This is a genomic window from Vibrio sp. TRT 17S01 (assembly GCF_050113695.1).
GTDB lineage: Bacteria > Pseudomonadota > Gammaproteobacteria > Enterobacterales > Vibrionaceae > Vibrio.
The window spans coordinates 461,371-519,041 of record NZ_JBNJOG010000001.1; the positions used below are offsets into that span (position 1 = coordinate 461,371).

Annotated in this window: 41 protein-coding genes, 1 pseudogene and 1 riboswitch (1 of these 43 running past the window's edge); of the genes and pseudogenes, 24 read left to right on the forward strand and 18 right to left on the reverse strand. The window is 43.8% G+C overall.

Features of this window, described 5'->3' with window-relative positions; translation table 11 throughout:
• On the reverse strand, window positions 1-3,028 hold the 5' portion of the coding sequence (locus tag ACQEXS_RS02045) for a hypothetical protein (RefSeq protein ID WP_427012623.1). Its footprint begins 1,865 nt before the window's first position; the window shows 3,028 of its 4,893 coding nt (coding positions 1-3,028); the start codon lies at window positions 3,026-3,028; its stop codon lies off the left edge, out of view.
• 318 nt (window positions 3,029-3,346) lie between these two features.
• Here ACQEXS_RS02045 and ACQEXS_RS02050 point away from each other — a divergent pair.
• Window positions 3,347-3,778 (forward strand): annotated as a pseudogene (locus tag ACQEXS_RS02050) (alpha/beta fold hydrolase); the annotation flags it as partial.
• A 20-nt stretch (window positions 3,779-3,798) separates the two neighbouring features.
• On the opposite strand, the gene ACQEXS_RS02055 reads toward ACQEXS_RS02050, so the two are convergent.
• Both ACQEXS_RS02055 and arfB read right to left on the reverse strand, forming a co-directional pair.
• The gene (locus tag ACQEXS_RS02055) at window positions 3,799-4,680 is read right to left on the reverse strand and encodes an AEC family transporter (RefSeq protein ID WP_367988851.1); all 882 of its coding nucleotides are present in this window, start codon (window positions 4,678-4,680) and stop codon (window positions 3,799-3,801) included.
• 88 nt (window positions 4,681-4,768) lie between these two features.
• The gene (gene arfB / locus ACQEXS_RS02060) at window positions 4,769-5,182 is read right to left on the reverse strand and encodes an alternative ribosome rescue aminoacyl-tRNA hydrolase ArfB (RefSeq protein WP_427012624.1); all 414 of its coding nucleotides are present in this window, start codon (window positions 5,180-5,182) and stop codon (window positions 4,769-4,771) included.
• A 286-nt stretch (window positions 5,183-5,468) separates the two neighbouring features.
• On the opposite strand from arfB, the gene ACQEXS_RS02065 reads away from it, so the two are divergent.
• Window positions 5,469-6,002, forward strand: coding sequence for a DUF2628 domain-containing protein (locus ACQEXS_RS02065; RefSeq protein ID WP_427012625.1), 534 nt, complete (start codon window positions 5,469-5,471; stop codon window positions 6,000-6,002).
• 30 nt (window positions 6,003-6,032) lie between these two features.
• Here ACQEXS_RS02065 and ACQEXS_RS02070 read toward each other — a convergent pair whose 3' ends face one another.
• Together ACQEXS_RS02070 and kduI are read right to left on the reverse strand one after the other, a co-directional pair.
• Entirely contained in the window at window positions 6,033-7,160 is a 1,128-nt protein-coding gene (locus ACQEXS_RS02070) for an amidohydrolase family protein (protein WP_427012626.1), read from the reverse strand.
• Between the two features lie 341 nt (window positions 7,161-7,501).
• A complete protein-coding gene (kduI, locus tag ACQEXS_RS02075) occupies window positions 7,502-8,338 on the reverse strand; it encodes a 5-dehydro-4-deoxy-D-glucuronate isomerase (protein ID WP_427010211.1) in 837 nt (278 codons plus the stop codon).
• Between the two features lie 232 nt (window positions 8,339-8,570).
• On the opposite strand from kduI, the gene ACQEXS_RS02080 reads away from it, so the two are divergent.
• The 11 genes from ACQEXS_RS02080 to ACQEXS_RS02130 all read left to right on the forward strand — a co-directional run bounded on the left by ACQEXS_RS02080 (window position 8,571) and on the right by ACQEXS_RS02130 (window position 23,652).
• Window positions 8,571-9,509: a sugar kinase gene (locus tag ACQEXS_RS02080; RefSeq protein ID WP_367988856.1), complete on the forward strand. Its 939-nt coding sequence runs from the start codon at window positions 8,571-8,573 to the stop codon at window positions 9,507-9,509.
• A 17-nt stretch (window positions 9,510-9,526) separates the two neighbouring features.
• A complete protein-coding gene (locus ACQEXS_RS02085) occupies window positions 9,527-10,162 on the forward strand; it encodes a bifunctional 4-hydroxy-2-oxoglutarate aldolase/2-dehydro-3-deoxy-phosphogluconate aldolase (protein WP_427012627.1) in 636 nt (211 codons plus the stop codon).
• Between the two features lie 17 nt (window positions 10,163-10,179).
• Window positions 10,180-11,805: a SulP family inorganic anion transporter gene (locus ACQEXS_RS02090; protein WP_427012824.1), complete on the forward strand. Its 1,626-nt coding sequence runs from the start codon at window positions 10,180-10,182 to the stop codon at window positions 11,803-11,805.
• A gap of 4 nt (window positions 11,806-11,809) precedes the next feature.
• Entirely contained in the window at window positions 11,810-12,826 is a 1,017-nt protein-coding gene (galE, locus tag ACQEXS_RS02095) for a UDP-glucose 4-epimerase GalE (RefSeq protein WP_427012628.1), read from the forward strand.
• A gap of 15 nt (window positions 12,827-12,841) precedes the next feature.
• Window positions 12,842-13,894, forward strand: coding sequence for a UDP-glucose--hexose-1-phosphate uridylyltransferase (locus ACQEXS_RS02100; protein WP_427012629.1), 1,053 nt, complete (start codon window positions 12,842-12,844; stop codon window positions 13,892-13,894).
• Window positions 13,895-14,021: 127 nt separating this feature from the next.
• Window positions 14,022-14,783: a 2-dehydro-3-deoxy-D-gluconate 5-dehydrogenase KduD gene (gene kduD / locus ACQEXS_RS02105; protein WP_427010206.1), complete on the forward strand. Its 762-nt coding sequence runs from the start codon at window positions 14,022-14,024 to the stop codon at window positions 14,781-14,783.
• Between the two features lie 168 nt (window positions 14,784-14,951).
• Complete coding sequence (locus ACQEXS_RS02110; RefSeq protein ID WP_427012630.1) at window positions 14,952-16,121, forward strand: glycoside hydrolase family 88 protein; 1,170 nt, start codon at window positions 14,952-14,954, stop codon at window positions 16,119-16,121.
• Between the two features lie 62 nt (window positions 16,122-16,183).
• Window positions 16,184-18,370 carry a 1,3-beta-galactosyl-N-acetylhexosamine phosphorylase gene (gnpA, locus tag ACQEXS_RS02115; protein ID WP_427012631.1) on the forward strand — a complete coding sequence of 729 codons (2,187 nt, stop codon included), beginning with the start codon at window positions 16,184-16,186 and terminating at the stop codon, window positions 18,368-18,370.
• A gap of 48 nt (window positions 18,371-18,418) precedes the next feature.
• Window positions 18,419-20,467 carry a polysaccharide lyase family 8 super-sandwich domain-containing protein gene (locus ACQEXS_RS02120; RefSeq protein ID WP_427012632.1) on the forward strand — a complete coding sequence of 683 codons (2,049 nt, stop codon included), beginning with the start codon at window positions 18,419-18,421 and terminating at the stop codon, window positions 20,465-20,467.
• A complete protein-coding gene (locus ACQEXS_RS02125; RefSeq protein ID WP_427012633.1) occupies window positions 20,448-20,792 on the forward strand; it encodes a cupin domain-containing protein in 345 nt (114 codons plus the stop codon). The genes ACQEXS_RS02120 and ACQEXS_RS02125 overlap by 20 nt, the downstream gene beginning before the upstream one ends.
• Before the next feature lie 289 nt (window positions 20,793-21,081).
• A complete protein-coding gene (locus ACQEXS_RS02130) occupies window positions 21,082-23,652 on the forward strand; it encodes a polysaccharide lyase family 8 super-sandwich domain-containing protein (RefSeq protein ID WP_427012634.1) in 2,571 nt (856 codons plus the stop codon).
• Window positions 23,653-23,698: 46 nt separating this feature from the next.
• Here the strand turns inward: ACQEXS_RS02130 and ACQEXS_RS02135 are convergent, their stop codons facing one another.
• Window positions 23,699-25,165: a sulfatase family protein gene (locus ACQEXS_RS02135; RefSeq protein WP_427012635.1), complete on the reverse strand. Its 1,467-nt coding sequence runs from the start codon at window positions 25,163-25,165 to the stop codon at window positions 23,699-23,701.
• A gap of 3 nt (window positions 25,166-25,168) precedes the next feature.
• Complete coding sequence (locus ACQEXS_RS02140; RefSeq protein WP_427012636.1) at window positions 25,169-26,653, reverse strand: sulfatase family protein; 1,485 nt, start codon at window positions 26,651-26,653, stop codon at window positions 25,169-25,171.
• Between the two features lie 155 nt (window positions 26,654-26,808).
• Between ACQEXS_RS02140 and ACQEXS_RS02145 the strand changes: the two genes are divergently transcribed.
• On the forward strand, window positions 26,809-28,020 hold the full coding sequence (locus tag ACQEXS_RS02145) for an anaerobic sulfatase maturase (protein WP_427012637.1): 1,212 nt from the start codon (window positions 26,809-26,811) through the stop codon (window positions 28,018-28,020).
• An 18-nt stretch (window positions 28,021-28,038) separates the two neighbouring features.
• On the opposite strand, the gene ACQEXS_RS02150 is transcribed toward ACQEXS_RS02145, so the two are convergent.
• The gene (locus tag ACQEXS_RS02150) at window positions 28,039-29,490 is read right to left on the reverse strand and encodes a sulfatase-like hydrolase/transferase (protein ID WP_427012638.1); all 1,452 of its coding nucleotides are present in this window, start codon (window positions 29,488-29,490) and stop codon (window positions 28,039-28,041) included.
• A gap of 201 nt (window positions 29,491-29,691) precedes the next feature.
• Here ACQEXS_RS02150 and ACQEXS_RS02155 point away from each other — a divergent pair, with 201 nt between their 5' ends.
• From ACQEXS_RS02155 to kdgR, 6 genes are all read left to right on the forward strand, one after another.
• Complete coding sequence (locus ACQEXS_RS02155; RefSeq protein WP_427012639.1) at window positions 29,692-31,410, forward strand: DUF2264 domain-containing protein; 1,719 nt, start codon at window positions 29,692-29,694, stop codon at window positions 31,408-31,410.
• A 45-nt stretch (window positions 31,411-31,455) separates the two neighbouring features.
• On the forward strand, window positions 31,456-33,375 hold the full coding sequence (locus ACQEXS_RS02160; protein WP_427010197.1) for an ABC transporter substrate-binding protein: 1,920 nt from the start codon (window positions 31,456-31,458) through the stop codon (window positions 33,373-33,375).
• 373 nt (window positions 33,376-33,748) lie between these two features.
• Complete coding sequence (locus ACQEXS_RS02165) at window positions 33,749-34,756, forward strand: ABC transporter permease (protein WP_367988873.1); 1,008 nt, start codon at window positions 33,749-33,751, stop codon at window positions 34,754-34,756.
• A 3-nt stretch (window positions 34,757-34,759) separates the two neighbouring features.
• The gene (locus tag ACQEXS_RS02170; RefSeq protein ID WP_427012640.1) at window positions 34,760-35,920 is read left to right on the forward strand and encodes an ABC transporter permease; all 1,161 of its coding nucleotides are present in this window, start codon (window positions 34,760-34,762) and stop codon (window positions 35,918-35,920) included.
• Window positions 35,920-37,620, forward strand: coding sequence for a dipeptide ABC transporter ATP-binding protein (locus ACQEXS_RS02175; protein ID WP_367988875.1), 1,701 nt, complete (start codon window positions 35,920-35,922; stop codon window positions 37,618-37,620). Before ACQEXS_RS02170 ends, ACQEXS_RS02175 begins: the two co-directional genes overlap by 1 nt.
• 523 nt (window positions 37,621-38,143) lie before the next feature.
• Window positions 38,144-38,929 carry a DNA-binding transcriptional regulator KdgR gene (gene kdgR, locus ACQEXS_RS02180; protein WP_427012641.1) on the forward strand — a complete coding sequence of 262 codons (786 nt, stop codon included), beginning with the start codon at window positions 38,144-38,146 and terminating at the stop codon, window positions 38,927-38,929.
• Window positions 38,930-39,096: 167 nt separating this feature from the next.
• Here kdgR and ACQEXS_RS02185 read toward each other — a convergent pair whose 3' ends face one another.
• Both ACQEXS_RS02185 and ACQEXS_RS02190 read right to left on the reverse strand, forming a co-directional pair.
• Window positions 39,097-40,524, reverse strand: a complete 1,428-nt coding sequence (locus ACQEXS_RS02185; RefSeq protein ID WP_367988877.1) for an OprD family outer membrane porin — start codon at window positions 40,522-40,524, stop codon at window positions 39,097-39,099.
• A 230-nt stretch (window positions 40,525-40,754) separates the two neighbouring features.
• Complete coding sequence (locus tag ACQEXS_RS02190) at window positions 40,755-42,092, reverse strand: MATE family efflux transporter (protein WP_427012642.1); 1,338 nt, start codon at window positions 42,090-42,092, stop codon at window positions 40,755-40,757.
• A gap of 104 nt (window positions 42,093-42,196) precedes the next feature.
• Here ACQEXS_RS02190 and ACQEXS_RS02195 point away from each other — a divergent pair, with 104 nt between their 5' ends.
• Window positions 42,197-43,147: a LysR family transcriptional regulator gene (locus tag ACQEXS_RS02195; protein ID WP_427012825.1), complete on the forward strand. Its 951-nt coding sequence runs from the start codon at window positions 42,197-42,199 to the stop codon at window positions 43,145-43,147.
• A gap of 31 nt (window positions 43,148-43,178) precedes the next feature.
• Here the strand turns inward: ACQEXS_RS02195 and ACQEXS_RS02200 are convergent, their stop codons facing one another.
• The 4 genes from ACQEXS_RS02200 to ACQEXS_RS02215 all read right to left on the reverse strand — a co-directional run bounded on the left by ACQEXS_RS02200 (window position 43,179) and on the right by ACQEXS_RS02215 (window position 46,829).
• A complete protein-coding gene (locus tag ACQEXS_RS02200) occupies window positions 43,179-44,552 on the reverse strand; it encodes a sensor histidine kinase (protein ID WP_427012643.1) in 1,374 nt (457 codons plus the stop codon).
• A gap of 4 nt (window positions 44,553-44,556) precedes the next feature.
• Window positions 44,557-45,282 carry a response regulator transcription factor gene (locus tag ACQEXS_RS02205; RefSeq protein WP_427012644.1) on the reverse strand — a complete coding sequence of 242 codons (726 nt, stop codon included), beginning with the start codon at window positions 45,280-45,282 and terminating at the stop codon, window positions 44,557-44,559.
• Window positions 45,283-45,458: 176 nt separating this feature from the next.
• Entirely contained in the window at window positions 45,459-46,142 is a 684-nt protein-coding gene (locus ACQEXS_RS02210; protein ID WP_427012645.1) for a spondin domain-containing protein, read from the reverse strand.
• Between the two features lie 9 nt (window positions 46,143-46,151).
• The gene (locus tag ACQEXS_RS02215) at window positions 46,152-46,829 is read right to left on the reverse strand and encodes a spondin domain-containing protein (RefSeq protein ID WP_427012826.1); all 678 of its coding nucleotides are present in this window, start codon (window positions 46,827-46,829) and stop codon (window positions 46,152-46,154) included.
• A gap of 321 nt (window positions 46,830-47,150) precedes the next feature.
• Here ACQEXS_RS02215 and ACQEXS_RS02220 point away from each other — a divergent pair, with 321 nt between their 5' ends.
• The gene (locus ACQEXS_RS02220; RefSeq protein WP_427012646.1) at window positions 47,151-48,623 is read left to right on the forward strand and encodes a C69 family dipeptidase; all 1,473 of its coding nucleotides are present in this window, start codon (window positions 47,151-47,153) and stop codon (window positions 48,621-48,623) included.
• 100 nt (window positions 48,624-48,723) lie between these two features.
• On the opposite strand, the gene ACQEXS_RS02225 is transcribed toward ACQEXS_RS02220, so the two are convergent.
• From ACQEXS_RS02225 to ACQEXS_RS02235, 3 genes are all read right to left on the reverse strand, one after another.
• The gene (locus tag ACQEXS_RS02225; protein ID WP_427012647.1) at window positions 48,724-50,469 is read right to left on the reverse strand and encodes a diguanylate cyclase domain-containing protein; all 1,746 of its coding nucleotides are present in this window, start codon (window positions 50,467-50,469) and stop codon (window positions 48,724-48,726) included.
• Complete coding sequence (locus ACQEXS_RS02230; protein WP_427012648.1) at window positions 50,466-51,899, reverse strand: ABC transporter substrate-binding protein; 1,434 nt, start codon at window positions 51,897-51,899, stop codon at window positions 50,466-50,468. The genes ACQEXS_RS02225 and ACQEXS_RS02230 overlap by 4 nt, the downstream gene beginning before the upstream one ends.
• 336 nt (window positions 51,900-52,235) lie before the next feature.
• A complete protein-coding gene (locus ACQEXS_RS02235) occupies window positions 52,236-53,717 on the reverse strand; it encodes a carboxypeptidase M32 (RefSeq protein ID WP_427012649.1) in 1,482 nt (493 codons plus the stop codon).
• Between the two features lie 148 nt (window positions 53,718-53,865).
• Here ACQEXS_RS02235 and ACQEXS_RS02240 point away from each other — a divergent pair, with 148 nt between their 5' ends.
• Complete coding sequence (locus tag ACQEXS_RS02240; protein ID WP_427012650.1) at window positions 53,866-54,495, forward strand: LysE family translocator; 630 nt, start codon at window positions 53,866-53,868, stop codon at window positions 54,493-54,495.
• 252 nt (window positions 54,496-54,747) lie between these two features.
• Window positions 54,748-55,641 carry a halovibrin HvnA gene (locus ACQEXS_RS02245; RefSeq protein ID WP_427012651.1) on the forward strand — a complete coding sequence of 298 codons (894 nt, stop codon included), beginning with the start codon at window positions 54,748-54,750 and terminating at the stop codon, window positions 55,639-55,641.
• 260 nt (window positions 55,642-55,901) lie between these two features.
• Here the strand turns inward: ACQEXS_RS02245 and ACQEXS_RS02250 are convergent, their stop codons facing one another.
• Window positions 55,902-57,275 carry an alanine/glycine:cation symporter family protein gene (locus tag ACQEXS_RS02250; RefSeq protein WP_427012652.1) on the reverse strand — a complete coding sequence of 458 codons (1,374 nt, stop codon included), beginning with the start codon at window positions 57,273-57,275 and terminating at the stop codon, window positions 55,902-55,904.
• Window positions 57,276-57,380: 105 nt separating this feature from the next.
• Window positions 57,381-57,478: riboswitch (glycine riboswitch) on the reverse strand.
• Between the last annotated feature and the right edge of the window lie 193 nt (window positions 57,479-57,671).

The following is a 57,671-nucleotide window of genomic DNA, read 5'->3' on the forward strand; positions in this document are numbered from 1 at the left end:
AAGAGTTTTTTTGATATACAGAAGCCAGTCTTGATAGTTGAGATACTTTATATAACCTACTTGGTATGAACGATATAAAGTTAAGTGCAAGGTTTAATTTATCATCTGGAACAAGTTGATGTTTAGACAATACATAAATTGATCGAATTATTAAATCACTAGTATGAGCCATATAGTTATTAACACTGTCATTAACTAGATCGCTACTTTTTCTCATAGAGATCGCTTTTTCTTTGAAATGTTTAGAGGCGATTATATCTACATCATATAATTTATTACATACATAGAAGTATAGCGATACTTTGTTCCAATCACCATCCACTATATTTAAAATGTAACGGTCTATATTTTCTTTTACTTTATTCTCAACTTCGTTAATTATACCTTTCTTTATCGCACTGGAACTAAGTGCTGTTAAACTCTTAATTTTAATAGGTGTGTTTTCAATCCTGTTTATATATTTTAAAGCGTCAAAATAATCGCGTTTTGAACATTTTGACTTTTCGAAAATTCCCATTAAATGTTTACATACAGAACTTCTAAAATAGTCGTCTTTAATAGTTTTACATTTCGTTAACCAATAGTTGAAAATTCGATCTTTATGCTCAATATCTTCATAATTTTCAATATAACTTTCAATAGCTGCTTTAATCGATGCATCTTTTCTTTCCGAGGTATTTAACTTGTTTATCCATGTGAATGTTCGATCTATATCAGTTTTAACTTCATGTTTAATTGAATCTTTGAATACGTCAATATGTAACGCTTCACTTTTCAATAAACTCTCAAATATATCTTTCTTATGCTCACATACAAGGTGTTTGCAATCTTCATCATTGATTCTTTTGAATGCACTCGAAACTAAAGATAAACAAGCCAATGCAACTGATTTATCTTCTAGGTTAACTAAGTAATTTACTAGATTACTTAACCTTTCTTTATTATATTTCCCATTATTGTGCTCGTAGATTGCCAAATAAACTTCAACTTTACTATACTCGATAGTCGGCCCTTTTTCTGAGATATTCTTTAACTGTGCTACTATAGTTTGATATGCACTTTCTGCATCAGGGTTTTTAATAGCATTTTTTGAGGTCAAACATTGAGATATATCAGCAAAAAGTGTTGCGTCCGAAGAAAAGTCAATAGTTTCTAGAATAATCTCCAATAATTTCTTTAGAAGTAATAGTGCAGATTCTTTTTTGTGATATTTGCTTAACCACCCCCTCAGCAAAAATATTTTATCTCCTGCTTGTTTTTGGCTGTCTATATACTCTAAAATTTTTTGAACTGGTGAATCAGGATTAAATATCTTAATGCCTTCTAGCATTGAGCTTTTTTTATCGAGTACACGGTCAAACTCTTCTAGATCTTCAGATAGAGAATTACCGTGTCTTTTTAAAGTTTCTAATGATAGTTTTAAGAACGCAAAATCTGATTGGTTTTGACCTGAAGAATGAGTTTTATCAATTTGACTCAATAAGTCCATAGAAAGTTCTGGGTAGATAGGGAAAAGGTCGACCGCTATATCGATGATTTTTTCATCTGCTAAGCTTTGAACGCTTAGGTTGGTATAAATTTTTTGTATTTTTGTTTGTATGTCTTCAGGTATTTCAATGTTCTGATCTTTGTAATGAATTGCTATTAGGCAATAAAGTTTAATTTTATCCTCTATTGCTTGCGAGTTTTCTGCTAGATCTTTTGCGGATTTATAGTCCCCGTCAATTAAATAGCATTTCATTTCTTCTAATGATATCTCATCACTTTCTATGTTTAATATAAAGCTTTTAAGGTGCGCGAACTTCGCTGTTTTACCATTGTTAGATTCGAATACTGAAGATTCAAGAGCTAGCCTAATATTTTTAAGTAAATCATTATAACTTAACTTTTTTGAATAAAGATCTGAAAGGTAGTTTTCATCTATATGTTGAATTATAGATTGATGCTTTCCTGCCTCATTATAGTATATTGATAGTGATTCTGATGTTTCTTCCAATTTATGGCTTTCGACCAAAGATATAATTACTTCTAAATAACTGAGCTTTTGATTTTCTAACTTTATTCTAGCATATTTTTTGAATCCATCACTTACGAAGTGTATAGTTCCATCAGTTATCTCAATAAATGAAATATTATTTACTTCTTGTTCTATCTCTATTGGCGGTACACCAACGCACTGTGACATGTCATTTATTGAAAGTTTACTATTAGAGAATGCAATGTAACCTATAATCTCTTCCTGTATTTTGTCTTTTATAGCATGTTTCCATTCAGCATCATAAAGCGTATCCGTATCGGTGTCTGTATTTTGTAAAATATCATCAATTGCTTTATTCTCATCTAAAAGTCTTGCTACGATAGACAGTTTATCAGGCATTGACCCGAAACTATTTATAACAGCTTCTAATTCATCTTTGGTTAAAGTTGGAAGTAACTCTCTTGCCTCTTGTTCTGACATTACCGTTAAGGTGAATGAACGTGGTTCCCTAAGATATATGTAGTCTTTGATGTCACTATTATTTGTAGATATTAGATATTTGGCAGATTTATTTGCAGCTAAAGAACCTAAAACCTCTTTCGCTACAGTCGGATTCTTTTCATTCAGTTTATCGAACCCATCCAAAACAAATAGAATACTCTTGTCTTTTTCTCTCAAGTAGTAATTAAAAGAAGACATGGAAGATGTATAGACTTCTCGGTTTACCATATTATCTTTATCTGAACTGCAATACTGGCCTGTTAAAACTCTAGATTGTAGGTAAATGTCTTTATATATGTCGTTTTCAGTCACATATTCACAGTCATATTCATCAATAAAAATGCTAATGCATTCATAATTTCTTTCGGACACGATTTGCTTTAATAAAGTTGTTTTTCCTATACTTTCAGGCCCTTCAATGTAAACCAATTGATCTTGCTCTAAGTAAAGGTGTATTGTTCTAATTTGCTCTTTTCTTAGTACATTCTTTTCATGTAGATTAACTTGAAAGAGCGAAATACTCTCAGGAAATAATAGTTCTTGTTTCATATTTATACTTGCAATTGTACATGTGCTTATTTTTTAACATATTATTATTTTTGTTTATGTGAAATGACGCTAAATTGTTGAAAATTATGGATTTATTGATGTTTGTGTAAATAGCGAAAGCCGGGATTTTGATTCCCATAAGGAAAGGGCATCTGTGAGTTCATAAAGCGAAGATAAGGGGGCAGGTCTTGTCTTTTGCCAATTATTGTTTTTTGTCTAAATATTCATTGACCTGTCTACAACTTCACACTTTATAGTGACTACATTGATTGAGGGGAGCGGTTTCTGTGTGCCCTCCAAAGTAAGTAGAGAGACACTATGAAACGTTTAATTCTAAACAACACACTCTTAGTATTTATGGCGCTTGGTAGTATGAATACCATAGCTAACGATTCAACAGAAAAGTACGGCATTGCGATTTCTCACGATGGCGAGCAAATTGCGTATGGCAAAAGTGGGAGTGGGGAGACGGCGCTGATCTTCATTCATGGTTGAAGCTTAGACATCAAAGCCGTCATCGAGAAAGAACAACTCGAATCCGTTGTCTTAGTCGGCCATTCGATGGCGGGTGGTGTTATTGCCGAAGCCGCTAAACTGATGCCAAAAAGAGTGAAGGGCATTATTGGTGTCGATACATCACAAAACGTTGCACTCGCGGTTTCACAAAGCGACCTAGACGCAATGACTAAACCGTTTGAAGCTGACTCCCAAGCGGGTATCACTGCGTTCGTGAAAGATTCGTTACCAAAACCACCTATTAAGGTGGTTTTTTATTGCCCTAAAGACAAAGCGAAACTGAGCAATAAAGGCAGCGTTAGAATTGAGAAAAAATTGCCAAACAGAACCATAGAAGCGACGAGGGTGGGTTGAGTATTAAAACGTTCTGCAAATAGGTAGTTCATGACAGCGGGTGGCAACATGGAAAAGAGGACCATCATCTGTAAATGCAGGGTTGGAAGGGGTATCAATAGGTAGATAACCGCAAATGCAATACCTCCAGAAACCAGAGATAAGATGGTACTGATAACGCCAACTTTTAAACCGCTTAAGCGTAAATTACACATCTGAGCGCCAAGCGAAAGGAGCATGACCGGGATGGCGGCCTGACCCAGCAGTTTTGTGGCTTCATAAATGGGAGCCCAAACCGTGACCTCAAATATATTCAGCCCTAAGGCCAAGCTTGCTGCGATAAAAACAGGCATGCGGACAATTTGCTTAATGGGGTTGCCAGAGCTCAACACCATTAAGCCTATACTGATGTGAAGACAGGCAGAAACGACAAATAACAGCACCGCAGCTGAGGATGCGCTTTGACCAAAGGTATAAGTAAACAGTGGAATCGCAAGATTGCCACTATTTCTAAACATGTTTGGTGGCGTCCATGCTTTGAAGTCTATTTTGAATGCTCTACATAGTGGCCACATGATCACTGCGGGTATGAGTACCGCGATGGTAGCCGCAGCAAGCAAAGGTAATTCTGATTTTCCCAGTGGCATGCTGACCAGTGAGGAAAAGACTAATGCTGGGGTAAAGGTGTCCATGTTAATGCGATTAATAGGACGAAAATCTGGTTTAAGAAAATGCCCAACCAGAAAACCAACAAACACAAGTGCAAATAACGGCAGGAGAATGCTAATGATTTGTTCAGTCATGGCTATATGCGTGCGTTGTTGAAAGATTGAACAATATCAGCCTTTTAAATCAAAGTCACAGTAACTGGCTTTGAAACCAAGCAACGTACTAACACGAGATCCGTCCCCTTAGATTTTTCGTTTGAGATTTCATGTTCTTGGCTTTGAGGCGTCTTTCTTTAGAGGCTTTGGTTGGCCGAGTCGCCTTTCTCTTTTTCTGCACAACCAACGCTGCTCTGATCAGCTCGGCAAGCCGATTCAAAGCATCTTCTTTGTTTTGCTCTTGAGTCCGAAATTGTTGCGCTTTTATAGTGATCACACCTTCTTTTGATATACGGCTGTCGTTCAGTGCAAGTACACGTTCTTTATATACCGCTGGTAGAGTGGAATGTTTGACATCGAACTGCAAATGGATTGCTGAAGACACTTTATTGACATTTTGACCGCCAGCGCCTTGAGCACGTATCGCAGTAAGCTGGATTTCCCAATGTTGTATTGTCACCGTATTGGATATTTTAAGCATTCGTCGGTCATGTTCTGTGAGTGTAGGGAGATAGTAATCGAAACGGACAATAAAGACGAATGGAGCTTAAACTAGGCTTGAGTCTGAAAGGTGTCAGCCTTGGTTAAATCGTGCTCGTATTCGCATATTTATCATTTAGTTTGCTCATTATTATGCTGGTTAATTTTTTAGCGATCTATGCTGTGCTATTGTCTGTCTAATATTTGAAACACAGCGCGAGTGCGCATGCCTCAGATGAATATAGAGGTGGTTAGCGCTCATAGGTGCTCGAAATGAAGGAGGAGTCATGATTCCAACAGGTGTCGTGGGTTCGTCTAGAGAAAAGGTAGTGATCCCAAAACAGGTATCACTGAAGGCTTATGAAGTATTCACACATAGCGAATACTATCCAGAAAAATGGTCACAACAAATTAAAGGTGAAGGTGGTTTTACTGGATTTAACTTTTGGGCTTTTCTACTCGGTTATCGTTGGTGTTTGTTTAGAAAGCTTACTCGTTTAGGTATTTATTTATTTGTGCTCGAAAACCTTGCGTTTGTTGCTGCACTGCTTGCAAGTACGGAACTTGGTTTAGACAGAGAACTAGTGACGATGTCATTAGGCGCTACCGTATTGGGCTTGATGACCTTTACCGGTTTTTATGCAAATTATGCTTATTTTAATTTGGCCAAACGTAAGATCACCATTCTTGCGCATTCTATTGTGGCAGAAAATGAATACGGTGAAGTGCTGCGTGAGCAAGGTGGGGTAAGCCTGCTCACTATGTTTGTGTTTATAGGCATTGGTGGTTTGTTGTCGGCACTGCTTAGTGTCATGTGGTAAAGAAGCCTGCATTTGCAGGCTTCAGTTTTCTTAAGCTTCTTCTACTGTTTTAGCCCTTCCTTTAAGTAGCGAGTCAACGTCGAACTTGTTTCCTTCTAAATAAGCTTTGGGGTTTGTATTTGCGATTTGCCAGAATGCCTTTTCTCCCAGCGTTGCTCTTAAGTCGATGGAAAGACGCTTTTCAGAATATTTGTGGTTTTCGACCATAAAGAAGTCGGATCCAAACAGTATCTTCCGTTTTGCTTCATCGTCTTCCAGTAACACTTTAAGTAAAGGTACGTTTTCTTGCATATCAAAGATGGTGTAGGAGATATCCGCATAAAGGTTCGGATAGCTTTTATCTCGCATCATATCGATGATCACTTGGACCCAAGGTTGGTTTTTCTCATCGTGCTCAGCGGCAAAGTAGCGTCGCCATTCAGATATTCCACCAAAATGACCAAGACAAATCCGCAGTTGAGGAAATGCTTTCATCACTGCTTGGTAGTTCTTAGGGTGCGCATATTGGTGGGCAACTTTTTTACGGACTTCATGGGTATACACCGTACCGGGTGAGCAGTGGGCGAGTAGTGGGATGTTTTTTTCCACCATATACGGGTAAATCTCGTTCATTAACCGTGGATCTGTGGGTTTGTATCCCAAAGGCGGATAAATCTTCACCCCTTTAAAGTTGTGATTTTCAACTAGGTCTTTTAGCCTTTTTAATGCATCTGGTCGTCTAGGATCGATATGTGCAAAAGGAATAATAATCTCTTTGTATTCCTCTTTTGCCGCGAGCTCAGCGAGTTCCTGATGCTGTGTATCAATGTCTTCTCTGACTTTACCCCTTTTATCTGCCCCAATCCAATATGAGCGGCGAGTCATTAGACCGAGATCCATCGGTAGGATGATAAACTTGCTTTTTGGTGGATAGTAACGCATCAAATCTTTCAGGTTCGCTTCTTGTGAGTCTTCATAAGTGGCTTCTAAGAAAGTGGACGTACGGTGAAGTAAATCCGTTTTGCTAAGTGGTTGGGCTTTTCTCATCAACCATCGTGCACTTTTACTGATCCATTCATTGCGAAATAGGGGTACCAATCCCATAGGAAGATAGTTATCAGGTAAGTTTTTGTCAGTGAAAATATGACAATGACAGTTATATATGGTTTTGTCTGTCATGGTGGTGTCCTCAACGTTATTAGTGGAAGGGACACTGAATGTTAGGTGGCGAAAAGCATTAGGCGCCAGATAATCACACAATGCCAATTCACTTTGAGTTTAGATAAGTGAAGAGGGGGCTTTTTGTAGGCCGTGCACTGAATGAACCCTGATTGACGATAATCAAATATAACGAAGTTAAATGCAATTTAATGCATATTTTGGAATGTTGATTGCTAGTTAAAAAAAGAGCGCCCATTGGGCGCTCTATTGCTTCAATATCATTGAAAATCCAGCTATATCCGTCCCTCAATAAGTAACTGCAAGATGCAGGGCCAATACTTACTTTGGGCTAAGTGGAGTTATCTTAGATCTTGAACAGCAATGTGGTCCATGTCGGTAAATTCTTGGTTCTCTCCCACCATACCCCAAATGAAGGTGTAAGCTTGCGTTCCAACGCCAGAGTGAATTGACCAACTTGGAGAAATAACGGCTTGTTCATTGCGTACCACTAAATGACGTGTCTGTTGTGGCTCTCCCATAAAGTGGAATACCGCACTGTCTTCTTGCATCCCGAAATAGAAATATACTTCCATTCGGCGATCATGTGTGTGACACGGCATGGTATTCCATAACGAGCCTGGTTCTAATTTTGTTAAGCCCATCAAAAGTTGGCATGTTGGCAATACGTCAGGAACAATGTATTTGTAGATGGTGCGGTGGTTGCTGCTGGCTGCATCACCTAGTGTCACTGGTGCTGCTTCTTCTAGTGTGATTTTCTTGTTTGGGTAATGCGTATGTGCTGGTGCACTGTTGAAGTAAAACTTAGCGGGTTGTTTTTCATCAACACTGGAAAAGGAGACATCTTTTGCACCCATACCAATATAGAGCGCCTCTTGTGCATTCACTGAATAAGTTTCACCATCGACAGTGACCGTGCCGTCACCACCAATGTTGATCAGGCCAAGTTCACGACGCTGCAGGAAGTAGTCGACGCCAATTTTTGCACCTAGATCATGAGCTAGCTCCACCACTTTACGGGTTGGCTGTATGCCCCCAAATACAATGCGATCAATATGGCTGTACGTCATCGTGAGTTGGTCAGCGACAAAAATATCTTCAACCAAAAACTCCTTACGAAGTCCCTCTGTATCTAGTTGTTTCGCGTGTTCACTGTGAATCGCTTGGCGCACTTGCATAACTCTTCTCTCTTTTTCTTTCATTCTGCTTTAACAGCAGCATTTATAAATTGATGCAGTGATACTAGCATCGAACAGCGGCTTTTTACGAATCTGAAATGCTGTTTTATAATCATGCTCACATAATTAAAATTATCAAATCAAATAAAATGAAAAAGCGTTTCAAATATATTGCGTGATTTTTGCTCGTTAAGTATAGTTGCTGAGAACTAACGACATTGGTGTGAAGAAAATGGCTGGGAAAAGCGTAGCGGTTATCGGCGAATGCATGGTTGAGCTACAAAAAACAAGTGCCGGAATGGCAAGCGCATTTGGTGGTGATACGTTAAATACCGCCCTCTATCTATCTCGGCTATTTAGGCAGAATGTTCAAGACTATGATGTCAGCTATTTTACTGCTCTGGGTCGAGATACGTTAAGTGAAGAAATGTTGGTCGAATGGCTTTTTGAAGGAATCAACGTTGATCATGTCTGCCGCTATGAAGACAAACTCCCCGGGCTATATATGATCGAAAACCAGCCTTGTGGTGAGCGAGATTTCTATTACTGGCGTGAAGATGCAGCGGTGCGTGAGTGGTTAAGCCGAGAAGATCCTGACCAGTTATTTGAAGCTTTGAAGGCTTACGATGTGATCTATCTTAGTGGCATTACATTAGCAATTCAGACACCTGAGCAAAGCCATACTTTGATGAAACTACTCGAACGCCTCAAAGCACAAGGTTGCTTAATCGCCTTTGATACCAATTATCGACCAAGTTTGTGGATGACGACGGCACTGGCTCAACAACGTTTTAACCAACTGTATGCGCTTGCCGATATTGCATTGCTCACCTTTGACGACGAACAGATGTTATTTGGAGACGCTTCGATTGAAGAGACTCTGGCACGCCTTTCAGAATTCAGCATTGATCAGTTAATAGTGAAATGCGGTGCACAAGGTTGCCTAGTTGTTCATAACGGTGCCCAGCAATGGGTATCAACCAACGCAGTTGATGATGTGGTTGATACCACAGCAGCAGGCGATTCGTTTAACGCTGGCTATTTATACCAATGGCTCACGAGTGGTGACAGCATAAAAGCAGCGAGCGCAGGGCATCAGCTTGCAGGTACCGTTATTCAATACAAGGGTGCGATCATTGCACCTGATGATATGCCTTTAATTACTATCTAATTTCTAGGAGAAACACCATGGGTGCACAGACCCTTGAACAAAAGCTAAGCGCGTTGAAAGTCGTGCCTGTTATTGCGATTAAAGACGCACAATCTGCAGTTCCACTTGCGAAAACCTTGGTTGATCACGGCTTGCCTTGCGCTGAAGTGACCTTTCGTACCCCCGCGGCTCAGGAGTCTATTCGTTTAATGCGCGAAGCGTACCCAGAGATGTTGATTGGTGCCGGAACCGTATTATCAACCGAGCAGGTGGATCAAGCGATAGAAGCGGGTGTCGATTTTATTGTGAGCCCGGGTTTGAACCCAATTACAGTGAAATATGCGCAGCAACGTGGTGTTGCGATTGTCCCTGGTGTAAATAATCCGAGCTTGGTTGAACAGGCAATGGCGCTTGGTTTAAAGACACTCAAATTTTTCCCAGCCAGCGCATCGGGTGGCAGTGCTATGTTGAAGGCGCTAAATGCTGTGTATCCAGTGCAATTTATGCCAACAGGCGGGATTTCTGCCGACAATATCGATGAGTACTTGTCGATACCAAGTGTACTGGCGTGTGGCGGTACGTGGATGGTGCCAAACTCGTTGATTGACGCAAAAGACTGGGCAGCTATTGGTGCGCTTGTTGATGAAGTCGTCGCGGAATTAGCAGAGCAGTAACAAGGATAATCATGGTAATGCACGCACTTAGACGTATTAAATTAGTGCAGCTTTTTCCTTTTTTAAGTTGGCTACCCAAACTTACGTCGCAAAGTCTTCGCGCCGATTTCTGGGCCGGTCTCACGGGGGCGATCATCGTGTTGCCACAAGGTGTGGCTTACGCGATGATCGCTGGGCTACCGCCAGAGTACGGCCTGTACACGGCGATTGTTCCCGCGATTCTTGCGGCGTTGTTTGGGTCATCCAACCATTTGATCTCCGGTCCAACCGCAGCGTTATCCGTTATTGTGTTTACGACCGTGAGTCAGTTTGCTGAAGTCGGTACACCGCTTTATATACAGCTTTGCTTTACGTTAACTCTGTGTGCGGGATTAGTTCAACTGCTGTTTGGGTTGCTCAGGTTCGGCAGCGTCGTCAACTTTGTCTCTCACTCCGTGGTTTTGGGTTTTACCGCTGGTGCTGCGGTGGTGATAGCCGTCAGTCAGCTCAAGCATGTCCTTGGTCTTGATTATGCTTCAGGACAAACTGCGATTGAAAATATTGGCTTATTGGTGATGCACCTAAAACAAACCAATACTGATGAGCTGATAGTGGGCGTGTTTACCATGCTGATCTGTGTTTTGGTTAAACAGCTTGCCCCAAGAGCGCCAAATATGTTGCTGGCGATGCTAGCAGCCATGGGGATGGCGTACTTCATGAACGCGCTAGGTTTTGAGGTCGCGTTAGTGGGGCAAGTGGACAGCAGCTATCTCAAACTCTCTTCGCCTTTCCAAGGGATGAGCCATTTTGAACCTATGCTCGGTGGTATTTTTGCGGTGGCGATGTTGGGTTTGGTGGAAGCCGTGTCGATCAGTCGCTCGGTTGCTCTGAAATCTAGGCAAACACTTGATAGCAATCAGGAGTTTATTGGGCAGGGGATCTCCAATCTCGTTGGCTCGTTTTTCTCGTGTTATGTCTCGTCTGGCTCTTTCACTCGCAGTGGTGTGAACTACAGCAGTGGGGCAAAGACTCCACTTGCAGCGGTGTTTGCCGGGCTTATCTTGTTATTGGTGATGGTAAATTTTGTTCAATACGCGGCTTATATTCCGATTTCCGGTATGGGTGGATTATTGCTCGTTGTTGCTTGGAATCTGATTGATATACCACACATTAAAACGCTGGTAGAGCACGACAAAAAAGAGACATTTGTATTGGTGGTTACCTGTATTGCCGCGCTGTTTATGCACCTTGAATGGGCGATCTACATTGGTGTGGCGACTTCGTTATTTTTCTATCTTCGCCGCACGTCTAGGCCTGTTGTTGAAGTGTTGGATAAGCAAGAGCTCAATATTGACGCTCAACAGGATCTCACGGTGGTCCGGATTAATGGCTCAATCTTTTTTGGCTGTGTTCAGTATCTGCATCAGGAGCTGCAAAGTCTCACTGCAGAGAGAGTGGTCATCCTTGGGCGTGGTATTAACTTCATCGATCATGTTGGCGTTCAAATGCTTGATGATTACGTCGCTCGAAGCGGTAGAAAGGTGTATTTCTGCCGATTTAAAAACTCCGCCAAACAATCACTGCTCAATGGTTCTGTCTACGTCAGGGAAGAAAACTTTTTTGACCGATTAACGCCATTGTTGCAACTCATTCGTAAGAGGTAAGTTGATGAATGTACTCGTGACCGGAGGGTGTGGCTATATTGGCAGCCATGCATGTGTCGCTTTAGCTAAAGCGGGGCATACCCCAATCGTACTGGATAATTTTTGTAATAGCTCGCCAAATGTCGTGGGCAGAATAGAAGCTCTGACAGAGCAAAAACTCACCGTCTATCAAGGCGATATTCGAGATAGTGACATCCTTAAAACGGTTTTTGCTGAGAATGATATTGATGCGGTGATGCACTTTGCAGGGTTAAAAGCCGTTGGGGAATCTGTCCTCAATCCGTTGGCATATTACGACAACAATGTTGTTGGTACGTTGAACCTACTTGAAGCAATGCGTGATGCGTATGTTCACAACCTGATTTTTAGCTCATCAGCAACGGTTTATGGTGATCCGCAACATGTTCCTATTGATGAGCAAGCACCAACAGGTGGCACAACCAATCCGTATGGCACCAGTAAGTACATGGTTGAACGCTGTCTGGCCGACTTCTCGACGGCAAATCCGTTCTGGAGCATCACCTTATTGCGTTATTTCAACCCGGTAGGCGCGCACCCAAGTGGCCTTATTGGTGAGGACCCAAATGGGCTGCCAAATAATCTGATGCCTTTTATTACTCAGGTCGCGATTGGCCGTAGAGATGCGTTATCTGTCTTTGGTGATGATTACCCAACGCGTGATGGTACTGGCGTGCGGGATTACATTCATGTTGAAGACTTGGTTGATGGTCATGTCGCTGCGTTGCAAAAGTGCAGCGAAATGGAAGGGTTGTTTATCTATAACTTGGGGACTGGCAATGGCACGAGCGTCATGGAGATGGTCTCTGCTATGAACAACGTGCTTGGGCGCAACCTCCCTGTGCAAATTGAGGCAAGACGTCCCGGAGACATTGCGGAGTGTTTTGCGAACGCAGCAAAAGCTCAGCGTGAGCTTGGATGGCATGCTCAATATGACCTGATGGATATGGTCAGACACAGTTGGAACTGGCAACAGAAAAATCCGAATGGCTACCAATCTTAATATCTAAAGGAAACTATGATGCAATCATTTGATGTCTCTGAGCATCCCCATCGCCGTTATAACCCGTTAATTGGGGAGTGGGTGCTGGTATCACCTCACCGAGCCAAACGCCCATGGCAAGGGCAGCAAGAGTCGCCAAGTACTGAAGTATTGCCTACCTACGATAAAGGGTGTTTTTTGTGTCCGGGAAACAGTCGAATCAGTGGCGATGTCAATCCAAACTACACCGGCACCTTCGTCTTTAAAAATGATTTTGCAGCGCTTACGGTCGATACACCGGAATCCTCTTTAGGTGATGATCCGCTGTTTAAAATGCACAGCGCCCGAGGTGAAAGCCGAGTGATTTGTTTCTCTCCCGATCACAGCCGTACGCTGCCAGAGTTAGAAAGTGAAGAGATAGGTCAAGTCATTCACACTTGGATTGAACAAACCAGAGAATTAGGTGCTGATTATCCTTGGGTTCAAGTCTTTGAGAACAAGGGTGAGACGATGGGCTGTTCTCAACCACACCCTCATGGGCAGATTTGGGCCAACAGTTTTCTCCCGACGCTGGTGGAGAAGAAAGATAACCATCAAAAGGCCTATTTTGAGCAACATGGCACCCCGTTGCTATTGGATTATGTGCAACGTGAGCTCGAAAGTGGGGAACGTGTTGTTGTTGAAACTGAGCATTGGGTTGCATTGGTACCATATTGGGCGGCATGGCCATTTGAAACCTTGCTGTTACCCAAAGCAAAGGCAGGTCGACTAACTGAACTCAGCATCGACCAGCAAACCGATTTGGCGGATGCGATTAAACAACTGACAACGCGGTATGACAATTTATTCAACTGCTCATTCCCATACTCAATGGGCTGGCATGGCGCGCCGTTTATTCAAGGTGAGCCGAACCAATACTGGCAGGTGCATGCCTGCTTTTATCCACCATTACTTCGTAGTGCTTCAGTTCGTAAGTTTATGGTGGGTTATGAAATGTTGGCAGAAAGCCAACGCGATCTGACACCGGAACAAGCAGCAGAACGTCTGCGCCAAGTGAGTGATACTCATTATAAGTGTGCGCAGAGATAGTCTGAACAAGCTCACAGAATATTAAGCCAAATTTTTTTTGTCTTTGATATTTAGTAAAACGGTGTTTCAATATAATAAAATTGCATTTTCTTTTTTGGTAAGTGCAGTAAAGCAAAAGGTAAACTAAATGGTATTAGATGCTTTTAATCTAGAGGGTAAAGTTGCATTGGTAACTGGGTGTAATACCGGGCTAGGGCAAGGCATGGCAGTCGCACTGGCGCAAGCCGGCTGCGATATTGTTGGCGTGAATTACTCAGATGCGGAAGATACACCACAACAAGTTGAAGCGGTTGGACGTAAATTCCATGCGATTACCGCCGATCTGAGTGATCAGTCAGTCATTACCTCAGTGGTCGATCAAGCTGTTAGCCTTGCAGGGCGTGTCGACATATTGGTAAACAACGCAGGTATTATCCGCCGTAATGATGCGATCGATTTCAGTGAGAAGGACTGGGACGACGTAATGGATCTCAATGCCAAAACCGTCTTCTTCATGAGCCAAGCTGTTGCTCGTCAATTCCGCTCGCAACAATCGGGTGGCAAAATCATTAATATTGCGTCCATGTTGTCATTCCAAGGTGGAATTCGTGTGCCTTCTTATACGGCTTCGAAAAGTGCCGTCATGGGTCTGACACGGTTAATGGCTAATGAGTGGGCAGCAGAAGGCATCAACGTCAATGCAATCGCACCCGGATACATGGCGACGAACAACACACAAGCGCTTCGCGCCGACGAAGAACGCAATCAGGCTATTTTGGAACGCATTCCTGCTAATCGTTGGGGGCTACCAAGCGACTTAGCTGGACCCGTGGTCTTTTTAGCGTCTCCGGCATCGGATTATGTCAACGGTTATACGGTGGCGGTTGATGGTGGTTGGCTCGCTCGATAGTTGCTATCAGGCTGCGTTGCAGCCTTTTTTTGAACTTAAATTTAAAAATGAAAAGGTGTTTTATAAAATGTGACCGAGCTATGCGTTTATTAATAATGATAACGATAGACTATAGGTAATACATAAATCATCCCTTTTCTTTACCCAGTAAAGATGTTGAGAGTTAATATGAGCGAATCTATAACACTGCGTCCGTTACCTGCCGTACTCGACGAGCAAAGAGTGCTGAATCACTTATCAACGGTGGTCGAGTCTGTCAAAAGAAACATCCCTAAGATTGGTGAACGTAATCCGAAAATTGGCACAGAAAACAACCAGTGGCAATACTGTGATCAATTTGATTGGGTGTCTTCATTCTGGACCGGTGAATTGTGGTTATGCTACCAAATGACCGCAGAGCAGCAGTTTAAAAACAGCGCTAAGCTGCGCAAGCGTTATTTTGCCGATATGTTGCTAGATCCGTTCTGGCTTGATCATGACCTTGGTTTTCAATACAGCTTAAGCTGTGTGGCTGACTATCGTTTGACTGGCGATGAAGAGTCTAAAATGATGGCGATTCGCGCGGCCGATCATCTGATTCATCGTTTTCGCAAGATCGGTGGCTACATTGTTGCGTGGAATGATACCCATCCATTAGGGCCGGAAATCACACAAGGTAAATCGATTATCGATTCACTGCAAAATACAGCCTTGTTATTCTGGGCGTCCGAGGTGACAGGGTCACCTGTATATGCGCAAGCAGCAAGAACCCACAGTGAGACGTTAGCAAAACACATTGTTCGCGAAGACTATTCGACTTACCACTCGTTCAACTTTGATCCGGTAACCCAACAGCCAATCAAAGGGGAAACCTTCCAAGGTTATGCGGACGAATCATGCTGGGCTCGCGGTCAATCTTGGGCGGTACATGGTTTTGCTCAAACGTATCTATACACAGGGGACGAGCAGTTCCTAACGCTTGCTAAAAAACTGGCTCAATACGCTGTTGCACAAATCTCTGATGATGGTGTGCCAGTGTGGGATTATTCGTTACCTGCTAACGAAATCCAATACAAAGACAGTTCAGCAGGGGCGATCACTGCAGCAGGTTTATTATTGATTTCTCAGTGTATTACCGATGCAGAAGAAGCTAAGCAATACCGTGATTGGGGCCTATATTTGCTCCAAGGCTTAATCGATACCTGTGACGTAACCCATGATGAAAAAGCGCTGGGATTATTGGCTCATGGCGCATCTTTCGTGAAGGTAGGGTTGTGCGACAACATGCTGCCTTATGGTGATTATTACTACCTTGAAGCACTCATGCGTGCGAATGGTTACCAGAAGTTCTTCTGGTAATTCTAACTCTTATTTCTTCGGGGGAGCCTTCCCCCGATTGACCCAACATTTTGGAGCTTATCATGACCAAGGTTGCCTCTCGAAAAGGTCATATGACCCTGCCTGTCGAAGTCGGTCAGGAAGACGTGGTATTGGATCTTTATCAACGCTGGCAAGCAGACGCCCTGCGAGACAGTGATGGAACCAGCATGCCAGACTCACTCGCTAAACAAGACAGTGATATCTATTCTGTAATGTGTTTAGTTCGTGCTGATCAAGATTATGCCAATCAACATCCAGAATGCTTGCACCGTAAGTATCTGATGTCTTTCCCTGTTACAGCGATGGATGAAACCGTTACGATCCAGCCGCTGGATGGTTACAGTAAAGACAAGTATGAGTTAGACGATGACAGCGATCCTAAGCAGTGGTGGGAAGTGCGTGATCGCACCGCTGGCAAAGTCGTACCGGTTGAACACTGGTCCTTTGACGCTGAAAAGCAGCGTGTCGACATCATTCAAGCCACTCCATACCATGAATACACCATCACCTTTATGGCGCGTCAGGTGTGGGACAGTGTGTCGATGTACAACGCCTTGACCAATGACTGGGATGGACCACGCATCAAAAGCCTCGACCCATACCATCCGGAATGTCGTCAGCACCTACTTAACCATTTCCAACATTGGCTTGAAACACACCCAGATACTACGGTGGTTCGTTTTACCACCTTCGCTTTCTTGTTTGTAATCGATACGGGTGAGCTGAACCAAGATATTTACCGTGACTGGACAGGTTATGGTGAAACAGTGAGTCCACGAGCATTGCAAGATTTTGAAAAACGTTTTGGCTATGCATTGTCACCAGAAGATTTTGTCGATGCGGGTTATTACAACGGCACCTATAAAGTGCCATCTCAGCAATACCGAGATTGGATGACTTTTGTGCAGGATTTTGTGGTTGAATTCGCTGCTGAGCTGGTGGCAATGGCGCACAAAGCTGGCAAGCGCACAGCGATGTTCCAAGGCGATCACTGGATTGGTACAGAACCTTTCCTAGCAAGCTATCAGAAGATCGGCATCGATATTAATGTGGGCGCGGTGGAAGATGGGGTTGCTCTGCGTCGTTTAACCGATTCAGGTGGCGATCAGATCCGCGAAGCACGTTTTTACCCTTACTTCTTCCCAGATGTTTTCTGTGAAGGGAATGATCCGGTCGTAGAGTCGATGTCCAACTGGACTAAGATCCGTCGAGCGATGTTGCAAAAACCATTGGATCGCATTGGTTATGGTGGCTATCTCTCATTGGCAAACAAGTTCCCTCACTTTATTGACCACGTCACGGATATTTCAAAGCAATTTGGCGAATACCTAGACAATACACAGCGGAGTGAGTCTGCAAAAATTACAGGGAAAGTGGCGGTATTAAGTGCATGGGGAGAAGCGCGCAGCTGGTTGCAAAATCAGGCTCGTGATCAACGTTTCTATGTGCCACCACGTCCGGATGTGATGGAGCTGGTGGGTAATAACCTGTTGGAGTGTTTGTCTGGATTACCGTTTGAGGTGGAATTCATCAGCTTTGAAGACATTGCTGAGCACGGTATTGACCCTGAAATTAAGGTCATCATCAACAGTGGTGACGCCAATTCAGCTTGGAGTGGGGGTGAGTGTTGGGATAGTACTGACATCATCGTTAAGCTCAGAGAATTTGTGGCTAAAGGTGGCGGCTTATTGGGTGTATCTGACCCATCAGCATTTCAGAAAAATGGCCGCTATTTCCAATTGGGTGATGTGTTTGGCTTGGAGAAAGAAACCTCATTGACCATGGGTCGTGTTGCCATGCCATTGCAAATTTCTTCCGAGCATTACCTCAGCCAGTTCGTTTCTGGGACAGAAGACTTTGGTAACCCAAGTTACGTTTACCCGCAGGCTCAAGATCTAACGGTAATTGCAGCTCAGGGACAGCATCTAGCATTAACGGCTAGAGACTATGGACAAGGCCGTGCGGTGTACTTAGGCAACTTGCCGTTTAGTATGGAAAATGCCCGTCTTCTACAGCACATCCTATTGTGGCTTGGTCAGCAGGAGCAACAGACACATTCATGGCTGTCTGAAAACCCGGCAGTAGATGTGGCGTTCTATCCTCAAATGCAAAAAGCGACGGCGGTGAACTTTAGTGAGTTACCGCAAGAGGTAACCATAACCAATACCACAGGGGAGAAAGTAAGCCTATCGCTAGCGCCATATCAATGGCTCTGGTTGGATGCTTAACTTTATCCATCAAAGGCGCGAAAGCGCCTTTTTTAAGGAACTTATAGAATGATTTCGCAGCACTTGACGCAAATTCAATCTGCTGTTGTCGATGAAGTCTCATTGCAACAAATCACGCTGATTCCAAGAGAGCAATGGCATCAGAATGTCCAGCAATGGCAACGAGAATTTTCTCGCTCTTTCGGCTGGCGTGATATTCAGCTATCCGAAGCAGAACAAGATGGACAAGTGATTCACTGCTATTTGCAGCGAGTCCTGACATTAGCGTGTGAATACCACAGCTCACAATCACCATTAGCCGCAGAATATGCACTTCAAGCCCTAGACTATTGGTATGAAGTCAATCCACAAAACTGGAACTGGTGGTGGAACCAAATTGGTAGGCAACGTCTGCTTGGTCCAATCGCATTGATGCTTGCCCCCATTTTACCGGACGATCTCAAAGCTCAAATGAAAGCAGACTTGCCAGATGAGGCGACGATGACGGGGGCAAATAAAGCGGATTTGGCGCACGGCATGGCCTTTGGTGCGTTGTTGACCGGCAATGAAGCCACCTTTGAAGCGGCAATGAATGCCATTTGTGAAACCATTGAGGTGACAGAAGGAGAAGGCATTCAGGCTGATTACTCCTATCAGCAACATGGGCCACAGTTACAAAATGGGGGCTATGGCGAGTCATTTATTAATGTTGCTTTGCCTTGGGCGTATGTGACAAGCAATACCCCGTTTAGTTTTCCACTTAAGCTACAACGATTACTCGGCGAGTATTATTTACGTGGCACGGTGTGGATGACGCGTAATGGCTATTGGGATTACAACGTGTGTGGCCGAGCGATTGCAAAGCCAGATCTAGAAAAGCCGTTTGGCCGCCAAATATTATGTGCGCAAGCCAGAATGCTACGCGCCTTGTTTCCTCAGTATTCTTATTTCCTTGAGAGTTATATTGGGCACCTCAACGGAGAAACCTATCCCTTTGCGGGCTTTAAGCACTTTTGGTGTTCTGATTATGCTGTTTCAGCCAACAGTAAATATGCGGTAACGGTGAAAGGCAACTCGCAACGTACCAACCCAATCGAAACAGGTAATCAAGAAAACTTACTTGGTTTTTGGCTTGGCTTTGGCAGCATGAATATTGGTGCAACGGGATTGGAATATCGTGACATTTTCCCATATTGGGACTGGCGTCGCGTGCCTGGAGTCACTAATCCTCAAGTCGCGATGCCCGCTCACGAGTGGGGCCGGGTCGAACAACAAACGCATTGGACGGGTGGCGTGTCAAATGGCCGTTGGGGCATTTTTACATTTGAGCTTGATGTGCAAGAGACCCAAGGGCTGAAATCTTGGTTTTTCTTTGACGACATGGTCATTGCATTGGGTGCAGGGATTTGCTCTAGCCATGAAGAAGAGATTCGAACCACCATCAACCAATGCCACTTTGAACAAACGTTATGGCGTGATGGTGCGTCTGATGCAGGGGCAATCAAAGGCGATGCTCGTGACTGGGTTCATCATGGCAAAATTGGTTATGTGCTGCACGGCAGCGTAGCGCAACTCAAATGCGAAGAGCGTGGGTCTAACTGGCATCGTATTAATCACCATTTAAGTGAAGAACCCGTCAGTGGTGAGGTGTTTGAGTTGACCATTTCTCATGGAATAAAACCCAATAACGCCAGTTACCAATACACGATATTGCCGGGAGCGACCGCCAGCGATACACAAGCGTACGCTAACGCACCTCAAGCAAACATCATTGCTAATCAGCGTGATGTTCAGGCGGTGCAACACCATGAGCGGATCGGGTGCGTCTTTTATCGTCCGACCTCGCTGGATTTGGGCAATGGTCTTGAAATCACCGTGGACGAACCCTGTGTACTTGCCTGTGAAGCAGAACCTCATGGTTACAGTGTGTCCGTTGCGACACCGGGCCGCGCAACCGTGGTTGAGATTATCTTCAGTCAAGAAGGGCATCAATACCCACTTAACGTCGAAACGCACGCAGACAATGGTCGACTGGGCGAAAGTGGTTTTTACTCTATTTACACCAACAATACCGATCATGGAGAGTTAAGGAGAGAACATGACCTTTGCAATGGATAAGCAACAGACATGGGAGCAAGTCGAGCCGGGCATTGAACGGAGTATGGTGAACTGGAATGATGACATCATGGCGGTCAAAGTTCGTTTTACCAAAGGGGCGGTAGGAGTGCCTCATAGTCATGTTGCTCATGATCAACTGAGCTATGTTTTAGCCGGTAGCTTTGAAGTCATCTTAGGCGAAGAAACGCGTATCTTAAGCGTGGGAGATTCGTTCCTTGCGCAGAAAAATTGTCAGCATGGCGTTGTTGCGTTAGAAGACGGAGCCATCTTACTGGACGTTTTTACGCCAATGAGAGCCGATTTTATTTATTCGGCGAACAACTAGGAATATCAAACAGCAAGCTGTGAGGTTTTCCTAAAGCTCATGGTGTCGGATGTGTTGCGTATACCTGACACCATGAGTGTTTAACTGATAGATTTAACTTTTGTATTTGTAGGATTTTTATAACCATCTAGTTTCTTAGCATAAAGAAAAATATCGCCAAGACTGGGCTTGAAATCATATTTTTACAAAACTGAAATGCAATTTCATTTTATCGATCGTAGTGTAATGAGTGTGTTTTAAGCAAAACACATCGCTGTACCCCTAAAACACCTTACGAGAGAAAAATAAGATGAAATTTAAAATCACTCCAAAAAGTTGGGTGCTCCCAGCACTATTAATATGTCAGCCAGCACTGGCCACCGAGCTTACGACATTATCGCAACGTGTTGCGCCTGATTTTGCTGAATCCATGTCAAACAAGTTAACCAGCAAAGGTGAAAACATAGACCAACTTGCAGCGCAGTATCTGACTTCACAGCAAGCCAATGGTAGTTGGGCAGACATTGACTACAGTCTGATCCCAACACAAGAAGCGCCAGTTCGCGCTCACTTAGACCGTATTCATATCCTTTCTTCCGCTGCATTTCTTAATAACGATGTGAATGCTGCTCAAGCCGCTATTTCAGCCCTTTATTATTGGTACTCTGCGGATCGAACCAATAAAAACTGGTGGTGGAATGAAATAGGCAAGCAGCTACGCTTAGGTCCCTCTGCGTTAATGTTGGGTGATCAACTGCCAACGGATTTGAACCGATTGATTGCTGCAGACATGCCATCAGAGCCTTATAAAACGGGTGCGAACAGAACAGATTTGTCAAAAGGCGTCATATTTGGTGGTTTATTGAATCAGGATGCTTTGCAAGTTGAAAGAGGTTTGAATGGCATTGAAGAAACCATCGTGGTGACTGAAGACGAAGGTGTTCAGTCGGATTACTCTTTCCAGCAGCATGGCCCGCAATTGTATATTGGTGGCTATGGTGAAGTGTTCTTTGGCGCAGCCTCCTATTGGGCGTACCAAGTGCGTGATCTACAGTGGAAGTTTGCCGCGGACAAGATCGATGTACTGGTGAACTACTTTCTTGAAGGTGTTCGCTGGGCCAATAGCCATGGCACCCTTGATTACAACAGTCGAGGTCGAGGTATCAGCCGAGTCAGCACGTTAGACCCGACTACCTTAATCAAGCAAAGTGATTACATTGCGGCACTAAAACCGACTCGCCAATCAGAAGCGCTCGCCTTTAAACAACACTTGCAAGGTATGAATTCAGGCCTTCAAGGTTACAAACAATTTTGGCGCTCTGACTATGCAGCGAAGGTGGGCGCAGACCACTTTATCGGCATTAAAATGAACTCCAACCGTATTGAGCCAACCGAAGCGGGGAATGGTGAAAACTTGCTGGGCAACTGGCTTGGTTTTGGTAGCACTTTCATTATGCAGCGTGGAGATGAATACCATAACCTCTTCCCAGTTTGGAACTGGGGCTTAGTTCCGGGTGTCACGTCTCCTCAGTTTGCTACCAAGCCAGCGGATTGGGGGCGCATTGAAATGCAAACCTCGTTTGTTGGTGGCGTTTCGGACGGGCAGTATGGTGTTTCAGTGATGGACATGGACGCATACTCAACTCAAGCGAAAAAGGCATGGTTTAGCTTTAAAGATGAATTGGTGGCCCTTGGGACAGGGATTAAATCTACCCGCTCGGAGTATGTGAACACGACCGTCAACCAAACGCGTTTAAATGGCCCTGTTACCGTGGATGGGCAAGTGTATCAAAAAGGTAGCCGTCAACTGGTGGGGTCGTCATGGGTGCATCATGACGGTGTCGGTTATGTATTCCCTGCATCTTGGTATGGTCATATGGAAAATGACACCAAGCAAGGTAATTGGCGTAACATTAACAAGGGGCAGCCAGATGAGGTAGTCTCAGACGATGTGTTTATGTTGCGAATAGGGCACAGCTGGCAACCGACTAACGCATCCTATCAGTACATTGTGTTACCGGAAAAAAGTGCCAGTGATACTCAAGCTTACGCGGCTAACCGACCAGTGACAGTCTTAAGTAATACCAGTTCGTTACAAGCGGTCACGCATACATCGCTTAACATCACAGGCATTGTATTCCACAAAGCGGGAAGCCTTGTGCTGAGTAGTGGTAAAGAAATTACCGTAGATAAGCCAAGTGTCGTTCTTGTTAATGAATCCAAACCTGAGCCAGAAATTACTCTTTCGACACCGGGGTTAGGAACCTTGGTTAAGGTAACGTTAACCGAGAATGGTCAAACTCAAACTACAACGGTAGCAACGTCTGGTGAAAAACGTTGGCTAGGTAAAAGTGTACCCGTGGATTTTTCATCACCAGCTTTACCTTCGCAGCAGCAAACCATCACAACCAAGTTTGATGCGTTTGTTCGCGACGGAAGGTACGCCGGGCAAAGTTATGGCAATAACAGCTATTTGGTCGTGAAAAAAGACGGTGTGGGTTACAGCCGCAAAACAGTACTGCAGTTTGATCTTGCTGGATTAGATGTGACCAGTACATCCAAGGCGACATTGCGCTTGCATGTGCGCAACGTGAACACGGACCCAAGTCGTGATATTACTGTCTCTCGTCTGTCGAATACTGATTGGCAGGAGAGTAATATTTCTTGGAACACCTTACCTGCTGTGAATAAAACGGGCGCAATCGTGACAGTTACACCGAACCAAATAGGCTCATGGTTAGAAGTCGATGTGAGCGATCTCATTACCACAGGTAGCCTTGGCTTAGTGTTAGAAAATAAAGGTTCAGCAAGCAGTAAATCTGATGTGAGTTTCTCGAGTCGCGAAAGCGGCAATGGACCTCAGCTTATCATCACACCATAAAAAGAAAGCCCAGCAGAAATGCTGGGCTTTTTTGTATTGAGGTGTTTTAACGTGTTTGCTTGCTGGTAATGACATCTTGCAGTTTTTCATGCAGTTCAACCACTTTCTCTGGCATCTCTTTGGCTAAGTTAACCACTTGGCCCACGTCATCGTGCAGATCAAACAACTGAGGTTTTGGTATGTTGCCTTTTTCGTTGCCCGTATATTGGCAGACAAAGTCATCATCATGCGGTGGAATGTAAGCAAAACGCTGATCGCGAAAAACCTTTTTGTATTGCATGCCTTCCAACACCATGCTATCGCGGCCATGGGCATCCTTCCCTGTAAGTGCATCGAGCAGTGGCAGACTGTCTGGCGCTTCATCTTCACCAAGTGAATAGCCGGTAAGCTGAGCAAAACAGTGGTACAGATCGACATGGTTAAACAGAGCATTGCTTTCTCCTGAGCCAGCACCATTTGGCCAGCGAACGATAAATGGAACTCGCGTGCCGCCTTCGAATAAGCTGTATTTACCGCCGCGGAGTGGCCCCGCCATTTGATGTTCACCATTTTGCTCTACAGCCAGATCTTTGTAGCCATCATTCAGTACAGGGCCATTATCACTTGAGAAAATAACAATGGTGTCGTTTGAAAGGTTAAGCTCATCAAGCTTGTCGAGCACTTGGCCAATGCACCAATCCATTTCCACAATCACATCACCACGAACACCATGCGGGGTAACGCCACGAAAACGTGGGTTAGGGATGCGCGGAACATGAGGTTGATGCAAAGCGTAATAGAGGAAGAATGGCTTGTCTTGGTTTTGTTCGATGAAATCGATGGCTTTATTGGCAAAGACTTCGCCCATGGTCTCATCATCCCAAATGGCAGCTTGCCCACCACGCATATGGCCAATGCGGCTAACGCCATTGATAATGGTGCCATCGTGACCGTGATCGTACATGACATCAAGCAACTCAGGATTGTGCCTGCCGGTAGGAACGCCCTCAAAAGCTTGGTCCCAATCATAGGTGACGTCAATGGGGTCATTCGGGTCTAAGTTTTCCACATGACGATTGTCGATATACACGCACGGGACGCGATCGTTTGTCGCCGCCATGATAAAGGAATCATCAAAACCAACATCGTTCGGTGTACCGTGAATTTCTTGGTTGAAATCCAAATCGCCGTTGCCCAATCCCAAATGCCATTTGCCGACGATCGCTGTGCGGTAGCCAACTTTTTGGAACATTTTAGGCATGGTTTCATCATGGATACCGATGATCTGTGGTGCATCTCCGGGTAATACGGCTGCATCTGGGTTCCGCCATGGGTAAGACCCCGTCAATAAGCTATAGCGAGAAGGGGTGCAGGTTGCTGCGGTGGCATAACCTTGGTGGAACTTGATGCCTTCCTCCGCCAGCTTGTCTAGATTTGGTGTTGGGATGTCATTGGCGCCATAACAACTTAAATCGCCAAAGCCCAAGTCATCGGCGTACATAATAATGACATTGGGGTGTTTATTCTCACTCATTGATTATCCTTTATTGCTAAACAGGTCATAGGGGAGTAGGTGCCCAAGCACTTGTTGGCTCGCCCATGGGTCTTCAGTTCGAACTAATTCTTCTGCCAAGGCTCTGAGCAAACGACGCACCGTGGGTGAGTCCGGCTGAAAAGGCAGATTATTCATTTGGTAGGGATCTTGCTGATCATCAAATAATAAACTTCGGCTTAAATGGTAGTTACCATCGATTTCGAGAGCCAAAGTATGGCTGGCCGTTTTTATGCCACGGCTAATTGGGAAGTAGTCATTTACCTTGCCATGTTGGTCGGATGGGCCATCCACGTTGCGTAGATACAAGGCGCAGTTAGGAAAACTAGTGAAATTCGCTGGGTCTAACAATGCGCAGGACAAATCTCTGCCATCGATATCATCAGGCCACGTCCCTTGTAACCCCATTGTCGCCAATAGGGTGGGCATAATGTCTGCGCTGCTAAGAAAAGCAGGATGATGTTTGCTTTCTTTTTGTTGTGCCGTTTTAAGCAAAAATGGGACGGAAAAGGCTTCGTTATAAATGCAGTTTTTTGCATCTTCCAAAGCATGGCTACATAAGGTTTCACCATGGTCACTGGTAAACACAATGACGGTGTTATCCCATTCTCCGATTTCTTTTAATGTATCAACAATGCGGCCGAATTCTTTATCGACTCCCGTGACATTTGCAAAGTAGTAGGCGGCACTGTTTGCTTTGTCCATGTGCGCATCGGCATTGTCTCGCACTAATAGCTGCTCGGCATCACGGTGTTGGTAGTGTTGCCAGTCTTCCTCTCGGCAATCTTGCAAGCTGGAATATGGACTGTGCGGCGGGTTCATGGAGACAAATAGGGCAAAAGGTTTGTTGCTGTCGCGTTGATTTTGCTGATTCTGGAGGTAACTGATCGCTTTATCCGCCTCATGCTCCGCCGACCATTTTCTTGGTTCGTAACGGTTTCCTAAAGTGTCGTAGTAATGAGGGTTACAATGTTGATCAAATGTACCGTAGCCATACCAATAGTTAATACCGTGCCTTCTTTGTGGCTCGGTGTAGGAGTCCCATGCCGGACGGTTTGGATCGACATAACGCCCAGGATTGATTGGGTCATTAGCCGTGGGCAAATCTAAATGCCATTTACCGATATAACCTACATCATATCCAGCTTGGGCCAGTGCATCGGTAAAGCAGAATGCCGTTTGTGGCAACTCAGATTGAACCCGTTGGGAGTTACAGTTTAAAGGAACGCCACTTTTAGCTGGGAATTGTCCGGTCATTAAACTTCCACGATGAGGGCTGCACACAGGGCAGTTACTAACGGCATTTGGTAACAAAGTGGCATGTTGAGCAAAAGCATCAAGATTTGGCGTGATAACAGGGTCACCTTTGCCCGCTAATAAGGTTTGGTACTGTGCTTGTTGCCAGATCCCCAAAGACATTAAGCGAAATTGATCCGGGAATACGTACAGCAAGTTGGGTTTCTTTTTCATTCAACGGAGCGCTCGTAATACAAATTATTTGAATGCTATTATATTGAAATGGCATTTCAAAAATGTGCTTTGTGTCAAGGTGTTTGAAAAAATGAAAAGCTGTTTTATTTAAATTGTATAAAATTAAAATCGAACTATTAAGCCGGAACTAAGCGATGCAATCACTGATCATTCCAACCGCAAGGGTCAAAGCAAAAAGACCTTTTCATATACTTGCTAAGCCTGTGGGGCCTTTGTGTAATCTCGATTGTGAATACTGCTTTTATCTGGATAAATCGGAGTATTACCCAGAAACAAAGCGGTTTGATATGTCGTTGGAAACCCTAGAAGCTCACGTAAAAAACTACATTGAGAGTCAGCCAGCAGGATGTCGAGAAGTGACCTTTGGCTGGCAAGGGGGAGAACCGACTATGCGTGGTATTGATTTTTATCGTCATGCGGTTGCGTTGCAGAATAAGTACCGACGTTCAGGTATGGCGATAGTCAATACAATCCAAACCAACGGCGTGCTATTAAATGAAGAGTGGGCACAGTTTCTCAAGCAACATCGGTTTTTGGTGGGCATCAGTATTGATGGTGATGAAGAGCTGCATGATCATTACCGTAAGACGCGTCGAGGGCTTGGCTCCTATCAACAGGTCATTCGAGGTTTACGTGTATTACAAAAATACCAAGTAGAAACCAACATTCTGACGGTTATCCAAAATCATAATGGTGATTTTGGTAAGCGGGTATATCAGCATTTGAAAGCACTCGGTGCGCAGTTTATTCAGTTTATCCCGATTGTTGAACCCGTTAAGGGAGAAGGGGTATCGAGCCGAAGTGTTTCACCTAAGCAGTTTGGCCAGTTTATGATCGATGTGTTTGATGAGTGGCGCAAACACGATATTGGTCAGGTTTTTGTCAGTCACTTTGATAACGCGTTGGGTATGCATCTTGGCATGCCATCGTCGATTTGCGTTCATGCGCCCCAGTGTGGTGACAACTTAGTGATGGAACACAATGGTGATGTATACAGCTGCGATCACTTTGTTTATCCGGAGTTTAAAGTCGGCAATCTTACCCAGCAAGAGTATCCAGACTTAATTGAAACAAAGGTTCAGCAGCAATTTTCGAACCGCAAGCCTATTGGAACCCAGCAGCACTGTTTAGGGTGCAGCCAACGCTCACTGTGTCATGGTGCTTGTCCGGCGCAGCGGATTGATTCAAATGGTGAACTTTCTTTAACGGCTAAACATTATTTGTGTGAGGGATATTACGAGTTCTTTGCTTACTTGCGCCCATACCTCGATGCCATGGGCCACTGCATCCGACGTAATGTTTCACCGGCTTTCTACCCTAAGTTTTTAAACAGGCGCTCTGGTTAAAAGCGCCTGTTAATAGGGTTAAATTACCGCCATCATACGATAGAACCAAGTGCATAGTGGGTCATGATATTGCTGCATTTCTTGATACATCTCAGCTAATAGCGTTTGCTTAACGTCGAGGTAATCAGGGTGGTCAATCAGGTTCTCCATTTCTTCAGGATCATGCGTGAGGTGATACAGTTCGCTCTTTCCACTGGCGTTGAACACCAATTTGTATTCTTGATTGCGCCACATTCGCTGAGGGTATGGCGTAAAATGCCCGTTTTGTTGGGCAAGAATTCCTTTTCTTGGTTGGTACACTTGGTCTCTTAGCAGCGGCAATAGTGAGTGGCCGTCAAAAGATTCGGGTGTTTTTCCTGATGCCAAGTGCGCATAGGTTGCCGTGACGTCGTGTAGATAGACGAGCTCATTGTTTGTTGAGTTAGGAGAAGGGCTTTTGGGGTCTTTAATGATTAGCGGAATGCGGTAGGTTTGATCGAACATAAACTCACCTTTTTCAATCATACGGTGTGCGCCCATGGCGTCACCATGATCAGCTGAGACCACCATAAACATTTCGTCATAAAGGTTTTGTTGCTCAAGAAAATCGATCAATTTGCCTATCGCATCGTCAATTAGACTGATGTAACCCCAGTATTTACAGATGATTTGTTTCCATTCTTGTTCATCCAATGTCCACACGCCCCACATTTTTGCGATATTGGTGTAATGCTCGGGCTTGCCTTTCAATGGCGCATAAAAGCTTTTATCCAACGTAACCTGCTCAGGTTGATACATGGAAAAGTACGGTTCAGGGATCACGCAAGGTGTGTGTGGGCCCCAAAAATTGAGCCATAACGTAAAGGGACGTTGCTGAGTAAGACACTGTTTGATGTGGCTGATCGCTTCATCGACTAAAAAGTAGGGGATAGACGCTTCAACAGGGGCATTGAGTCGCGCGTAAAACTCTTGAATTTGTAGATTAGGATTGTTGCCAAACGTGCACTCGGTTACGTGTGGGATTTCAAATCCCTTCTCATTAAGCCACTCCAAGTAACGATTGCCATTTTGGGGAACACTATCAAAGGCAAGGTTTTGATAAACGCCGCTACCGGGGTAGGCATAACCATCGAAGTTGTGACCCACAAACCCATACTCACTGGGTAATTTTTTATGTCCAATGTGCCACTTGCCAATATAGAGATGTTGATGGCCCTCGAACTCTGAAATCAAATTTGCATCTTCGACGGGGACATCACATTTCTCACCTTCTTTGTCTGAGTTACACATGACGCCGTGATGCGATGGCATTTTTCCAGTAAAAAGCGACGTTCTCGATGGTGTACAGACTGACGATGCACAAAATGCTTGATTGAAGCGCATACCATCAGCGGCGATCTTATCCATATTGGGTGTGTTGACAATGTCATGTCCATAACATCCGAGCATATCTGCACGCGTTTGATCCATCAGAAGTAAAGCCAGATTCATACCTTATCCTATAAAAATGAAATTGCGTTTTAATTATATTGTTTCTTTCTGTCTGAAATTGTGAGCTGGGTGCTTGTTGAATTAAAAAAATGAAACGTAGTTTTGATCTTCTTATCATAAATCTAAAAAAGCGTTTCAATAATTGATTCTTATGAGTTCTAATTCACTCATTGATGAATTTGTTGTTAAGAGAGCGGGCTTGTGGCACTGAGTTTGAAACAGCTAACAAGTAATGAGTATGGATTTGCAGATCGGCCAAATACATTGGCAATGCTGGAGCGCATAGCGGAGCTTCAGATCCCGCTATTGATGTCGGCAGCTCAAGATACCCCGCGCTTTAATAGTGCCGCGCATTATCCGCAGCCTGTTGCGAAGATTGAACATGTATGCCGTTTATTGTGGGGATTAGCCCCTGCTGGCGACATCGCGGTGCAACAGCAAATTCGCGAAATGATTGTTCAGGGGTGTGATCCTGAAAGCGAACACTATTGGCAAATGCCAACCCACTACGATCAAAGAGTGGTGGAAATGGCGTCTATCGCAACGGCGATAATTGATGCCCAAGCATATTATTGGGACCCGTTAACTGATAACGAAAAACACGCATTAGCACGCTGGTTATTGACGGTAAAAGATCTAGAACTACCACCGAATAACTGGCGTTGGTTTCGTATTCTTATTCTGACGGCATTAGAACTGGTTGGTGCAAAGACAGATCAACAAGTGCTGCAACGTGATCTCGCGTTTGTTGACGAGCTTTATCTAGCCGATGGTTGGTACCAAGACGGGCGTGGCGGCGTTATCGATTATTACAACCCGTTTGCTTTTCAACTTTATGGCTTGATGTATGCGCGTTGGAGAAAAGGCGAGGGAGAACTTTGCCAGCGCTTAGTAAATCGTGCAGTTGAGTTTTCCCGTAGCTACCAATACTGGTTTGCCGAGGACGGTAAGCCTCTTTGCTACGGTCGATCATTAAATTATCGCTTTGCTGGTGCCGCATTCTGGGTTGAGCTTGCTCGCTGCGGCCATCGTGATGTAGATATCGCACTTGCACGAACTTGTTGGCAGCAAACCATGCAGTGGTGGGCTAAGCAACTCATTTGGGACAGCAATGCGCAATTACTGCCGGGTTACGCTTATCCCAATTTGCTTACGAGTGAATTCTATACCAGTTACGCATCACCAATGTTGGCGTTGAAAGCGTTCAATGCATTAGCCCTAAGTGAAGATCATCCATTCTGGCAAGCCAAATTGAAGCCATTATCGGACAGCATGACTCCAATGGCGATTGGCCAACATCATCAACTGGTTAGACGTGGTGGCAGCTATTTGATCACCAATGGTGTTAGCGCGAATGAATTACGAAATTGTGAAGATAAGTACGGCAAATTTGCTTACAGCTCAGATCATGGGCTTTGTGTAGAAAGCTGTCGCTGGATTGACCAAGGTTGGGCAGGAGACAACATTTTTGCCTTCCGCCATCCAGAAACTCAGCAATGGTTTAGCCGTACCAAGAATACCGATAGCTACACTTTTGACGGTGCCCTGGTTTCCATTTGGCAGCCTTTTAATGGTTGCGAAGTGAAAACAACCCAAAGATTCACCAAGGACACGGAAGTCCGACTTCATCAAATAAAAGCTGATCAAGCATTGGATTTTGTGATGACGGGCTATGCAGTGAATTGTTGGAATGCTTGGTTTAGCCACCAACAACCAAGGGCCGCGAGGGTGGAGTCTGAAGAATTATTTAGTGAACTGATAATGCTAGAAGGAAAAGCGGATACGTGCGTTTTTCCTTGTGCACCGAACACCAATTTAATGCATCCCCATGCAAGTGTACCCGCTGTGACAGGGCGCGTTGTCGCCGGTGAAACGGTGTTGCTGGTGGAAGTGCATGCTGGAAAACATCCGGCTAATTAACCAAATTTAACCCTAAATCTCATGAATCACATCAGGGAGTGACTGATGAACAATAACAAAAACTTACCTCTACTAGGCAAGGTAGCGCTTGCGGTGGCCGCATCGGTATCTTTTTCCGCATGGGCAAATACGTACAGTGAAGCGCCTGCTTTGAAACAGCAAGTAGAAGCAGGACAGTTGCCTCCTGTGGCTGAGCGTTTGCCTGAAAACCCGCTAGTTGTTGAGCCATTTGAGTCCGTTGGCCAATATGGTGGTACGCTGAATCTTGTGGGTAAAGTGGTCGATAATGGTCACCGCATCCGTACGATCGCGTATGACAACCTATTCAATTTTGATGTTCACTACTCTAAGGTTGTACCGAACTTAGCCACTGGCTTTACGGCAAATGCTGAAAATACGGAATTCACCATTAACTTACGTAAAGGTGTTAAATGGTCTGACGGTGCACCGTTTACAGCAGAAGATATTGCTTATTACATCAATGACGTGATTGGCGACCCGGGCCATGCCGGTAACCGACCGTTAGCATTGCCAACGCACGAAGCGGCGAAAGCGGAAGTGATTGATAAGCATACAGTAAAAATTACGCTGGCGAAGCCAAATGGCTTGTTTATTCGCAGCTTAGCGACGGTGGATAGTGAAAGCTTTACAGCATTTCCGAAACACTACTGTTCTCAATTCCTTCCGAAATACAATCCGAAAGCAGAAGAAAACGCGAAAGCAGCAGGTTTTGACTCTTGGCGTCAGTATTCTTCAACACGTTGTGAAGCGCATTACTTTATCGAGCACTACAACAATGTTGACCGCCCAGTATTGACGGCATGGAAAGTGAAAACACCACCAGGACCAAATGCCAGCTTTGCTGAGTTTGAGCGTAACCCGTATTACTGGCAAGTGGATACAAAAGGGAATCAGCTACCTTACTTAGATAGCGTTCGCTGGCGTTACAGTGAAGACCAAGAAGAGATGGTTCTGCGTGCAGCGAATGGTGAGGCTGATTATCAGCACCGTCACATTGGTAAACCAAACTACCGTTCACTATTGATCGAAAACGAGAAGAAGAGCGGTTACACCTACGAGTTTCGTCCTAATACACGCAGTACCGAGCTGGCTATTGCACTGAACCAGACAGCAAAAGACCCGCTAAAACGTGAACTGTTTAGTAATAAAGACTTCCGTATTGCGTTGTCTCATGCGATTGACCGTGAAGAAATCAGCGAAACGGTTTTCTCCGGTGCGGTAGGGCCTTATCAAGCTGCGCCATTAGAAATTTCGCCATTCTATGATGAAGAAATGGCCACGCAGTACACGGAATTTGATCAAGACAAAGCAAACAAGTTGTTAGACTCACTTGGTTTAACTAAGCGTGACAAAGAAGGTTACCGACTACTGAAGAATGGTGAGCGTCTGCGCATTGAAGCAATGTCGAAAGTTAACGACAAAGGCGTATTAGCTGATTCGCTTGAGTTGGTGAAAAACCAATGGAAAGACGTGGGTATCTTCCTTGATATCCGTGTGTTGGAAATCAACCACGTTATCAACCTTCGCCTAACCAATGACTTCGACATGATCCCAATTGTTGGTGATGGTGGCGCAGGTATTATTGATGAAGCGCGTCACTATATGCCGTTTAGTCCTGAATCAACATGGGGTCTAGGCTATTACCTATGGGCGAATGAACCGGACAATGAGTTTGCCGTTGAACCACCAGCGCATGTGAAGAAACAGCTGGATCTTTGGAAGAAAGTGGAACAGAACTCTTCGCAAGAAATGCAGTTTAAATACATGAAAGAAATCATCGATATTGCACAAGAGAATTTCTATGTAATTGGTACGGTAGAAGCGTTACCAGTGGGTGTTGTGGTCAACAATAAACTACGCAATATACCTGAAAACATGCCTCAGTCATGGACATTCCCAACGCCTGGACCAATGCGAATGAGCCAGATTTGGAAGCAACAGTAAACCTTTAACCTCAAATTCAAGCCCCGCCACTTTGGCGGGGCTTTTTTTATGCCAGCTGATAGGTGACTGCTTTAAAACTATCTCTGGTAACAAGAACTTTTAATATCATCAATAAATGAATGAAACCCGATGTGTTTTCAAGATGAATAGTTTGGTCTTGATCACGCTTCAGCGCATTTATGTCGATCGTGTCATCATAAAAATGAAAAAGCGTTTTAAAAATAAACTCGCATGCGTTCTAATAAAAATGAATAGAGTGACTGAGTATTAAATCTGTTTCATTGGTGCCCCATCAAGAGCAGAAAACCACATTCAGTAACTCAAATTTTAAAGAGCGATTATTCCTAAGCAGGATTGGAATTAAGGAACAAAAATGAGCAGTTTTTTTCTGTTTATAGGTAAGCGGTTGTTGTCCATGTTGGTGACAGTTTTCGCCGTATCTATTGTGATTTTTGCGGTCATCGATTTGCCTCCGGGCGATTTCGCGTCTTCAAAAATTGCAGAATTACAATCAATGGGCCAAACCGTTGACCCACAGATGATTTTTACCTTGCGTGAGATGTATGGTTTGGATAAACCACTTCTAGAGCGCTACTTTGACTGGATGCTAGGCTTGATGACTGGCGATCTGGGCATCTCTCTAACCAACAACCAACCCGTATGGGACACCATTGAGCCACGTATTTGGCCAACGGTCGCGTTAGCGGGTGCGGTGTTCTTATTCCAGTTCCTCGTGGCAATTCCAATTGGTATGTACTCGGCACTACGTCAATATTCGTGGGGTGATTACATCGCAACCATCTTTGGTTTCATTGGCATGGCAACCCCTAACTTCGTTATTGCAATCCTAGCGCTACTTATCGGTTACTACAGTTTTGACACTATGGTGTCCGGCCTTTATTCCGAAGAGTTTCTGGACCAGCCAATGTCATGGGCAAAGTTCATGGATGCTGCTTCTCGTAGTTGGATTTACATTTTGGTTGTGGGCACGGCTGGTATGGCAGGGATCATTCGTATTATGCGTGCCAACTTGCTTGATGAGCTTAAAAAGCCGTATGTGAAAACAGCTCGAGCAAAAGGGCAAACTGAAGCTAAATTGATCATGAAGTACCCAGTTCGAATCGCTATCTTACCGATTGTTTCTACCATCGGTTGGATGCTCCCAGCACTGCTTGGTGCAGATATTATCGTGAGTCAGGTCATGAACATTCCAACACTTGGGCCACTGATGCTGTCTGCTTTGCGAGCTCAAGATATGTATGTCGCAGGCGATGTTCTGCTGATTATGTCGATTCTTACCATTATCGGTACCTTGATTTCAGACCTGCTGCTCTACTGGGTTGACCCACGAGTTCGAGTAGGCGTAGCGAAGGAGTTTTAAGTCATGACCGCTTCAACATTAAATGTATTTGATCGGCTGTTCAGTCGTAAGAAAAAGCAACTGGATCTAACAACGGCAACCCAGTGGCAGCTAATTGGCCTCAAGTTACGTCAGCATAAACTCGCTTGGTACAGCATGTGGTTCTTAGTATGGATTTACTTCATTGCCATTTTCGCTGAGTTTTTTGCACCATTCGATCCAAGTGATAACTGGCGTCGTTATACCTATGCTCCACCGCAAGCGGTGAGTTTATTTGAATCCACCGAAGAGGGTTGGCGCTGGGCCCCACATCTTGATTTTTACAAGAGTAAAACGGATCCGCGCACGTTAAAGCGTCACTATACGCTTGATGAAAGCAAGAAAGTTTACTTCTCATTTTTTGGTAAGACAGAAACGTACGAGTTACTTGGTTTTATCCCAATGAATCGTAAATTCATTACGCCAGATAACCCGAAACAGCCATTCTTTGTTCTTGGTTCGGATCGAATGGGTCGTGACATGTTATCTCGTCTTATTTACGGCGCACGTATCTCATTGTCTGTGGGTCTTATGGGGGTATTTACCACATTTATTTTAGGGATTGTGATTGGTGGTATTTCTGGTTACTTCGGTGGCGCTGTTGATAACTTCATTCAGCGTAGTATCGAGTTCATGAAGTCTATCCCGACATTGCCATTGTGGATGGCGCTCTCGGCATCACTGCCTGCGGAGTGGAGTTCTCTAACAAAATATTTCTTGATCACTATTATTCTTGGCCTTGTTTCATGGCCGGACATGGCAAGGGTAGTGCGAAGCCGCTTTATGTCATTGCGCAGCGAAGAATATGTGGCTGCAGCATGGCTTGATGGCAATAGTCCGTTTGAAATTATCCGTCGTTATATGGTGCCTAACTTCCTGAGCCACATTATTGCGGTTGTGACGCTTGCGATTCCAGCCATGATTTTGGGTGAAACGGCACTGAGCTTCTTAGGCTTGGGCTTGCAAGCGCCAATGGTAAGTTGGGGTGTCTTACTGCAAGAAGCACAGAACATTCGAGCTTTGGCTGAAGCTTCTTGGCTACTTATCCCAGCCGTGGCTGTCGTTGTAGTGATTCTGGCAATGAACTTTGTTGGCGACGGTCTGCGAGATGCTTGTGACCCATACCATGATCAGGGAGCAAAATAATGAACAATAAAATTCTACAAGTTAAAGACCTGAATGTGAGCTTCCCGACCAGTACGGAGCATTTCCACGCGGTAAAAGGGGTGAGTTTTGATCTTTTCCGTGGTGAAACCCTCTCTGTCATTGGTGAGTCAGGGTCAGGTAAGTCGGTAACGTCTTCAGCGATCATGCAGCTTCTTGAGAAGCCGGGCCGCATTGATTCAGGCGAGATCCTATATCAAGATGAAACAGGACAAATTGTCGATATTGCGCAAATTGACCCGCGTAGTCAGGAAATGCGTTCAATCCGTTGCTTTAACATTTCACTGGTTTCTCAGGAGCCAATGGCGGCTTTGAGCCCAGTGCATACGGTTGGAGACCAAATTAAAGAAGTACTGTGTTTGGTGGATCCTGACATCACTAAGGATGGCGCTCATCAGCGTGCTGTGGAGTTATTGCATCAGGTACAGATGCCAGAGCCAGAAAGTTTAATCAATAAATATTCGTTTGAACTTTCGGGAGGCCAGCGTCAACGAGTTGTGATTGCCATGGCGATCGCTTCCAATCCCGATATTCTAATTGCTGACGAGCCAACAACAGCACTCGATGTGACAACTCAAGCTGAGATTTTAGATCTGTTTGCTGCGTTGCAACGTCAATGCGGAATGGCGATTCTGTTTATTACCCATGACTTAGGTGTGGTTGCACAAATCTCTGATCGCGTTGCTGTGATGGAGAAGGGCGTGCTGGTGGAATGTGGCGATGTACGTCAGATATTTGAAGCACCTAAACATCCATACACACGTAAGCTTATGGAAGCGACGCGTGCGTTAGAAAAACCATCAAAAGTGAAAGTGCCATTTGAGTTGGAAAAACAAGGTGCAGTGCGTCCAATTCTTAACTTACAAGGCGTTACTAAGGTTTTTGAAAAACCGGCAAAAATGTTCCAGAAAAAGCAGTTTATGACGGCTGTAGATAACGCCAATCTTGTGCTGTACCCAGGGGAATCTTTGGGTATTGTGGGCGAGTCGGGTTCAGGTAAAAGTACACTGGGTCGTGCGATTCTAGGTATGTCTCCTGCGTCAGAAGGCTCGATCCAATATATGGACAAGCAATCTGGTATTGAGTTGGAGCTATCTGATTACAAACGTCAAAAACGCGATCCGCTGTTTGCTGATTTACGTTTGATATTTCAAGACCCGTGGTCATCACTCAACCCACGAATGACGGTGTTTGATATTATCGAAGAGCCACTCACCAAACTTCGGACTGAAATGAGTGCCAAAGAGCGTGAGGATCGCGTGCGTAATATCATGAAGTGGGTTGGATTACCGCCTGAGTTTTCAAGTCGTTATCCTCATGCCTTCTCGGGTGGTCAGCGCCAACGTATCGTTATTGCACGTGCTTTGGTCACCATTCCTAAGGTAGTGATTGCGGACGAAGCGACAGCAGCGCTGGATGTATCGTTGCGCTCTCAGGTGTTGGATTTGTTGATTGAGTTCCAAAACACTTATGGAACATCCTTTATTTTGATCACGCATGACATTGCAACTGTGAAGTACTTCTGTGACCGAGTGTTAGTGCTTCAGCATGGTCATATTGTTGAACAAGGCGATGTGGAACAGGTTATCTATCAGCCTCAGCAAGAGTACACCAAAGAGTTGATCTCAGCCGTACCGGTAGCAGAACTGCCCCCGGAGGACGCAATAAAAAAGATTGCATAGCGCCATAATATTGGGGCGAATGACAACACAAGCCTCCTATTTAATAGGAGGCTTATTTTATTCAATAAAAATGTGACGATGTATTTGAGAATAAATCTCATATATTTCCGGTAATTATCATTTCTAGTTCTTTAGTTTTAGTATTTGTTAATGCTTGCAAATTAAACAGAATAGCGTCTAAAGTATTCTTATTTTTAATCGAAAATTAATAGCGTATTAAGTATCTTACAATCGAATGGCGTGCTGATTGTGAAAGTCAAACAGTAAATTCCTTTTCTCTCAAAGTTTTAAATATTCAACTGGTTGTTATCACACCACTCACTATTTATGAGATGGCGAACGAAAAAAATGAATATTACCTCTTTTTTTTTGTAGAACATTATTTTAAATTGTATGAAATATATGCTGACAGAAATTTCGGGCACGGTTTGGAATAATAAGCGCATAATATTTTTTATGTGCTTTAGTCGAGTCAAACACAACAACACCAAACCGTGCTGCAATATGATATAGGTAAATAATAATGACTAACGGGAAACAACCTGAATCCGTCTCTTCTGTACTTAAAACATTTGGAATCTTACAAGCCCTTAGTACTCAAAAAGACATTGGTATTAGTGAACTGGCTCAGCGCCTGATGATGTCAAAGAGTACGGTTTATCGCTTTTTGCAGACCATGAAAACTCTAGGCTACGTTGCTCAGGAAGGAGAAAGTGAAAACTACTCCTTAACACTGAAGCTATTTGAACTAGGTTCTACTGCTTTAGAGTACGTTGATTTGGTTGACCTTGCTGACATCGAAATGCGCCGCATTTCTGATCTAACAATGGAAGCATTGCACTTAGGTGCGCTGGATGGCGACCACATCATTTATATCCACAAAATTGACTCCAAGTACAACTTACGCATGCAGTCGCGTGTAGGCCGTCGTAACCCGCTTTATTCAACTGCGATTGGTAAAGTGTTGCTGGCTGAGCGTGAAGGAGAGGAAGTAAAACGTATTCTTCAAGATGTGGAGTTTACTAAATCGACAGAGCGAACGCATGAGACGGTAGCGTCACTTATCGATGAGTTAGTCACTGTTCGTGAAGCGGGTTATGGTGAAGATAACGAAGAGCAAGAAGTTGGTCTGAGATGCCTAGCAGTCCCGGTTTATGATCGCTTTAATAATGTGGTGGCGGGTATGAGTGTGTCTCTGCCGACCATTCGCTTTACAGAAGAGAAGAAAACAGAGTACATTGCGGAATTGCACGCGGCGGCGGCAAGAATCTCAGCCAAGCTGGGTTGCAAGGCATACCCACACGGTTAATGATTCATGATCGAATGAACATAAAAACCTGCTGATATCAGCAGGTTTTTTTATGACTGCGCATCATGGATAGTAGATATTGAGCAGTATTCACTTTATCTCTAACTGATACAAAAAAGCCCGGCTGATGAAGCCGGGCAAAAATGACAGTATCTAAGATGGCAAGATTATTTTAGCTTAACACTGTATGAAATAAGCAGTTTCAGGTCGTTACGGTCGGCTTTATGAACAATGTCATCACCACGGAACTTACCGCGATAGGCGCGAATGTTTAGACCTTCTAGAGAACCGTCAAGGAATTTGTAGCCAACGTTCCAGTCAAAAGAACGCATGGTACCGTTGTACTCCTTTTCAGTTTTGCTTGAGCGTACGTTAGTACCGTAGTTACCACCAATACCAGCCGTTAGCTCAGGTAGATCCCAATCAGCAAAGTTATAGTTCAACGCAAGTTTAACCGCGCGTGTACCATCAGTGTTGTAATCATCTAGCTGAGATGTTGTTTGCTGGAAGTTACGGTTGTCGGAGTTTGCCCATGGCGTTAAGCGGAAGTTGTAGTTGAGCTCTTGGCCGTCAGTATCCGTGCTGCTTACGCCTGCAATCCATGTAAAGCCGCCATGTTTCACTTTTGCACCTAGCGCTAAGTAGCTTTGCGCTTTTGCATCTGTAACGTCGGTAAGAGCGGTTTCTTCGGCCACTGAGCCGTGGTAGAAGGCAGAAAGATCAAGCTTTGCTGCGCCTAGATCAAAGTTGTACTTACCAAGCGCTTGCCAGTTTTGGCGGTAGTCTTTACCAATGCCGTAACCTAGGTCCACTTGACCGTTATCAAACTTGTAGATTGCACCAACTGTTTGGATATGATCGATGATCGTGTTTGTTGTATCAACGCCTGACTTTTGGTTTTGGTGCCATTTTGTTGTCATTGGTAGGAATTCTTTGCGCCAGTCATTTTTAAACTGATCTGCAATCGCATAACCGACAACTAGGTCACCAAAGTGAGCTTTTGCTTCAAGGCCACGATACGCATGTGGGTTTAGACCCCAGCTAGAGCGAATGGTACCAATGTTAATGCGCGTGTAACCACCGCGAAGTGCCAGGCCGATGTCGTCATCACCGAATTTTGCTTTTAGTGCGGCAACAGAAAGGGCTGCGTAAGATTTCTCACACCCTTTGCCATCGTAAGCTGGGTTGTTTTCACATGAGTGGTCGTAGTACAGGATTTCAGACATACCAGTGGTATTACCCAGCTGAATATTAGTATTTGCCCAAATATCTAAACCAACGGTGTCTTTGAAGTAGCCTGATTTATAATCCCACGCGAGTTGTAGCGTTTGGTTTTCAATGTTTGGTTCCCAAACACCGTCAGCGTTTTTCTGTTCACGATCTCGAATGTATAAGAAAGAGTGTAGGTTGGATGTTGAACTGTCATAAAACGCTTGCTTTGCTTCAGTTGCAAGATCAACTGCGGCCGCACTTTCATTTAATACATCATTAGGATCGGCATTGTTTGCCATCACAGAGCCTGATGCTAACGCAGCCAATACAGAAGCGCTAATCAGGGACAGATTGGTTCTATGTTTCATATCCATGCATTCCATTTATTGTTAGTAAGGGTGTAATTGATTTACCGTTCTAATAATATGGATTTATTTTATAATTTAAATAGAAACGATGTTTTAAAAATACAAAACCAGATCTTCATCATAATTAAAAAGATATTGTGATTTGTGTTTATGCAGATGGTTTTATAGCTGATTTCACGATTGGTTTAGAAGGGAAGAATAAAAAAGCGCCTTGATTTCTAAGGCGCTTTTTACTGTTTGAATGATTAGGCAGCGGAGTGTTGAGGTAAAGGTGAGCTGGGAGCTTTTAGACGTTGCACTAACATAATGAGTAAGAGGACGCCTGTTGCTGCCAAACCAACACCGATGCCGCCCCAAATACCTGCTAGCTCATGACGCTCCATGAACCACCACGCAGCGGGGAGGCCAGAACCCCAATAACCAATGGCAGTGATCACGGTTGGGCCAACCACAATCTTCATACCACGTAGCAGATTGATCGCGAGTAGCTGCCAAGCATCGACGATAAAAGATAATGCGACCACCCATAACACAGATTCAAGTAATACAGAGGTACTTGCATCTAAGCCGAAAAATAGTGCGATGTACTCTGGCCACAACATAAAAGCGCCAGCAAGTACGATACTAATACCGCTAACTAGCGTAAAACTGCGCATCGCCGTTCGTTTGATCCCTGCCATATCATTGGCCCCAAAATCTTGCCCGACTAATATTGCTGCTGCCTGAGAGAAGCCAAAGTTAATGTTCCAGGTAAAGCTAAGGCATTGTAAGAGTATTTGGTGTAGCGCTAATGCGGTGATGCTGATGGCTCCAGCCATCAAAGTTCCGCCATAAATAAGTCCATGTTCTAACAATGCAGCCAGTGCAATGGGAAAGCCCATTGCAAGTAATGGGTTCATGAGCGACAACGAGTATTCATCAAGCTGTAACCATGGTGCAAACTTTTGATATTCAGGACGGCGGAAGATCCATATACCATAACCGATGGTCACCAGTAGCGTAGCCAGAGCAGTGCCAGCCCCAAGGCCTGTTAACCCAAATCCCATATTGAAGGCTAAAACATAGCTTAAAGGAACGTTAAGAAGGATAGTTACCGCAGACATGATCATGATTGATCTTACATCGCCCAACACGCTGGTTAATCCGCGCAAGACCAACATGAGCAGAGCAGGGAGCATGGTCCATTTCAACGCATCGACATATTGCATGGCAAGTGTGATGACTTCGTCAGGCTGATGGGCCTGTTTGAGTAACTGAGGAGCAAATTCAAACCCGAATGTCAGAACCACTGTCAGCGCTACAGAAAGTAATATGGCTCCTTTTACTGCCAGCCGTATTTGTTGGTTGCCGTATTCAGGACGTGACAACCGTTGCCCGTAAGCAATCGCAATTAAGTTTGCAACACAACCAACAGTGCTTCCTGCGATGATGAAGACAAAAGAGTAAATTGAGGCGCCTAAACCACCAGCAGCAAGATCTGCGACACTAAGGCGAGACATCATCCACACATCGGTGAGAACAAGTGCCATTGCGATTAACTGTGACATGATCAGTGGAAATGCCAGTGATAAGATTTTCTTCATAGCAGCCTCATAAGAATTATTCGGCAACGTTAAGGGGTATTGCTCTGGTGTTCAATTGACTTTTATGCCAATCTGGCATTCCTTAAACTCATGTGAATTGAATGATGGCACCTTACTCAAATCTTCCTTACTCTCACAATGCGTTGAAAGTGTTTGAAGCAGTTGCACGCAAGATGAGCTTTACCTTCGCCGCTGATGAACTCAATGTTACGCAAAGTGCCGTTAGCCGTCAGGTAAAGCAGTTGGAGGATGAGCTCAAGACATCTCTAGTGGTACGAAAACATCGGGCTATTGAGCTGACAGAGGAAGGATTAGCTCTTTTCCATGCGCTACAAAAAAATTATCAGTCACTCGATGCTCTCATTGAATCTTGGCGTGGTCCTAAGAGCAAAAGAATAGTGATTAAGGCTGCGTTGAGTTATGCCACTCGAGCGTTATTACCCAAAGTTCATTTGTTGAATGAACGTTACCCAGACTATGAAATTGCCATTGTGCCTACGTTTGATGAAGAAGAAAGTGTCAACAGCCCCGATTACGATTTGCTGATTTTTACCACTCGGTTAAAGGAACGCTATAAAAACAAGCCTGACATTACCTTTATGCGTGAAGAGTACATGGCACCCGTTGGGGCAGAGAAGCTCTTAGGGAATGATACTTCATTAGAGGCCATTCTGAATAAACCCAGAGTTCATTCTTCGCTTGATCACCATGATTGGAATGTATGGCTTAAGACCGCAAAACATTTTTCTACTAAAGCAAACCGAAATACCAGTTTTTACAGCTTAGAATTGGCCCTGAGTGCGTGCTTGTCAGGACAAGGAGTGACAGTGACGGACTTATTACTGATCTTACCCGAGCTGAAGCGGGAGTATTTACAATGCCCGAAAGCGGTAGAAATACAACACAGTGACTGGCGTTATTACTGTCATGCACGTACTCAAAGTGATGTCATCGAAGATATTCGATTGTGGTTGGAAGAGCAGACAAAACAAGAGTTAGCAGTATTGAAGCAACTCGCCAATCAAAATGGTTGGCGAGGCGTAATAGATGTTTAACTAAGCCAATTATTGCTTCATTTTTTAACGATTATGGTGCAGCACGCAATACAAAACGCTGGCGGTATAGTGTCTTACTCGCCGAAGTTTGTAGGTAGCTGTGGTGAAGCATTAAAATCGATTGAACAATCCGGCTGCCAATGCCCAGTGACCCACTCGGAGCATCCTGCCAAACTGGGTTGGTCAGTTCGAATTCGATGTTGTCTTTGTCTTTCAAACTGACCCTTAACGTAACAATCGACTCCGTTGGGCTATGCCGCAGTGCGTTTTCAAGTAAGTTGTGTAGTGCACGTTCAAGCAACATGTGATCGCCTATGGTGATCAACTCAGTATCTATTTTTGTATCTAGTGTGAGGTTTCTGCGGCGAAACTGGCCTTCAAACGTTTCTTGAACATCGTGCAATACATGGCAAAGATCAACTCGTTCATAACGATATGACAGAGATTTTGTTGGTCGTTTTGCCGATTGGAGCAGCTGATTTAAATGTGCAGAGAGCTTTTCACTGTTTCTGTAAGCCACTTCGATCAGCGGATCGGGCGTATCTTGCTGTAGCCGCCACGTTTCAAGGTAACCAAGAATACTAGAAAGCGGTGTTTTTAGATCATGGCTCAGCTGCAACAAGGATTCTGTTTGTTGATTGCTCTGGTACTCTGCCTGCAGAAACTGTTGTTGGATGTGTTTTGCCATCAGGTGGTATTGGTGAGCGATAGGTACCAGCTCTGGTACCTGCCGTGTGAAATCGGGTGATAGGCGAAAGTCTTGATCCGCTTGCTGCTGCAATTTACGAGTTACGTGTTCTATTGGATGTAATAAGTTACGTTGTACTAACCAATAAACCGTACCCGCAAAACCAATGATTGAGACCAAAAACAGTATGATGAGTGCAACATACGGCGTATCAACTTCCGCTTGTAAAATGGCGCTGTGCTTGCTGCTGCCAATGACAACATACAAATAACCAATCACAGAACCGAATTCTTCGATAGCAGCGACGGAAAAGACTTTTTGTTCACCGGGATTACGGGGGTCGTCTCCCAGTATCGGGAAAGGATCATCTAATAGGAAACGTCTAATAGGAATCAGATCTACGCTTGGACTCAGGACGGCATCTTCAGGGGCAGCGTGAGTGGTGATTTTACCTTGAGCATCCAAAAAATAGATCTCAAAGTCTGGGCCAATCAACATCAGAGTATGGAAGATAGATTTTAAGGCGTCAGGGTTGTAGTTAGTGCCAATCATTAACGTATTATCGTCACGCATATGAATGGCAAGGTCTTTGTGTAAACTCTGTTGAGCGCGTTGCTCAATGGTTTCTTTTTGCCAGCTATAAGTCATGGCGATTAACACCGATGATAGGCAAAACCATAAGCAGGTAAAAACAAATAAACGTGTCTTAAAACTCATCTTTTTATGCTGGCTGGAACTTGTAGCCAACGCCCCATACGGTTTGAATATAATGATGCTCAATCGTTGAGCTTTTTAGCTTGTTTCTTAAGCGGTTCACTGTGCTACACACAGTATGGTGATAGCCTGAATGGTCTGTTTGCCAAACATGGCTTAATAGTTCGTCTTTGCTATAAACTCGACCGGGTCGCTTCGCCATAAAATGGAGCAAGGCAAATTCGTTGGCAGTAAGATGGACGGATTGGTTGTCTAACGCTACATGGTGATGTGTTGGATCAATACTGAGTGTTCCAAACAACAGTTGCGAGTCGGAGGTTGGTTCGACTTTAGCTAGATCACGGCTTTGGATGCGCCTTAACACGTTACGCACTCGGGCCTGAAATTCTAAAACGCTAAAAGGTTTGGTAATGTAATCATCCACGCCAGCCTCCAGTCCATCCACTTTATCGATTTCACTGTCTCGTGCTGTCAGCATTAAAACCGGTGTCCAGTCATTCCTATCTCTTAAGTAATGGCAGATGTCGATGCCGTCGCCATCTGGTAAGCCTCTATCAAGCACAAGTAAATCGAACTTTTCTTTTTCGTAACTGGCAATTGCATGCTTGAGGTGTTCTTTGCGCGTCACCGTGTGACCCTGAAACTTTAAATGCAACTGCATCAATTCGGCTAAATCGTCGTCATCTTCAACTAACAATATGTGGGCGGCAGTCAATGCGTTGGTTTGCTGCATGAATCTATTCCTTTTGAGGATGCATCAACCAATCGACCGGACATAAAGCCAGTTTCTTTCACTCCTCTTTGAAAATAGAGAAGCAAGGGTATTAAGAAAAAAGTAGATCACCAACCTCAATATCACGGACAGATAAAGAGCGAGAGGGCCTGGCCAGTGATCTACAAACTTAAAGCTTAATTGTTACGCGTTATTGTGATGACAGCGCCTGGGTTAAGAAAACGGTGGTTTGCAGAAAGAGCAGAACCAATCAATCCGTCGTCCTGGCTCACGACGCCGGGATGGAAAGTGACGGCATCGTCATCATTACGTGCAGCGTTAAAACCTTCACCTCCGCCCGCTGGACCGGGAATGGTTGCCGCAGACTCGTCGTTACCTTCTGTACCAGCATCCCAAACGTTCATGGTCATTTGGTAGCTTTCTCCAACCGAAAGACTTTTGATATCAAAAGCATTTTTAGCAACAAAAGCATCATTCGTATTGACCAGCATAGATGCAACAGACAGGTAACCCCCACGATGTGGATTAACCTTGATGGTCACAGAGTCTGTACCACCGGGGACAATCACGCCATTGCCAGAGGCGCTACGATGAACGTTTCGACTACTCGACGACAGCGCCAGAAGCTCTGCATTGCTACCACCTTCGGCAAGGTATTCCAATTCGGTGGAAGCACTTTCTCCGACGGTAAAGAGTGAAAACTGGTTGTTATGAGATAGCACAGCCAAAGGAGAAAGAGGCTGATTGGCCATAACATTCTTCACAGTGACAGTGTAATTTTGACTTTTGTTATTACTTGTATCCGGGCAGCCTGCGAGCAAGCCAACAGCACCGGCAATGAAAAGGAGTTTGCCTTTCATAGTGCCTCCTTAATTGACGACAATAGTCACAGTAGCGACAGGGTTTAACCAGCGATGAGCACTATTATCAAGATCGCTAAGTCCACCATTTGCATCTGCATCCCCTAAGTTTCCTGGGTGGATGTGAACGGTGTTATTTGTGATTGAGGTTTCAACTCCTGAGCCACCTGAACCGAAGGTGATAAATGGTGGATTTGGCATACTTGAGGCAAGTTCATCATTCGCTTCTGTGCCTGCATCGTAACTGTTGAGAGTGAGTGTATATGTGCCCGGTGCTGAAGGGATTTTCCAGCTATCTAAGCCCACGAAACCATCGTTTGTTGGCAACAACATGGCAGAAAGAGAAAGGTATTGGTGACTTCCTGTATCAATTGAAAACTGCGTTTGAGCTGCTGGATTCAAAATGCCACTAGCTGGGTTTTCTACGAGAGTTGCACCCGCGTTGCCTAACAATGTTGCAAGCCCGGAAATATCACCACCTTCTGCCATTGCCTGTAATTCTGGTGTTGCTGCTATTCCGGTGCGGAACATTTGAGTACCAGAACCATGAGCTGCGGCAATGATCGGCGTAAAGTAGATCCCTTTGGTGGCGTTGGTTAAAGTGATATCTAACTGAGCAGCAAAAGTAGGCGAGCAAACAGTAGCGAGAGCTGCAGTTATCAATCCGAGTTGAGTCTTTTTCTTGATCATGATGTCTTCCTTTATCTTCAGGCTTGTTGTTCTGACGGGTTAATCATGACAAGCAGAAATGACAGCCATCTCATGAAAATCTCATAAATTTCTCACAAATTTTCCATTATTCATTTCCTTGTGATTCACTGTGATATTGCGCATTTTGTTATTTATATTTCTGTGTTTTTTATAAATTATAGTGTGATCTATGGTTAGTTAATTGTTTTTCAAGGGATATACACTGCATGACTAAATAGATAAAAAAAGAAAGACTGAGTAAGCAAATACACCAACTTTCCCGAATAGCTATGCAAACCACCTTATGGAGATCAACGAATGAAAACATGGTCCGTGACAATTGTTTCAGCGGCTGTCGCTGCACTGATTAGTGGTAGCGCTGTTGCGTGTACTGGCATTATTGTTGGTAAAGGAGCAACCGCTGATGGCAGTATCATGATTGCTCGTAATGAGGACTTTGGAATCAACAACTGGAATAAGTACTTAGCTTTCAGGCCTGCACAGAAAAATGAGCCGGGCAATTGGACGCTGGGTAATGGGTTGGTGGTGCCAATGCCTGCCGAATTTTATGCTTACTCAGCAATCCCTGATTGGGACGCAAATACGGTAGATAGTGCCGGTAAGTATTATGAAGAGCGTGGGATTAACGAGTTTAATGTCGCAATCTCAGCGACGACCAGCGCGGAAGTGAATGATAAAGCCCAAAAGGCAGATCCTTTAGTCAAAAAAGGTGTGATCGAAGCGGTCATTCCTTCACTTATTTTGCCACAAGTCAAAACGGCGAAGCAGGGGGTAGAGTTGCTTGGTCGTTATATTGAAGAATTTGGCGCAGGAGAGGGAAACAGCTTATATATTGCTGACCCTAACGAAGCATGGTTGATGGAAATAGGTTCAGGGCATCATTGGATTGCGGTAAAGGTACCTGATGATAGCTATGCAATGATTGCTAATGGCCTTCGCGTTCATGGCGTTGATCTTGGTAGTGCGGATGTGCTGCATTCACCGAAAATCGCGGACTTTGTTAAGCAGAATAAACTGTTAGATGCTGTAGACCCTGCTTCATTCAATTTTGCAAAAGCATTCGGTGTTGTTGGAGATGTCTACAATATTGATCGTGAATGGTTAGGACAAAAGATGCTTTCGGCCAGCCACAAGCAAGCATCCCGCCAAGAGCAGTATCCACTGTTCTTAAAACCGGATGAGAAAGTGACCGTCAATGATGTGGCAGAACTACTTAGTGCCACATACAAAGGAACGGAGCTCGAAAAAGAGGGCCAACGCCCAATTCGTGTCGAGCGTCAATTGGAATCGCATATTATCCAACTGCGACCAGAAATGCCGCGTGAACTGCAAGGTTTGATCTGGCAAAGTTTTGGCGTGCTTCCTGAATCGGTGCTAATTCCACTGTATAGCTCATTAGATAATTATCCTACCGCCTATACGGTTGGCTCCGATACTTACACGGATGATTCTGCTTATTGGCAATTCCGCAGCCTAACGTCATTAGCGGCAGCAGATCCCGATAAGTATCTACCAATGTTAAAAGCAACGTGGGATAAAGAGGAAAGCAAGTTGTACCAGCAAGTGAGTAACTTAGATATGACACTAAAATCGTTATATCAACAAGACAAGCAGGCTGCGCTTGATATGGCAGCAGATTATTCCTACGGTCAGCTTCAACGTACCTTAACCATGGCAACAGAGATCCGCTATAAAATGATGACAGACTTAACTAAGAGTACCGAGAAAAAGTACTCAAAAGAAGAGTTTGAAAAAATCATGAACCTATAGGTTTATAGAACTCGCCACTAACGTGACATATAAAAGAGTGCTGCGGCACTCTTTTTTGTACGAGTATGTTGCTTGTAGGAAAGGCGGTGTGTGCAACCTATTACACGATGTTTATGCTGTTTCGAGTTTCCTTCGCTTGGTAAAGTGCCTGATCCGCTTGGATATAGGCGGTTTCTGAGTCGATATCTTCCAATGCATTAACAACCTTAATACCAATTGATAAGGTGACATATTCAGAAATAGTAGAACCCTGATGGTTTTCTTTTAGTTGAGCGACAGATTCCATAATTCGTTCTGCAATTACTTCAACTTGGGTTTTTCCTGTATAGGGCAATATCACAGCAAATTCTTCACCACCGATTCGCGCCACAAAATCCCCTTTTCGAGTGCAATGAGTGGTGAGAATATCTGCAATTTTCACGATAACTCGATCTCCAGCAGGATGGCCATAGAGGTCGTTATATTGCTTAAAAAAATCAATATCCAAGATCATCAATGCAATTGGTTGTGTTTTATTTTTACATTCATTGATGGATTGATTTAATGTGCTAGTAAATAGGTTTCGGTTGTTGAGCTTGGTTAACGGGTCGGTCTTAGCCATGGTTTGCACTTGTTTTACATATCCTTGAAGTAACACCAGTGCTTCCTCCATGTCACCCAGTTCATCTCGATATTGGCGCTCAATATCAAGGGCTGTATTTCCGTAAGAGAGTTCGATGATATTGTTTCGAATATTGGTGACACGTGCAACAACATGTCTTTGAATAAAGAAATAGGCAATTGAAAGGCTGAGAATGATGCCGAAAATCGCGATACCCCAGAGCACTCGCTTTTTGTGCTCAAGTTTACGTTCTGCAACTTCAGCTTCCTTAGCAAGTACGTCTTGCAAATAAACGCGAATTTGTTCTCCAGTGACCAGAAGATCATCCGCGGTTGTCGCTTGCTGAGAAATGAGCGTCTCTATAACCTTCTCGGTTCGAATATATGCTAACTGATTGTTGAAAACGGAGATAGCACCGGAATAAAGAGCTTTTGCATCAGATAACCATTCCCTCGAAGTTTTCCTAATCTCTTTATTTTCTAATTGAGATACATGCTCTTCAATGCTGTTACTCAACTGGAAGACTTCACGCTTAAGTCTGTTCAGTTCTTTCACGTTTTCTGATGTTGAGGCTTGCACCATTAACTCTGATAAAAGAAAGGCTCTTGTGTATACATTGAGGAATGTCCTAACACTTTCGATGGTATTTTCTGCCTCAATATGGCGATGAGAGTGTGTGGTTGCGAATGCGTGCCCGTCTAAAGAAATGCTTTTTTCTAGATCTTGATTGAGCTCTAAAAGCTTGGGTAGAAGTTTACTTTTTGTTGTCTCAAGAAGCGCCAGTACTCTTGGTATCACCCTTTGCTTATGACTGTTTATTTGTGCTCGAGCGATGAACAGTTGGGCAAGGTGATCGGTATGGATAATGTATTGGCGAATACGGTCATTCACACTTTCAAGCTCATCTCGACGTTGTGCTAAAAGAGGAGAGGCGAGCAGTTGAGTGTTCAGTTCACGAATTTGCTGCCAAGAATATTTAAGACGCTGAATATGAACCGGGGTATTGATACTTCTCTGCTCAGACTTTAGGGCAAAAAGCTCTGATTTAAGGTTGGCGCTGCTGGATTGAAGTCGGCTAACCTGTTCTTTCAGTGGTACAAACTGAATCGCAGCGCGTTGATACGAATCGCTCAATTGTTGTGCGGTGTTGTTAGCAACCATAACGGTCAGTAATGTCAATATACCTATAACGCTAATGGACAGGTACAGTTGCTTTTTGATTGAGCGATATTCGTAGTCCTTCACTCCGCCAACATTGCCTCTTCGCCGTACAGGTTCTGTAATGTCGTGATCTGAGTTGTCAATGCTTGGAGTGTAGCATCAATATTATTGCCACTTGCTATGCTATAAGCGGCTTCCATTAGCTTAGGGTAGATAGAACCCATAGCGGTACTGGTAAAGTGCCCATATCGGTTTATTTGATCTTTCCAGCTCTGATCAGACAACTCACTGGACGCGAGAGCCTGCCATTGAGGCGAGTTCTTATCTAAACTATCCATGAGATAACGGACTACGTCCAATCGGCAAGGGTTACCACCGCCTTTTGCATAAGCTAACTGGCTTTCGAAGCTACTGACATAACGCAGCAGCCAGTAGGCTGCTTCTGGGTTTTTACTGTCGTAACTTACGGCAAAAGAATAAGCACCATGATATGGCTTGCCCCCCGCAACTGTAGAAATACCCAATTCTGCATCAGGTAAATTTTGATTAACTTTTCCTGAAATCGCCCAAATATTATTGTAAGCGAATGGACTCATCGCCACTTTACCTTGGTTTAAAGCTTGTGCTGCTTCAAAAAAAGCGAAATTTTCATCGGCAGGGATCGCGTATTGCATTAGGTCAACGTAGTAGCTTGCGGCTGCTTTGGCTTGCTCGGATTGTGAACGGGCATGGAAACCTTGAATATCGTTTCCCTGATATTCAGGAACAAACCACTTTCCGCCCATGCCCCATAAAATTGACGACAACTCATCATTGATATGAGGCTTATTCCCAGACATTAACGCTACGCCATAGAAATCATGCTGCAATGTTTTTCCCGCAAGTTGAGTACCTTTAGGGCGGGTAAAAAATTCAGCGGTATCTCTTAATTGTTGAAAGGTTTGCGGTGGGATCAGTTCGTAGCCATATTTCTTCTTAAAGTCTGCTTTCTCTTGTGGGTGCTCAAATAGGTCACGACGAAAATGGTTACCCATAACATAAGAATTATAAGGCAAGCTGTGAATTTCATTCTTATAAGACAGAATACTTTGCAATGCAGGGTAGTAATTGTTTGTCAGGGTTGAAAGGTATTTTTCGGCCTGTGGGTCATAGTTTTGCACAAGCTCACGAATAGGTACGGTATAACCGTTGGATGCCCACTCTTTTGCCCAGCCGGCTTCGATAGTGACAACGTCAAATAAGCCTTGCCCATTTTGCATTGAGCTGGTTTGTAATTGATACATTTCCCCTAGTGATACTGAGCGGACGTCAACGGGTACCCCTGTCGCTTTCGTAAAATCAGCGACGATATTGTCATTGAGATAATCGGTCCAAAACCCTTTTTCTGCGACTAAAGTTATTGGTGTTTTATTACTGATGCTTGGTAACGGTACTGTTGGTTTTAAATCAACCAAAGTTTGACCAATAACGGAAAAAGAGAGTAAAGGTAAAGTCCATGTAAAACGCTTTGGCATAATTTATAAACTCCCTTTATAAATGCTTATAGTTTATTAAATGCTGTAATGTATTCTAAGTAGCTGAATATCGCAATGTTTGTTGTGTTAAATATAGCGTCTTATCCGTAAAATTTCTGTGGTAATTTATGGCTTTTTTAACCTTTTGGTTAAACTAAAGTTTATTTTTTCTTATTTCTTATGTACAGAATAGATCTCTTTGTGAGTAGTTGAGTAACTTAAGGTAATTAATGAGCCTGTACGTATAAATAAAAGGAATGATTTAAGGGCGGGGTATTTGATGAGATCCTATTGAGTTTTAAAGAAAAGCAGAAGGAAACCTTCTGCTTTTCTCGTTTATAAATAGCGATTTCTCAGATGGTTTCGAAAATGCTGTGCATTCAATGTTTCACCTGTTGCCTGTTTCACTAGCTCATCAGTGGTGAATACACTGCCTTTGCTCCATATATTATCGGATAACCAAGTAAATATAGGCGTTAAATCACCAGAGTGAATTGCACCATCTACATCAACCGTTTGCTTCATCGCGCCCATAAATTGAGCCGCGTACATTGCGCCTAATGTGTAGCTTGGGAAGTAACCAAATGCGCCATCCGTCCAGTGAATATCCTGCATACAACCATTCTTGAAATTATCTTGAGTTGATAAGCCAAGGTATTGCTGCATTTTTGTATCCCATAGTTCAGGGACATCGGTGTGCTTGATTTTTCCATTAATCAAATCACGCTCTATCTCGTAGCGTAAAATGACGTGAGCAGGATAGGTGAGTTCATCGGCATCTACGCGAATGAAGTCTTTTTGGACACGTGTGTAGAGCTTTTGAAAGTTATCTTGGGAGAACAGGTTTGGTTCATGATCAACAAAATGTTGCCCTGCCAAACGAGATAAATGTGCAATAAAAGCATCACTACGACCAACTTGCATCTCAAAGAACAATGATTGTGATTCATGAATACCCATTGAGCGCGCTTCTCCGGCAGGTGTGCCTGCAAGATATTTAGGTAAGCCTTGTTCATAACGAGCATGGCCCGTTTCATGGACGATGCCCATCAATGATTGAACAAACTCATTTTCGTCGTAGCGGGTTGTAATTCGCACATCCGTTGGAACTCCGCCGCAGAAAGGATGAACACTTTCGTCTAAACGGCCGTGGTTGAAGTCAAACTGGAGTAGTTTCATTACGTCCAGACCTAGGTTTTTTTGTTCTTGTGTGGCAAATAACCCAGAAGGCGCAAGATAAGTTTCAGATTTCTGCTTTTCGAGCACAGTATCGATGAGATCCGGTAGCCAGCTTTTTACATCGTCAAACAACAAATCTAAGGACGTTGAGTTTGTGCCTGGCTCATAGATGTCGAGCATTGAATCGTAGGGAGTCAAACCCGTTGCATCTGCTCGGATTTGAGCTTCTTCTTGGGAGAGCTTAACAACTTCAGCCCAGTTCTTTTCGAAACCCTGCCAATCGTTTTCAGTACGTTGAGTACGCCAAGCGTGTTCACATTTAGAGCCTGCTAATGATTTTGCTTGTACGAGCTCTTCAGGTAATACGTTAGCTTGCTGCCACTGACGTTTTAGTTCACGTAGTGATGCTTTATCTTGAGTGGATAACGACTCACTTTCTGCTTGTTCGAACCAATCAGCAAGTTGAGGTTGTGTTAATAGGCTATGAATATGAACAGAAAGCTCAGCCATTGCCTCTGATCGCGCTTGGTTACCACCAGCAGGCATTACTGCCGCCTGATCCCAGCCACAAATGGCGGCAAGGTGATTGAAGTGAGAAATCTTTTGAGAATGTTGTACTAGTTTTTTGAATGCACTCATGGGGTTGCCATCCGTGACGTCGAGAGAAAAGAGTAGAAAGTCTATCAATTAAGTGTTCTGTGCCCAAGTCATGAGAATGATTTTTGTTGGCATTTTTTTGATATGACGGTACTTTGGCTTTGTCATTGATGTTTTACACAGGGAATGTATGTTCATTGCAAACTTTGAGGCCTTTCTTATTGCGATTACTATCCTAACGCTTACTCCGGGCTTGGATACGGCGCTGGTGATACGAAATACATCACGAGGGGGCATTGCGGATGGCTGGGTAACCAGTTTGGGCATTTGCTGCGGTTTGTTTATTCATGCTACGTTTTCTGCAATTGGTATTTCAGCAATATTGGCGCAATCGGCGGAATTATTCTCGTTAGTAAAAATAGTTGGGGCAGGGTATTTGATCTGGCTTGGTTTAGTGAGTTTAAAAGCTGTCTTCCAACAACATCATTCTCATATTGTCGATCGTGAGGAGAGATTATCACTCAATAAACGCCGGGCATTTCGTGAAGGGTTCTTATCTAATGTCCTTAACCCCAAAACAGCAGTGTTTTACTTAGCTTTTCTTCCACAATTTATCGATTCTCAATATTCTCCAATTAGTCAGTCGTTTTTAATGGCAGGCATTCACTTTGTGATCGCAATGGTGTGGCAATGTGGGCTTTCTGGTGCGATAAACTATGCAAAAACACTTTTAAACAATACAAATTTCATCAAATGGATGGAAGGGACGACCGGAACCGTGCTGGTGTTGCTAGGAGTTAAGCTTCTTACAGAAAAATAAACGGCCTTAACATGTAAGAAAATGTTTTTTGATTTGTATATATAGTGTACCAACTAAAACTTTGGTTTAATGTTTTAATTGGTACTTATAAATTGGTTTTTTGCTAATCAATGTTTACTTTTAGAAAGTATTAATTAAATTAATAACAGTATAAATTAAACCTGTTTTCCTATTATTAATTCAGTGAGTAAACTTATGAAGTCATATTTATTTTTATGATTTTAATACGCTGTAATTGCTTAGGAAATAACAATGTCTAAATTAGCAAATAATATAATAATCTCTTTTTTATGGCTGCTACCTGCTACCGTTTTTGCTCAAGATCTTATTAGTCAACGTCAGGGTGACTCACTCGTTGCTGCTTTAAGTAAAGATTATTATGAAACCAACCAACATTGCGGCGGGCGAGGAAGGCCAGCATTTTTATGTTCAGGGATTACTTTTCGAGGTGGTGTACCAGGGGATTATTATATATGGAACCCAAGTCCAAACTCAGAAAGAAGCGGGGGTGTTTCCTTTTCTTATTTGAGAACGGATTCTAAATACCGTCGACTCGCTTATAATTATAAAAGTGGCTACACCGTATACCAAGTATTTGGTGGGCCAAGAGACAAGGTTGATCTCGATTATCTCTGTTTCTATCCGGTTGATGCTGCAACTAACCAACGTGAAGATTCGGGGTGTGGGAAAAACAGGCCATATCCAGAAACGAGCCTCTCTTGTGATGAGCAGGGCGTATTTACCGCTGAGCAATGGTATGCCCAAACCTATAATTTACAAGGGGTGAATAAAAGACAAACTCAATGTGGTTTCAACATAAAAGAGGGTGTTCGAAATACGGCATCCAATTTTTATGAAGGTATCAGAGCAATGCACTTGCTAGGGGATGAGAGCTTTGCACTTCAAAATGAAATCCGAATCAAAACATGGCCGCAAGGCATTGGTAGCAGTCTACCTATTCAGAGCTTCTTTTATACACATCGTTCTGGAGATGCAGGGCGTTTAGAAGCTCAGTCATATCAAAAGGATTTTTATGAGGTTACTGGTATTGCTATTCCTGTTATTAAAATTAGCTTGCCTCAAACAATCGACCAAGACGCTAAATTTGAATTCAGCATGAATGATCAAGCGATCAATAAACTATAAGCTCTTTTGAGAAAAAACTTTACATTCTTTAGTACGGAATAAGAACATTTTAGTTCTCTAAATTAGTTTTATTAGATTTTTCATGTAATTTAAATTCTATATGGTGGCTCAAGTAATCAACCAGTTATCAATGACGCTAAACAGGCCGATTGTATGCTGGTGAGGGAAAGAATTAATCTTTCCAAGACTCAATGTTATTTGATGCCAATAAAAATAAAGCCAGAGTATGACTCTGGCTTTATTTCTTTTCTGGATTTTGTTTACGCTTTTACTGTCTTCATATTTTGAGCTAATGAAGCAGGTGAGAAAAAGCGTCTAGTTTCTTCTACGACAACGTGACGCAATGCAATTAGACCAATCAGGTTTGGAATCGCCATTAACCCATTGACGATATCAGCAATTATCCAAATCATATCTAAGTGAAGGAATGCACCTGACGCAACTAGGCAAAGGAAAATAACTTTATAAGGTAGGACTGCTTTTGTTCCCAGTAAGAACACAACACAGCGTTCGCCATAGTAGTTCCAGCCTAAAATCGTCGTGAAAGCAAAGAACATTAAACCGATAGAAACCAGCATAGGCCCGAAGGTTTGAGAGTTTAACCCAGTGGCAAAAGCATGAGTTGTCATTGCTGCGCCAGCGAAATCACTTTGCCATGCACCAGTCAGTATTAACGCTAAACCTGTCATTGTGCATATGATAATGGTATCGAAAAGCGTACCTGTCATCGAAATCAGCCCTTGTTTTACACAAGAGTCAGTTTTAGCCGCCGCCGCCGCCATAGGGGCACTGCCGAGTCCGGATTCATTAGAAAACACGCCACGAGCAATGCCTGATTGGATAGCAAGCATAATACTGGCGCCCAAGAAACCACCAGTTGCTGCGGTTGATGTAAAAGCAGAAACCAATACCAGTTCAATAGCACTCAACAGTTGGTCGGCGTTCATGATGATAACGCTCATACAGGCAACGACGTAGATCACAGCCATTACGGGAACAACTTTACCTGCTACTTTAGCGATTGATTGAATACCACCAAGTGTTACAAATGCAACTAATATGGTTAAGACCACAGCTGAGATTTCGCGAGAAACGCCAAATGAGATCTCTGAGGCATCTAAAATAGCATTCACTTGAGGGAATGTGCCGATACCGAAGCAGGCAACACTAAGCGCAAATACTGCAAACATAATGGCTAAAGCTTTGGAACCTACACCGTATTGAAGGTAGTACATCGGCCCGCCAACCATTTGTCCTTTCTCATCCACTTTTCGATATTTTACGGCTAATAGGCATTCAGCATATTTCGTCGCCATACCAAAAAGGGCAGCAAGCCACATCCAGAATAAGGCACCTGGTCCTCCAAGTTTGATGGCTGTAGCAACACCAACAATGTTTCCGGTTCCGATGGTGGCAGAAAGCGCGGTACAAAGTGCAGCAAAACTAGAAACGTCACCCTGTTTTTGGGTGTCATCTTTGCTGAATACCATTTTCAATGCTGTTGGAAGGTGACGAAATTGAAGTAATCCAAGTCGAAACGTGAAATAAACACCAGTACCCACAAGCAGAATCAGCAGTGGCGGGCCCCAGACAAAATTGTCGATAGTTTTTAAAATTGATTGAAGGTTATCCATGATTTCCCCTTAAGTAATAACGCTTTTTAAGGAGAAGAGGGAAAGGGTGCGGATCAAAGATCGCACGAAGCCAAGGTGATGAAACCAAATAGCTGGGTTAGTACTTTCCACTCCTCTGTCCTTTTGCCTGAGAGTTTCACTCTGCTTGCGCAAAGCTTGCTCCTTCGGCGACCGATTTAACGGTTCTCTCCAGAGGTTCCTCCAACTACAGTCCTCGCTTTTCCCTTTTGGGTCTGGATAACCAGAATAAAGCACCTGAAAGATTTACTTCTTCGGCGGGTTAATCTGACCAATTGTTAATAATTGGTTAATAACCACTCTCCTGCAGTCTTCATCGGAACAATTATCTAAAATTGATAATTTGCAGCGGCGATACTAACGAAATCAAATAACCTT

Bases quoted from the DNA above. Each gene is read 5' to 3' on its own strand.
- gnpA (WP_427012631.1), top strand. From the start codon at position 16,184: ATGACCAAGGTTGCCTCTCGAAAAGGTCATATGACCCTGCCTGTCGAA.
- ACQEXS_RS02100 (WP_427012629.1), top strand. From the start codon at position 12,842: ATGATGCAATCATTTGATGTCTCTGAGCATCCCCATCGCCGTTATAAC.
- kduD (WP_427010206.1), top strand. From the start codon at position 14,022: ATGGTATTAGATGCTTTTAATCTAGAGGGTAAAGTTGCATTGGTAACT.
- ACQEXS_RS02120 (WP_427012632.1), top strand. From the start codon at position 18,419: ATGATTTCGCAGCACTTGACGCAAATTCAATCTGCTGTTGTCGATGAA.
- ACQEXS_RS02185 (WP_367988877.1), bottom strand. From the start codon at position 40,524: ATGGAATGCATGGATATGAAACATAGAACCAATCTGTCCCTGATTAGC.
- arfB (WP_427012624.1), bottom strand. From the start codon at position 5,182: ATGCTTAAAATATCCAATACGGTGACAATACAACATTGGGAAATCCAG.
- ACQEXS_RS02125 (WP_427012633.1), top strand. From the start codon at position 20,448: ATGACCTTTGCAATGGATAAGCAACAGACATGGGAGCAAGTCGAGCCG.
- ACQEXS_RS02175 (WP_367988875.1), top strand. From the start codon at position 35,920: ATGAACAATAAAATTCTACAAGTTAAAGACCTGAATGTGAGCTTCCCG.
- ACQEXS_RS02145 (WP_427012637.1), top strand. From the start codon at position 26,809: ATGCAATCACTGATCATTCCAACCGCAAGGGTCAAAGCAAAAAGACCT.
- ACQEXS_RS02085 (WP_427012627.1), top strand. From the start codon at position 9,527: ATGGGTGCACAGACCCTTGAACAAAAGCTAAGCGCGTTGAAAGTCGTG.
- ACQEXS_RS02165 (WP_367988873.1), top strand. From the start codon at position 33,749: ATGAGCAGTTTTTTTCTGTTTATAGGTAAGCGGTTGTTGTCCATGTTG.
- kduI (WP_427010211.1), bottom strand. From the start codon at position 8,338: ATGCAAGTGCGCCAAGCGATTCACAGTGAACACGCGAAACAACTAGAT.
- ACQEXS_RS02170 (WP_427012640.1), top strand. From the start codon at position 34,760: ATGACCGCTTCAACATTAAATGTATTTGATCGGCTGTTCAGTCGTAAG.
- ACQEXS_RS02220 (WP_427012646.1), top strand. From the start codon at position 47,151: ATGAAAACATGGTCCGTGACAATTGTTTCAGCGGCTGTCGCTGCACTG.
- ACQEXS_RS02150 (WP_427012638.1), bottom strand. From the start codon at position 29,490: ATGAATCTGGCTTTACTTCTGATGGATCAAACGCGTGCAGATATGCTC.
- ACQEXS_RS02070 (WP_427012626.1), bottom strand. From the start codon at position 7,160: ATGACAGACAAAACCATATATAACTGTCATTGTCATATTTTCACTGAC.
- galE (WP_427012628.1), top strand. From the start codon at position 11,810: ATGAATGTACTCGTGACCGGAGGGTGTGGCTATATTGGCAGCCATGCA.
- ACQEXS_RS02200 (WP_427012643.1), bottom strand. From the start codon at position 44,552: ATGAGTTTTAAGACACGTTTATTTGTTTTTACCTGCTTATGGTTTTGC.
- ACQEXS_RS02065 (WP_427012625.1), top strand. From the start codon at position 5,469: ATGATTCCAACAGGTGTCGTGGGTTCGTCTAGAGAAAAGGTAGTGATC.
- ACQEXS_RS02250 (WP_427012652.1), bottom strand. From the start codon at position 57,275: ATGGATAACCTTCAATCAATTTTAAAAACTATCGACAATTTTGTCTGG.
- ACQEXS_RS02160 (WP_427010197.1), top strand. From the start codon at position 31,456: ATGAACAATAACAAAAACTTACCTCTACTAGGCAAGGTAGCGCTTGCG.
- ACQEXS_RS02090 (WP_427012824.1), top strand. From the start codon at position 10,180: ATGCACGCACTTAGACGTATTAAATTAGTGCAGCTTTTTCCTTTTTTA.
- ACQEXS_RS02110 (WP_427012630.1), top strand. From the start codon at position 14,952: ATGAGCGAATCTATAACACTGCGTCCGTTACCTGCCGTACTCGACGAG.
- ACQEXS_RS02205 (WP_427012644.1), bottom strand. From the start codon at position 45,282: ATGCAGCAAACCAACGCATTGACTGCCGCCCACATATTGTTAGTTGAA.
- ACQEXS_RS02140 (WP_427012636.1), bottom strand. From the start codon at position 26,653: ATGAAAAAGAAACCCAACTTGCTGTACGTATTCCCGGATCAATTTCGC.
- ACQEXS_RS02195 (WP_427012825.1), top strand. From the start codon at position 42,197: ATGGCACCTTACTCAAATCTTCCTTACTCTCACAATGCGTTGAAAGTG.
- ACQEXS_RS02210 (WP_427012645.1), bottom strand. From the start codon at position 46,142: ATGAAAGGCAAACTCCTTTTCATTGCCGGTGCTGTTGGCTTGCTCGCA.
- ACQEXS_RS02245 (WP_427012651.1), top strand. From the start codon at position 54,748: ATGTCTAAATTAGCAAATAATATAATAATCTCTTTTTTATGGCTGCTA.
- ACQEXS_RS02240 (WP_427012650.1), top strand. From the start codon at position 53,866: ATGTTCATTGCAAACTTTGAGGCCTTTCTTATTGCGATTACTATCCTA.
- ACQEXS_RS02190 (WP_427012642.1), bottom strand. From the start codon at position 42,092: ATGAAGAAAATCTTATCACTGGCATTTCCACTGATCATGTCACAGTTA.
- ACQEXS_RS02135 (WP_427012635.1), bottom strand. From the start codon at position 25,165: ATGAGTGAGAATAAACACCCCAATGTCATTATTATGTACGCCGATGAC.
- ACQEXS_RS02055 (WP_367988851.1), bottom strand. From the start codon at position 4,680: ATGACTGAACAAATCATTAGCATTCTCCTGCCGTTATTTGCACTTGTG.
- ACQEXS_RS02130 (WP_427012634.1), top strand. From the start codon at position 21,082: ATGAAATTTAAAATCACTCCAAAAAGTTGGGTGCTCCCAGCACTATTA.
- ACQEXS_RS02235 (WP_427012649.1), bottom strand. From the start codon at position 53,717: ATGAGTGCATTCAAAAAACTAGTACAACATTCTCAAAAGATTTCTCAC.
- ACQEXS_RS02080 (WP_367988856.1), top strand. From the start codon at position 8,571: ATGGCTGGGAAAAGCGTAGCGGTTATCGGCGAATGCATGGTTGAGCTA.
- kdgR (WP_427012641.1), top strand. From the start codon at position 38,144: ATGACTAACGGGAAACAACCTGAATCCGTCTCTTCTGTACTTAAAACA.
- ACQEXS_RS02230 (WP_427012648.1), bottom strand. From the start codon at position 51,899: ATGCCAAAGCGTTTTACATGGACTTTACCTTTACTCTCTTTTTCCGTT.